Origin of the sequence: Enterobacter cloacae complex sp. P12RS (assembly GCF_014895875.1) — a bacterium.
GTDB lineage: Bacteria > Pseudomonadota > Gammaproteobacteria > Enterobacterales > Enterobacteriaceae > Enterobacter > Enterobacter bugandensis.
In genome coordinates this window covers 57,672-110,959 of record NZ_JADBQO010000024.1, presented here as the reverse complement: position 1 = coordinate 110,959, position 53,288 = coordinate 57,672, and the positions used below count along the sequence as shown (strand labels likewise).

50 protein-coding genes (1 of these 50 only partly in view) are annotated in these 53,288 nt (G+C 55.8%); 23 read left to right on the top strand and 27 right to left on the bottom strand.

The window, feature by feature from the left end; genetic code table 11:
* Positions 1 to 93: 93 nt before the first annotated feature.
* Entirely contained in the window at positions 94 to 597 is a 504-nt protein-coding gene (gene mobB, locus IM284_RS15175; RefSeq protein ID WP_047366769.1) for a molybdopterin-guanine dinucleotide biosynthesis protein MobB, read from the bottom strand.
* Entirely contained in the window at positions 594 to 1,178 is a 585-nt protein-coding gene (gene mobA / locus IM284_RS15170) for a molybdenum cofactor guanylyltransferase MobA (RefSeq protein WP_047366770.1), read from the bottom strand. Before mobA ends, mobB begins: the two co-directional genes overlap by 4 nt.
* A gap of 68 nt (positions 1,179 to 1,246) precedes the next feature.
* Between mobA and IM284_RS15165 the strand changes: the two genes are divergently transcribed.
* From IM284_RS15165 to dsbA, 3 genes are all read left to right on the top strand, one after another.
* Positions 1,247 to 1,516 (top strand): YihD family protein, encoded by a 270-nt coding sequence (locus tag IM284_RS15165; RefSeq protein ID WP_008501866.1) that lies wholly within the window; start codon positions 1,247 to 1,249, stop codon positions 1,514 to 1,516.
* Between the two features lie 75 nt (positions 1,517 to 1,591).
* A complete protein-coding gene (locus IM284_RS15160; RefSeq protein WP_047366771.1) occupies positions 1,592 to 2,578 on the top strand; it encodes a serine/threonine protein kinase in 987 nt (328 codons plus the stop codon).
* A gap of 27 nt (positions 2,579 to 2,605) precedes the next feature.
* Positions 2,606 to 3,229 (top strand): thiol:disulfide interchange protein DsbA, encoded by a 624-nt coding sequence (gene dsbA, locus IM284_RS15155; RefSeq protein ID WP_028014899.1) that lies wholly within the window; start codon positions 2,606 to 2,608, stop codon positions 3,227 to 3,229.
* Positions 3,230 to 3,252: 23 nt separating this feature from the next.
* Here dsbA and IM284_RS15150 read toward each other — a convergent pair whose 3' ends face one another.
* A complete protein-coding gene (locus IM284_RS15150; protein ID WP_047366772.1) occupies positions 3,253 to 4,161 on the bottom strand; it encodes an acyltransferase in 909 nt (302 codons plus the stop codon).
* A 440-nt stretch (positions 4,162 to 4,601) separates the two neighbouring features.
* Here IM284_RS15150 and polA point away from each other — a divergent pair, with 440 nt between their 5' ends.
* Positions 4,602 to 7,394 (top strand): DNA polymerase I, encoded by a 2,793-nt coding sequence (polA, locus tag IM284_RS15145; protein WP_047366773.1) that lies wholly within the window; start codon positions 4,602 to 4,604, stop codon positions 7,392 to 7,394.
* 312 nt (positions 7,395 to 7,706) lie between these two features.
* Here polA and yihA read toward each other — a convergent pair whose 3' ends face one another.
* The gene (gene yihA, locus IM284_RS15140; protein ID WP_014885764.1) at positions 7,707 to 8,336 is read right to left on the bottom strand and encodes a ribosome biogenesis GTP-binding protein YihA/YsxC; all 630 of its coding nucleotides are present in this window, start codon (positions 8,334 to 8,336) and stop codon (positions 7,707 to 7,709) included.
* Positions 8,337 to 8,913: 577 nt separating this feature from the next.
* Between yihA and yihI the strand changes: the two genes are divergently transcribed.
* Entirely contained in the window at positions 8,914 to 9,429 is a 516-nt protein-coding gene (yihI, locus tag IM284_RS15135; RefSeq protein WP_028014895.1) for a Der GTPase-activating protein YihI, read from the top strand.
* Positions 9,430 to 9,617: 188 nt separating this feature from the next.
* Positions 9,618 to 10,991, top strand: a complete 1,374-nt coding sequence (gene hemN, locus IM284_RS15130) for an oxygen-independent coproporphyrinogen III oxidase (protein WP_047366774.1) — start codon at positions 9,618 to 9,620, stop codon at positions 10,989 to 10,991.
* A 53-nt stretch (positions 10,992 to 11,044) separates the two neighbouring features.
* On the opposite strand, the gene IM284_RS15125 is transcribed toward hemN, so the two are convergent.
* The 4 genes from IM284_RS15125 to glnA form a co-directional block, all read right to left on the bottom strand.
* Complete coding sequence (locus IM284_RS15125) at positions 11,045 to 11,155, bottom strand: YshB family small membrane protein (RefSeq protein ID WP_017382667.1); 111 nt, start codon at positions 11,153 to 11,155, stop codon at positions 11,045 to 11,047.
* 110 nt (positions 11,156 to 11,265) lie between these two features.
* Entirely contained in the window at positions 11,266 to 12,678 is a 1,413-nt protein-coding gene (gene glnG / locus IM284_RS15120) for a nitrogen regulation protein NR(I) (RefSeq protein WP_028014893.1), read from the bottom strand.
* A gap of 11 nt (positions 12,679 to 12,689) precedes the next feature.
* A complete protein-coding gene (gene glnL / locus IM284_RS15115) occupies positions 12,690 to 13,739 on the bottom strand; it encodes a nitrogen regulation protein NR(II) (protein ID WP_014172250.1) in 1,050 nt (349 codons plus the stop codon).
* A gap of 169 nt (positions 13,740 to 13,908) precedes the next feature.
* Positions 13,909 to 15,318 (bottom strand): glutamate--ammonia ligase, encoded by a 1,410-nt coding sequence (glnA, locus tag IM284_RS15110; protein ID WP_008501856.1) that lies wholly within the window; start codon positions 15,316 to 15,318, stop codon positions 13,909 to 13,911.
* Between the two features lie 378 nt (positions 15,319 to 15,696).
* On the opposite strand from glnA, the gene typA reads away from it, so the two are divergent.
* On the top strand, positions 15,697 to 17,520 hold the full coding sequence (gene typA / locus IM284_RS15105) for a ribosome-dependent GTPase TypA (protein WP_028014891.1): 1,824 nt from the start codon (positions 15,697 to 15,699) through the stop codon (positions 17,518 to 17,520).
* A 51-nt stretch (positions 17,521 to 17,571) separates the two neighbouring features.
* Here the strand turns inward: typA and ompL are convergent, their stop codons facing one another.
* The 7 genes from ompL to yihU all read right to left on the bottom strand — a co-directional run bounded on the left by ompL (position 17,572) and on the right by yihU (position 26,309).
* Positions 17,572 to 18,258, bottom strand: coding sequence for a porin OmpL (gene ompL / locus IM284_RS15100; protein WP_045260222.1), 687 nt, complete (start codon positions 18,256 to 18,258; stop codon positions 17,572 to 17,574).
* Positions 18,259 to 18,332: 74 nt separating this feature from the next.
* A complete protein-coding gene (locus IM284_RS15095) occupies positions 18,333 to 19,757 on the bottom strand; it encodes an MFS transporter (protein ID WP_193055838.1) in 1,425 nt (474 codons plus the stop codon).
* Between the two features lie 43 nt (positions 19,758 to 19,800).
* The gene (locus IM284_RS15090) at positions 19,801 to 21,183 is read right to left on the bottom strand and encodes an MFS transporter (protein ID WP_022649848.1); all 1,383 of its coding nucleotides are present in this window, start codon (positions 21,181 to 21,183) and stop codon (positions 19,801 to 19,803) included.
* A 45-nt stretch (positions 21,184 to 21,228) separates the two neighbouring features.
* The gene (locus tag IM284_RS15085) at positions 21,229 to 23,253 is read right to left on the bottom strand and encodes an alpha-glucosidase (protein WP_047366776.1); all 2,025 of its coding nucleotides are present in this window, start codon (positions 23,251 to 23,253) and stop codon (positions 21,229 to 21,231) included.
* A 16-nt stretch (positions 23,254 to 23,269) separates the two neighbouring features.
* A complete protein-coding gene (gene yihS, locus IM284_RS15080; protein WP_047366777.1) occupies positions 23,270 to 24,511 on the bottom strand; it encodes a sulfoquinovose isomerase in 1,242 nt (413 codons plus the stop codon).
* Positions 24,512 to 24,525: 14 nt separating this feature from the next.
* Positions 24,526 to 25,401, bottom strand: a complete 876-nt coding sequence (gene yihT / locus IM284_RS15075) for a sulfofructosephosphate aldolase (protein WP_047366778.1) — start codon at positions 25,399 to 25,401, stop codon at positions 24,526 to 24,528.
* 17 nt (positions 25,402 to 25,418) lie between these two features.
* Positions 25,419 to 26,309 carry a sulfolactaldehyde 3-reductase gene (gene yihU / locus IM284_RS15070; RefSeq protein WP_041911769.1) on the bottom strand — a complete coding sequence of 297 codons (891 nt, stop codon included), beginning with the start codon at positions 26,307 to 26,309 and terminating at the stop codon, positions 25,419 to 25,421.
* 155 nt (positions 26,310 to 26,464) lie between these two features.
* Between yihU and IM284_RS15065 the strand changes: the two genes are divergently transcribed.
* Positions 26,465 to 27,361 (top strand): sugar kinase, encoded by an 897-nt coding sequence (locus tag IM284_RS15065; protein ID WP_088204722.1) that lies wholly within the window; start codon positions 26,465 to 26,467, stop codon positions 27,359 to 27,361.
* A gap of 34 nt (positions 27,362 to 27,395) precedes the next feature.
* Entirely contained in the window at positions 27,396 to 28,190 is a 795-nt protein-coding gene (locus IM284_RS15060) for a DeoR/GlpR family DNA-binding transcription regulator (protein ID WP_032644939.1), read from the top strand.
* A 35-nt stretch (positions 28,191 to 28,225) separates the two neighbouring features.
* Here IM284_RS15060 and IM284_RS15055 read toward each other — a convergent pair whose 3' ends face one another.
* Both IM284_RS15055 and IM284_RS15050 read right to left on the bottom strand, forming a co-directional pair.
* The gene (locus IM284_RS15055) at positions 28,226 to 31,156 is read right to left on the bottom strand and encodes an autotransporter outer membrane beta-barrel domain-containing protein (protein ID WP_047366779.1); all 2,931 of its coding nucleotides are present in this window, start codon (positions 31,154 to 31,156) and stop codon (positions 28,226 to 28,228) included.
* 71 nt (positions 31,157 to 31,227) lie between these two features.
* On the bottom strand, positions 31,228 to 31,845 hold the full coding sequence (locus IM284_RS15050; protein ID WP_047366780.1) for a transcriptional regulator: 618 nt from the start codon (positions 31,843 to 31,845) through the stop codon (positions 31,228 to 31,230).
* Between the two features lie 547 nt (positions 31,846 to 32,392).
* On the opposite strand from IM284_RS15050, the gene IM284_RS15045 reads away from it, so the two are divergent.
* The 8 genes from IM284_RS15045 (at position 32,393) to nadS (ending at position 37,336) form a co-directional block, all read left to right on the top strand.
* Positions 32,393 to 33,136: a winged helix-turn-helix domain-containing protein gene (locus tag IM284_RS15045; RefSeq protein WP_047366781.1), complete on the top strand. Its 744-nt coding sequence runs from the start codon at positions 32,393 to 32,395 to the stop codon at positions 33,134 to 33,136.
* Positions 33,133 to 33,603 (top strand): hypothetical protein, encoded by a 471-nt coding sequence (locus IM284_RS15040; protein WP_047366782.1) that lies wholly within the window; start codon positions 33,133 to 33,135, stop codon positions 33,601 to 33,603. Before IM284_RS15045 ends, IM284_RS15040 begins: the two co-directional genes overlap by 4 nt.
* A gap of 87 nt (positions 33,604 to 33,690) precedes the next feature.
* On the top strand, positions 33,691 to 34,290 hold the full coding sequence (gene yihX, locus IM284_RS15035; protein WP_045260234.1) for a glucose-1-phosphatase: 600 nt from the start codon (positions 33,691 to 33,693) through the stop codon (positions 34,288 to 34,290).
* Positions 34,284 to 35,165 (top strand): virulence factor BrkB family protein, encoded by an 882-nt coding sequence (locus IM284_RS15030; RefSeq protein WP_045260235.1) that lies wholly within the window; start codon positions 34,284 to 34,286, stop codon positions 35,163 to 35,165. The genes yihX and IM284_RS15030 overlap by 7 nt, the downstream gene beginning before the upstream one ends.
* Positions 35,162 to 35,599: a D-aminoacyl-tRNA deacylase gene (gene dtd, locus IM284_RS15025; RefSeq protein WP_008501836.1), complete on the top strand. Its 438-nt coding sequence runs from the start codon at positions 35,162 to 35,164 to the stop codon at positions 35,597 to 35,599. Before IM284_RS15030 ends, dtd begins: the two co-directional genes overlap by 4 nt.
* Before the next feature lie 44 nt (positions 35,600 to 35,643).
* Complete coding sequence (gene fabY, locus IM284_RS15020; RefSeq protein WP_047366783.1) at positions 35,644 to 36,585, top strand: fatty acid biosynthesis protein FabY; 942 nt, start codon at positions 35,644 to 35,646, stop codon at positions 36,583 to 36,585.
* 148 nt (positions 36,586 to 36,733) lie between these two features.
* Complete coding sequence (locus tag IM284_RS15015) at positions 36,734 to 37,045, top strand: hypothetical protein (protein ID WP_047366784.1); 312 nt, start codon at positions 36,734 to 36,736, stop codon at positions 37,043 to 37,045.
* Complete coding sequence (gene nadS / locus IM284_RS15010) at positions 37,046 to 37,336, top strand: NadS family protein (protein WP_047366785.1); 291 nt, start codon at positions 37,046 to 37,048, stop codon at positions 37,334 to 37,336.
* Positions 37,337 to 37,377: 41 nt separating this feature from the next.
* Here the strand turns inward: nadS and fdhE are convergent, their stop codons facing one another.
* Genes fdhE through fdnG form a run of 4 tightly spaced genes read right to left on the bottom strand, consistent with a single transcriptional unit; the run spans position 37,378 to position 42,901 of the window.
* Positions 37,378 to 38,307: a formate dehydrogenase accessory protein FdhE gene (gene fdhE / locus IM284_RS15005; protein ID WP_028014872.1), complete on the bottom strand. Its 930-nt coding sequence runs from the start codon at positions 38,305 to 38,307 to the stop codon at positions 37,378 to 37,380.
* On the bottom strand, positions 38,304 to 38,939 hold the full coding sequence (fdoI, locus tag IM284_RS15000; RefSeq protein WP_015569914.1) for a formate dehydrogenase cytochrome b556 subunit: 636 nt from the start codon (positions 38,937 to 38,939) through the stop codon (positions 38,304 to 38,306). Before fdoI ends, fdhE begins: the two co-directional genes overlap by 4 nt.
* On the bottom strand, positions 38,936 to 39,838 hold the full coding sequence (fdxH, locus tag IM284_RS14995; protein ID WP_003861960.1) for a formate dehydrogenase subunit beta: 903 nt from the start codon (positions 39,836 to 39,838) through the stop codon (positions 38,936 to 38,938). The genes fdoI and fdxH overlap by 4 nt, the downstream gene beginning before the upstream one ends.
* A 12-nt stretch (positions 39,839 to 39,850) precedes the next feature.
* A complete protein-coding gene (fdnG, locus tag IM284_RS14990; RefSeq protein ID WP_120247324.1) occupies positions 39,851 to 42,901 on the bottom strand; it encodes a formate dehydrogenase-N subunit alpha in 3,051 nt (1,016 codons plus the stop codon).
* Positions 42,902 to 43,272: 371 nt separating this feature from the next.
* Between fdnG and fdhD the strand changes: the two genes are divergently transcribed.
* Both fdhD and IM284_RS14980 read left to right on the top strand, forming a co-directional pair.
* Positions 43,273 to 44,109, top strand: a complete 837-nt coding sequence (fdhD, locus tag IM284_RS14985) for a formate dehydrogenase accessory sulfurtransferase FdhD (protein WP_047366787.1) — start codon at positions 43,273 to 43,275, stop codon at positions 44,107 to 44,109.
* Between the two features lie 114 nt (positions 44,110 to 44,223).
* On the top strand, positions 44,224 to 44,436 hold the full coding sequence (locus IM284_RS14980) for a DUF1471 domain-containing protein (protein ID WP_014885733.1): 213 nt from the start codon (positions 44,224 to 44,226) through the stop codon (positions 44,434 to 44,436).
* A gap of 40 nt (positions 44,437 to 44,476) precedes the next feature.
* Here the strand turns inward: IM284_RS14980 and IM284_RS14975 are convergent, their stop codons facing one another.
* Both IM284_RS14975 and IM284_RS14970 read right to left on the bottom strand, forming a co-directional pair.
* Complete coding sequence (locus IM284_RS14975) at positions 44,477 to 44,800, bottom strand: AzlD domain-containing protein (protein ID WP_028014868.1); 324 nt, start codon at positions 44,798 to 44,800, stop codon at positions 44,477 to 44,479.
* Positions 44,800 to 45,459, bottom strand: coding sequence for an AzlC family ABC transporter permease (locus IM284_RS14970; protein ID WP_028014867.1), 660 nt, complete (start codon positions 45,457 to 45,459; stop codon positions 44,800 to 44,802). Before IM284_RS14970 ends, IM284_RS14975 begins: the two co-directional genes overlap by 1 nt.
* A 103-nt stretch (positions 45,460 to 45,562) precedes the next feature.
* Between IM284_RS14970 and IM284_RS14965 the strand changes: the two genes are divergently transcribed.
* The 4 genes from IM284_RS14965 (at position 45,563) to IM284_RS14950 (ending at position 50,674) form a co-directional block, all read left to right on the top strand.
* Entirely contained in the window at positions 45,563 to 46,111 is a 549-nt protein-coding gene (locus IM284_RS14965; RefSeq protein ID WP_003861973.1) for a helix-turn-helix domain-containing protein, read from the top strand.
* Positions 46,112 to 46,128: 17 nt separating this feature from the next.
* Complete coding sequence (locus IM284_RS14960) at positions 46,129 to 47,124, top strand: LacI family DNA-binding transcriptional regulator (RefSeq protein WP_193055837.1); 996 nt, start codon at positions 46,129 to 46,131, stop codon at positions 47,122 to 47,124.
* A gap of 104 nt (positions 47,125 to 47,228) precedes the next feature.
* Complete coding sequence (locus tag IM284_RS14955) at positions 47,229 to 49,352, top strand: alpha-galactosidase (RefSeq protein ID WP_047366788.1); 2,124 nt, start codon at positions 47,229 to 47,231, stop codon at positions 49,350 to 49,352.
* A 44-nt stretch (positions 49,353 to 49,396) separates the two neighbouring features.
* Positions 49,397 to 50,674 (top strand): MFS transporter, encoded by a 1,278-nt coding sequence (locus IM284_RS14950; RefSeq protein ID WP_047366789.1) that lies wholly within the window; start codon positions 49,397 to 49,399, stop codon positions 50,672 to 50,674.
* Here IM284_RS14950 and rhaM read toward each other — a convergent pair.
* The 4 genes from rhaM to rhaA form a co-directional block, all read right to left on the bottom strand.
* On the bottom strand, positions 50,662 to 50,976 hold the full coding sequence (gene rhaM / locus IM284_RS14945) for an L-rhamnose mutarotase (protein WP_047366790.1): 315 nt from the start codon (positions 50,974 to 50,976) through the stop codon (positions 50,662 to 50,664). The genes IM284_RS14950 and rhaM overlap by 13 nt on opposite strands.
* Entirely contained in the window at positions 50,973 to 52,121 is a 1,149-nt protein-coding gene (gene fucO / locus IM284_RS14940; protein WP_047366791.1) for a lactaldehyde reductase, read from the bottom strand. Before fucO ends, rhaM begins: the two co-directional genes overlap by 4 nt.
* Positions 52,122 to 52,151: 30 nt before the next feature.
* Positions 52,152 to 52,982 (bottom strand): rhamnulose-1-phosphate aldolase, encoded by an 831-nt coding sequence (gene rhaD / locus IM284_RS14935; protein WP_047366792.1) that lies wholly within the window; start codon positions 52,980 to 52,982, stop codon positions 52,152 to 52,154.
* Between the two features lie 96 nt (positions 52,983 to 53,078).
* Positions 53,079 to 53,288 carry the 3' end of an L-rhamnose isomerase gene (rhaA, locus tag IM284_RS14930; RefSeq protein WP_047366793.1) on the bottom strand. 1,050 nt of this gene lie beyond the right edge of the window, so only the last 210 of its 1,260 coding nucleotides appear in the window; its start codon lies beyond the right edge, outside the window — the gene reads right to left on this strand; it ends in the stop codon at positions 53,079 to 53,081.

The window sequence follows — 53,288 nt, the reverse complement described above, 5'->3', positions numbered from 1 at the left end:
TTAAGTGAAGAGGCCATCCGCAAGGATGGCCTTTTTGCGTTTCTGCGCTGCACAAACCGTAGGCCGGGTAAGGCGAAGCCGCCACCCGGCAAGTCAGACCGCACTCCACTTCACAATAAACTCAGCAATCCCATCCTCATCATTTAAATCCAGCACCGGAACCTCAATATCGAGAGCAACATCGCTGGCCACCGCAATCACATGCTCATCCAGCGTTAACTCGCTGATATCGTGCCCGGCATCGCTTCTGAACAGCAGGATCTTAGGCACGGCCTCATGCTTAAATCCCTCAACCAGCACCAGATCCAGCATGGAGTGATCCATCCGGCTCACCAGATACGCGAGATCCAGCGGTGCCTCATCCGGCGTTTCTGTCATCAATGCCCAACGCTGGTTGCTTGCTACCATTGTCTGCGCGGCACCCGCTTTGCGCAGCTCATAGCTATCTTTGCCCGGCTTATCGACATCCATATTATGGTGAGTATGCTTAATCAAGCCTGGACGAATACCGCGGGCGCACAGAGCGAGTATCAGTTTTTTCAGCAACGTGGTTTTTCCTGTCCCACTCCAGGCTGAAATGGCTAAAACAGAGTTCATCTCTTCTCCTGCATGGCCTGTAAATCTTCTATTGTGTTCACATTCACGAACGATGTTTTCATGTCGCTAAAATCAACAGCATGTCCGCCGACCTTACGCATAAACACCATCACTCTTCGCTCTCCGGAAGCCAGATAGTCGCTCATAGCAGGAATCAAGGATCGGTTAATGAGCGCGATAGTTGGGTGGTCGCGCTCGCCGTCATGCACCCAAACCACGGGTGAATCACCTCGCTGTTGCACCATCCGTTCCACCAGGCAGGTGGGTATAAATGGCGTATCACACGAACAAAAGAGAAACCACTCTCCCTGCGACTGCTGCATCACCGAAAGCATACCTGCCAGCGGCCCCGGAAAATCTGCGAGATTATCCTGATAAACGGGAAACCCGCTGCGCTGGTAAATATCGATATGGCGATTTGCGCTCAGCGCCATTGCTGACACCTGATCGACAAGCGTATCAGCGACATGCTGCCATAAGGGCTTGCCTTTCAGGAGCTGTAGTCCTTTATCTTCCCCGCCCATCCGCGTAGCTCTGCCGCCTGCCAGAACGACCCCAGTGATTTCCAGGCTAAGATTCACGAATATCGCCTCTTTTATTGTGGGATTGACCCTGCTAACGTGTCACTCTAAATGAAAGGAGCACCACCATGAAATGTAAACGTCTGAATGAAGTCATTGAACTCCTCCAGCCAGCCTGGCAAAAAGAGCCAGAGCTGAATCTGATGCAATTCTTACAGAAACTGGCAAAAGAGTCAGGTTTTGACGGCGATCTGGCAGACCTTTCTGACGACATCCTGATCTACCACCTCAAAATGCGCGACTCAGCCAAAGATGCTGTTATTCCTGGTATTCAGAAGGATTATGAGGAAGATTTTAAAACTGCATTGCTGCGCGCCCGAGGCGTAATTAAAGAGTAAAAGCTTGTAAGCGGAGCCACCGAAATCGCTACAAGATGATATCCTGAATCATTCGTATAATTTCCGGATGATCGGATGAACGACCAGGCTTTTACTTTCCAGACACTACACCCGGATACCATTATGGATGCCCTGTTTGAACAGGGTATTCGTGTGGATTCCGGGCTAACTCCGTTAAACAGCTACGAAAACCGCGTCTATCAATTTCAGGACGAGGATCGTCAGCGCTTCGTCGTAAAGTTCTATCGCCCTGAACGTTGGTCTGCACAGCAAATTCAGGAGGAGCACCAGTTTGCTCACGATCTGCTGGTTGATGACGTTCCCGTTGCCGCGCCGATAAAGTTCAATAACCAAACGCTGCTCACGCATGAAGGGTTTTACTACGCCGTATTCCCCAGTCTGGGTGGCCGCCAGTTTGAAGCGGATAATATCGATCAGATGGAGTGGGTTGCTCGCTATCTGGGACGCATTCATCAGACGGGACGTAAAACAGCGTTCACTGCCCGACCAACGATCGGGATTCATGAATATCTCACCGAACCACGTCAGATATTCGAAACGTCTGCGCTGATCCCCGCTGCGTTAAAGGATGATTTCCTCAACGCCACCGATAAGCTTATTGCTGCGGTGAAAACCTGCTGGCGTGATGATATTTCCGTTCTGCGCCTGCATGGCGATTGTCACGCCGGAAATATTCTCTGGCGCGATGGACCGCTGTTTGTCGATCTCGACGATGCGCGCATGGGACCAGCGGTTCAGGATCTGTGGATGCTGCTCAATGGCGACAAAGCCGAGCAGCGCATGCAGCTTGAAACGATTATTGAAGCCTATGAAGAATTTAGCCCGTTTAATTCAGACGAAATTGCCCTGATTGAGCCTTTACGTGCGATGCGTTTTGTTTATTATCTCGCATGGTTAATCAGGCGTTGGGACGACCCCGCATTTCCTCGTAATTTCCCGTGGCTTACCGGAGAAGATTACTGGCGCAGCCAGATATCTACATTCACTCAGCAGGTTAAGGTTCTTCAGGAACCCCCTCTGCAATTAACGCCGATGTATTAATTGGACACACCCAGGAGAGAGTTAATCATGAAAAAAATTTGGCTGGCGCTGGCAGGTATGATTCTGGCATTTAGCGCTTCTGCTGCGCAGTTTACCGACGGTAAACAGTTTATCACGCTGGAAAAGCCGGTTGCTGGCGAGCCACAGGTTCTGGAGTTCTTCTCATTCTATTGCCCGCACTGCTATCAATTCGAAGAGGTGCTGCATGTTTCTGACAACGTGAAGAAGAAGCTGCCGGAAGGCACCAAAATGACCAAGTACCACGTTGAGTTCCTGGGCCCGTTGGGTAAAGACCTGACTCAGGCGTGGGCGGTTGCGATGGCGCTGGGCGTGGAAGATAAAATCACTGCTCCAATGTTCGAAGCCGTACAGAAAACCCAGACCGTTCAGACCACTGCGGATATCCGCAAAGTGTTCGTTGATGCCGGTGTGAAAGGTGAAGAGTACGACGCCGCGTGGAACAGCTTTGTAGTGAAATCTCTGGTTGCTCAGCAGGAAAAAGCGGCCGCTGATCTGCAGCTTCAGGGCGTTCCGGCAATGTTTGTTAACGGCAAATATCAGCTGAACATGCAGGGCATGGACACCAGCAGCATGGATATTTTCGTACAGCAGTATGCTGACACCGTGAAATACCTGGTTGAGAAGAAGTAATTTCGTTGATATGAAAACGCCGGTCACTGACCGGCGTTTTTGTATGAAGATTTAATGCTGTCTATCTGTTCGTCTTTCTCTTTCCAGAGCGTATTAAGCCACTGCTGGAAACCACGTTTAAAATTCTTATCGTTAACGTAGTCACCGTGCAGCCCGGCATCGATCGGCACTAAATTCACCCGAACAACAATGCGAGTCAGCTTGCCGCTGAGCATATCGAAGAATGGCGTCCTGTCATTTTCCGGATAGCAGAGCGTAACGTTCAGAAGTTTATCGAACTGTGCGCCCAGCACGTTAAGCGCCATCGCAATACCCGCCGCCTTTGGCGGAAGCAGGTTCTGATAAGGGGAGCGTGTTTGTTGACGTTTATCTTCCGTAAACCGTGAGCCTTCAACAAAGTTCACGATGGTCGTTGGATGTGCGCGAAACTTTTCACAGGAGCGGCGCGTGGTCTCCACATCCTTACCGCGACGCTCCGGATGACGAATCAGATAGCTGCGCGAATAGCGTTTCATAAACGGCATATCAAGCGCCCAGCAGGCCAGCCCGATAAAGGGCACCCAGGCGAGCTGCTGCTTCAGGAAGTACTTGTTCATCGGGATATGTTTGCGAAAAAGCACGCATAACACCACGATGTCCGCCCAGCTGTGATGATTGCAAATCAGCAGGTACCAGTTCTTTTTGTTGAGGCTCTCAAGCCCTTCGACATCCCATTTCAGATGCGGATTCAGGCACAGCAGGATCGCTAGCCCTTCACACCAGCAATACATCATGAAATTACAAAACGCAGAGACGGATCGCCACACCGCAGGCACAGGCAGCAGCAGTTTAACGATCCCGGCGATAATGATTGGCACAGAACACGCAATCGTCACCAGAATAGTTAAAATGATGCTTAGCGGTAATGTTATTGCAGTGAGCAATCTCGACATGATGAGCTTTTTCAGGTGGTTAGCTTTAATGGACCGGCCGATGATACGGCGCCGGGGGCTGATTTTATCAGAAAAGTGACAAAATTATGGCGCTTTCATATCGTCAATAGACGGCTTTTCCCCTGAAGCAGAAGATTTCTCTAATATTGTGCGCTAATCAGGACTTATATCCACATAGACTAAATTGCCATCAGCAGGCTATTTTCATGCAGTGTTAGTTGTTAACATTATGATATGTAATAATTTATTCTCAACGCGCGCCTGCTTTAAGTATCTGTTTTTCATTTGAAGTGAAAATATTCACAAACTTATCCACAGTTTGAATTTTGCGAGCGATCCTCACGATCGCAAAATCTTTTCCTGTATCGAACCTGAATAACTGATGTTTTCATCCTTCTGTGGCATCCTTTACGCATAAATTGATTAAAGGCACGGACATTATGGTTCAGATCCCAGAAAACCCACTTATTCTCGTCGACGGCTCTTCTTACCTGTATCGGGCGTACCATGCGTTTCCTCCTCTGACCAATAGCGCAGGGGAACCTACCGGCGCGATGTACGGCGTGCTGAACATGCTGCGCAGCCTGATTCTTCAGTATCAGCCCACCCATGCGGCTGTCGTTTTTGATGCGAAAGGCAAAACCTTCCGCGATGAGCTGTTCGAACATTACAAATCCCATCGTCCGCCAATGCCTGACGATCTGCGTGCGCAGATTGAGCCGCTGCACGCCATGGTGAAAGCAATGGGCCTGCCGCTGCTGGCCGTCTCTGGCGTGGAGGCTGACGACGTCATCGGTACGCTGGCGCGTGAAGCTGAAAAAATGGGCCGTCCGGTGCTGATCAGCACCGGTGATAAAGATATGGCGCAGCTGGTGACGCCAGGTATTACCCTGATCAACACCATGACCAACACCATTCTGGGGCCAGAAGAAGTAGTCGCTAAGTATGGCGTGCCGCCAGAGCTGATTATCGACTTCCTCGCGTTGATGGGCGACTCCTCGGATAACATTCCTGGCGTTCCTGGCGTCGGTGAAAAAACCGCGCAGGCGCTGCTTCAGGGGCTGGGTGGCCTGGACACGCTCTACGCGGAACCAGACAAAATCGCCGGACTTTCCTTCCGTGGCGCAAAAACCATGGCCGGGAAGCTGGAAGAGAACAAAGAGGTGGCTTATCTCTCCTATAAGCTGGCAACAATCAAAACCGATGTGGAACTGGAGCTGGGCTGTGAGCAGTTGGAAGTGCAACAGCCTTCCGCTGACGACCTGCTGAGCCTGTTTAAGAAATACGAATTCAAGCGCTGGACCACTGACGTAGAAGCCGGTAAATGGCTGCAGGCAAAAGGGGCCAAACCTGCTGCTAAGCCGAAAGAGACGATTGTCGTTGATGCCGAAGATCAGGCTGAAGAAGAAGCCGCAGCGCTCTCCTTCGACAACTACGAAACCATTCTGGAAGAGTCACAGCTGATCGCCTGGATCGAGAAACTGAAAAAAGCGCCGGTCTTTGCCTTTGACACCGAAACAGACAGCCTCGACAACATCTCAGCCAATATGGTGGGATTGTCCTTTGCGACAGAGCCGGGTATTGCCGCCTACGTTCCCGTGGCGCACGACTACCTGGATGCGCCGGAGCAGATCTCCCGCGAGCGCGCGCTTGAGCTACTGAAGCCGATTCTGGAAGACGAAAAGGCGCTGAAGGTTGGGCAAAACCTCAAGTACGACCGCGGCATTCTGCAGAACTACGGCATTGAGCTGCGCGGGATTGCCTTTGACACTATGCTCGAATCCTACATTCTGGACAGCGTGGCGGGCCGTCATGATATGGATTCCTTATCTGACCGCTGGCTCAAGCACAAAACCATTACCTTTGAAGAGATTGCCGGTAAAGGGAAAAATCAGCTCACCTTTAACCAGATTGCTCTTGAAGAAGCAGGGCGCTACGCGGCGGAAGATGCCGACGTCACGCTGCAACTGCATCTGAAGATGTGGCCAAAACTGCAGAAGCACGAAGGTCCGCTGAACGTATTCCAGCATATTGAAATGCCGCTGGTGCCCGTGCTGTCCCGTATCGAACGCAATGGCGTTAAGATCGATCCAACGGTGCTGCATAACCACTCTGGCGAGCTCGCGCAGCGTTTGACCGAGCTCGAGCAGAAAGCGCATGAGCTTGCAGGCGAGCCGTTTAACCTCTCTTCACCGAAGCAGCTGCAAACCATTCTGTTTGAAAAGCAGGGCATCAAGCCGCTGAAGAAAACCCCTGGCGGCGCGCCGTCAACCTCTGAAGAGGTGCTGGAAGAGCTGGCGCTGGACTACCCGCTGCCAAAAGTGATTCTGCAGTACCGCGGTCTCGCGAAGCTGAAGTCTACCTACACGGACAAACTTCCGCTGATGATCAACCCGAAAACAGGTCGTGTGCACACGTCGTATCATCAGGCGGTAGCGGCAACCGGGCGTCTCTCGTCAACCGATCCTAACCTGCAGAACATTCCGGTGCGTAATGAGGAAGGGCGCCGCATTCGTCAGGCCTTTATAGCCCCTGATGACTACCTGATTGTCTCGGCTGACTACTCGCAAATCGAACTGCGCATTATGGCGCACCTCTCCCGTGACAAAGGCCTTCTCAGCGCGTTTGCCGAAGGAAAGGATATTCACCGGGCGACAGCAGCCGAAGTCTTCGGTCTGCCGCTGGACAGCGTAACCAACGAACAGCGCCGCAGTGCAAAAGCGATCAACTTCGGTCTAATTTACGGCATGAGCGCGTTTGGCCTTTCACGCCAGCTAAACATTCCGCGCAAAGAGTCGCAGAAGTATATGGATCTTTACTTCGAGCGTTATCCGGGCGTTCTGGAATATATGGAACGCACCCGCGCGCAGGCGAAAGAGAAAGGTTACGTTGAAACCCTGGATGGCCGTCGTCTCTATCTTCCGGACATCAAATCCAGCAACGCGGCGCGCCGCGCTGGCGCAGAGCGTGCGGCGATCAACGCCCCGATGCAGGGTACCGCAGCGGACATCATCAAGCGCGCAATGATCGCCGTTGATGACTGGCTGGAGAAAGAGAAGCCGCGCGTGAAAATGATCATGCAGGTACACGATGAACTGGTATTTGAAGTGCACAAGGACGACCTCGACGCCGTGTCGAAGAAGATCCACGAACTGATGGAAAGCAGCATGACGCTGGACGTGCCGTTGCTGGTGGAAGTGGGAAGTGGTGAAAACTGGGATCAGGCTCACTAAAGGTTCTGTGAATAACGCGCTTTTTATGTAAGTTAGCAACATAACAACGCGCGTTTTGTGACGATCATTAGAATTCCCTATGTAAAGAATGAAAAAAAACTACAAAAAGTGCTTTTTCTACAGCAAAAAAAGGGGTAGAGTTATCGACGTAGGGTACAGAGGTAAGATGTTCTATCTTTCAGACCTTTTACTTCACGTAATCGGATTTGGCTGAATATTTTAGCCGCCCCAGTCAGTAATGACTGGGGCGTTTTTTATTGCGGCAAAGAAAAGTTCGGGCAAAAAAAAGCGCGGACATCGCCGCGCTCGGTATTACTCTTCTTCCGCTTCCGTCGCGGGTTCCAGCTCGTTAAACCAGCTGTCGAGCTTCTGACGCAGCTTGTCCACGCCCTGTTTTTTCAGCGAAGAGAAAGGCTCAACCTGTACATCGCCATTGAAGGCCAGTACCGCTTCGCGAACCATATTCACCTGCGCTTTACGCGCGCCGCTTGCCAGCTTGTCGGCTTTCGTCAGCAGCACCAGCACGGCAATATCGCTTGCTACGGCCCAGTCGATCATCTGCTGATCGAGATCCTTTAGCGGGTGACGAATATCCATCAGCACCACAAGACCTTTCAGGCACATGCGCTTTTCCAGGTATTCGCCCAGCGCACGCTGCCACTTGATCTTCATCTCTTCAGGCACCTGCGCATAACCGTATCCCGGCAAGTCTACGAGGCGTTTGCCTTCAGCCACTTCAAAGAGGTTAATCAGCTGGGTACGGCCAGGTGTTTTTGAGGTACGCGCCAGGTTTTTCTGATTGGTCAGCGTATTCAGGGCGCTGGATTTCCCCGCATTTGAGCGGCCAGCAAATGCCACTTCAATACCGGTATCAGAAGGCAGGTGGCGAATATCGGGCGCACTGGTGACAAAATGCGTCTGTTGGTAGTTCCAGGTAGTCACGTGGTCGTCTCCAAAAATCGTAATCTGGAGGGATTATACCCGAATGCGGGCAAAAGGCTTTTCTCATTGCACGAGGCTTGCAGGCGAATGCCCAAACGGCTGTAAGAGATCGGCTAATGTTGCTATGGGAGATTTCAGAGAATTCGCAGGCGTCAAAAAATGCAAACTGTTTTAAATCATAATCTTATTTCCAGGTAATTATCTGAAAATCCGTATTTGTACCGTTTCGTTGCTTGTTAGTTTAACGGAACAAGGTAAAGTATGCGGCAAGGCGAGGAAGCCAACAGGAAATCGACTTAAGGATTAGGGTCAGGAGCGCCAGGAGGCGAAGACGCAGGATAGTCAGGACGACCAGCGCCTGGAGGCGTTTTAACAGGAAATGGAACCATACACGGACGGTATCAGCCAAAGGATAAACAGGGTGTGTTGTTGGTAAACATGGAATGTCTGACCCGTTAAGGGTTGTGAGTCAGGAAAAAAGGCGACAGATTGCTCTGTCGCCTTTTTTCTTTGCTTGCTTTCTGCTAGATTTCGCCGCAATTCTATACTGAAGAAAACGACTTTAAGATAAAACATCATGAAAAAACCAACCTCCGCTGCGGGCGCGAAACGCCCTGCAAAAGCACGCCGCAAAACGCGCGAAGAACTAAACCAGGAAGCGCGCGATCGCAAACGCGATAAGAAGCATCGTGGCCATGCTGCGGGTAGCCGTGCCAACGGCGGTGGTGCAGCGGGCGCTTCTGCAAAAGGCAAACAGCAGAAAGACCCTCGTATCGGCAGTAAAACTCCCATTCCACTGGGCGTGACAGACACCCCGGTCACTAAGCAGCACAAACCAAAGAGCGAGAAACCTATGCTTTCACCGCAGGCTGAGCTGGATATGCTGGAGAACGATGAGCGCCTGGACGCGCTGCTGGAACGTCTTGAAGAGGGTGAAACCCTGACCGCCGAAGAGCAGTCATGGGTAGATGCCAAACTGGACCGCATTGATGAGCTGATGCAGAAGCTGGGTCTGTCTTACGATGACGAAGACGACGAAGAGGAAGAAGAAAAGCAGGAAGATATGATGCGTCTTCTGAAAGGTGGAAACTAACATTTGCACCCGGCAGGCACGATAGTCCTGCTTATAACCCTTCCGGTTATATGTTATCTGGTGTGGTTATTCGTTAAACTACGGCGGTTGTCGCGGCGACAGAAGTGGCTGCGCACCCGAATGATGGCCCGCGATGGGGCCAGAACGGGCCGCCGTATACGAACGCGACACCAACGGAAGGAGTGAGCATGTCAGCACCAACTATCGACTGGGATTTGGCCCTAATCCAGAAGTATAACTATTCCGGGCCGCGTTATACCTCATACCCCACCGCGCTGGAGTTCTCCGATGCCTTCGGCGAGGCGGATTTTCAGCAGGCCGTCGCGCGCTATCCAGAGCGTCCGCTGTCGCTCTACGTCCATATTCCGTTCTGTCATAAGCTCTGCTACTTCTGCGGCTGCAATAAAATCGTGACCCGTCAGCAGCATAAAGCCGACCAATACCTCGATGCGCTCGAACAGGAAATTGTGCACCGCGCACCGCTTTTTAAAGGGCGTCACGTCAGCCAGCTTCACTGGGGGGGCGGCACGCCAACGTATCTCAATAAGGCGCAAATAAGCCGCCTGATGACGCTGCTGCGCGGAAATTTCAATTTTAACGACGACGCTGAAATCTCGATCGAAGTCGATCCGCGTGAAATTGAGCTGGATGTACTGGATCACTTACGCGCCGAAGGCTTTAATCGTCTGAGCATGGGCGTGCAGGATTTCAATAAAGAGGTGCAGCGTCTGGTCAACCGTGAGCAGGACGAGGAATTTATCTTCGCCTTACTCAACCACGCGCGTGACATCGGCTTTACCTCGACCAACATCGACCTGATTTACGGCCTGCCAAAGCAGACGCCGGAGAGCTTCGCCTTCACGCTGAAGCGCGTGGCTGAACTTAGCCCGGACCGCCTGAGCGTCTTTAACTATGCGCACCTGCCGACGCTATTCGCCGCCCAGCGCAAAATCAAAGATGCCGATCTGCCTTCTGCCCAGCAGAAGCTGGATATCCTGCAGGAAACAATCACCTCTCTGACCGAGAGCGGCTATCAATTTATCGGCATGGATCACTTTGCCCGTCCGGATGACGAGCTGGCGATTGCCCAGCGTGACGGCGTTCTGCACCGCAACTTCCAGGGTTACACCACTCAGGGCGATACCGATCTGCTCGGCATGGGTGTCTCCGCCATCAGCATGATCGGTGATTGCTACGCGCAGAACCAGAAAGAGCTGAAGCTCTACTACCAGCAGGTTGATGCAACCGGCAACGCGCTATGGCGCGGCATCGCGCTGACCCGTGACGACTGCATTCGTCGTGATGTGATTAAGGCGCTTATCTGCAACTTCCGTCTCGACTTTAGCGACGTGGAAGCACAGTGGGATCTGACATTCAGCGAATATTTTGCGGAAGACCTGAAGCTGATTGCGCCGCTGGCGAAAGACGGGCTGGTGGATGTGTCGGAGAACGCGATTGAGGTCACGCCGAAAGGGCGTCTGTTGATCCGTAATATCTGCATGTGCTTTGACGCGTATCTGCGCCAGAAGGCGCGTATGCAGCAGTTTTCACGGGTGATTTAAGGTGCAAAGCCGGGTAAGGCGAAGCCATTACCCGGCTTTTACATTTCAACCTGCTAGCTAAACAGCCCAACCAGCGCCGCACATAATACCGCAGCAACAGCGGTTTGCGGCGTGTGGCTTTCAGCTGCTCCGCTCGACAGTAAAGTCACTAATGATTCCAGCATGATGGTTCCCCCAATTTCCGGGCACGATCATACAAAACTCATCGGAACAGTAAAGCGCAAAATAACGGCAATTTGCGCTCAATTAATAACCTTTACACAGCGGTGTACGATCACTCCATTCCCAGCTCTTTCAGCTTGCGCGTCAGGGTATTACGTCCCCATCCCAGCAGGCGCGCCGCTTCCTGCTTATGGCCCTGCGTATGACGAAGCGCGGTGGTCAACAGCGTACGCTCCATCTCTGGCTGAGCCTCAGACAGCAGGTTTTGATGACCGGAACGCAGCGCGCGGTCGGCCCACTGCGCCAGCAGCGTTGCCCAGCTGTCTGGAAGCGCGTGCCCGGTGCTGCTTTCGGGCGCGGTGGCCTCAAACAGTTCGGCAGGGAGATCCTGAATCAACACTTCCTGGCCGGCGGCCATCACGGTCAGCCAGCGGCAGGTGTTTTCCAGCTGGCGTACGTTGCCCGGCCACGCCAGACGGGTGAGGGCGGCATCGGTTTCCGGGTGAAGCTGCTTGGCTTCCACGCCCAGCTCGCGGGCCGCCACCTGCAGGAAATGACGCGCCAGGCGCGGGATATCTTCCCGACGCTCGCGCAGCGGCGGCAGGTGGACGCGGATCACATTCAGGCGATGGAATAAATCCTCACGGAATTTGCCCTCCTGCACGCGCAGCTCCAGGTTCTGGTGCGTCGCGGCGATAATACGCACGTCCACCTTCACCGGCGCATAGCCGCCCACGCGGTAAAACTGCCCGTCGGCCAGCACGCGCAGCAGGCGAGTTTGAACGTCCAGCGGCATATCGCCGATCTCGTCCAGGAACAGCGTGCCGCCGTCAGCCTGCTCAAAGCGCCCCTGGCGAATGGTATTCGCGCCGGTAAACGCCCCTTTTTCGTGGCCGAACAGCTCGGACTCAATCAAATCCTTCGGGATCGCCGCCATGTTCAGGGCGATAAACGGCGCTTTTGCCCGCGGGCTGTGGCGATGTAACGCATGCGCCACCAGCTCTTTACCTGTACCCGATTCCCCGTTAATCAACACGCTGATGGACGAGCGGGACAGACGGCCAATAATGCGAAACACGTCCTGCATCGCCGGCGCTTCGCCGATGATGTCAGTGGTTGGCCCAAAATCGGGTGCGTGGCGCGGCTGTTGTTGCTCCTGGTAGTGGCTAATCGCGCGCTCAACCAGCGCCACCGCTTCGTCGATATCAAACGGTTTGGGCAGGTAATCGAACGCCCCTTGCTGATAGGCGCTCACCGCGGCATCCAGGTCGGAATGAGCCGTCATTATGATGACCGGAAGCATAGGATGGCGCTGTTTGATCTGCTTTAACAGCGCCAGCCCGTCCATGCCCGGCATGCGAATATCCGACAGCAGAACGTCCGGCGTTTTGGTGGTGAGTGCGTCGAGCACCTCGCTGCCGCTCTCAAACGTCGTGCAGCTTAAACCTGCCCCTGTGAGCGCGCGTTCAAGCACCCAACGGATGGAGCTATCGTCATCGACTACCCAGACTATCCCTCGTTGCATAAACGTCACCTTTATTTTTTAATCGGCAGGAAAACCGAAAACTCGGTATGTCCCGGCCAACTGGTAAATTCAATTTTTCCGGAGTGCTGATCGATCAAGCTGCGGGCGATAGATAAGCCCAGTCCCGTACCGCCTTCGCGCCCGCTTACCATTGGGTAGAACAGGGTGTCCTGCAGATGAGAAGGAATGCCAGGCCCGTTATCCTCAACGTCGATGCGTGCCGCCAGACGATAGCGCACGCCGTGCAGCGTGAGCTGGAAGGCGGTGCGGGTGCGTAAAATAATCTCGCCGCCTTCCGGCCCCAGCGCCTGCAGGGCATTGCGCACAATATTCAGCAGAACCTGCTCAATCTGGTCCGGGTCATGCGCCAGTTCCGGCAGGCTTGGGTCGTAATCACGCACCAGCGTGACGTTCTCCGGCAGCTCCATGGAGACGAGCTTCACCACCCGTTCAGCGACTTTATGAATGCTTTCTGAAACGTGCATACCCGGCTGCTGCGGCCCGAGCAGGCGATCGACCAGGTTACGCAGGCGGTCCGCCTGCTCAATGATGACGTTGGTATATTCCGCCAGCGCAGGGTCGGGCAGGGCTTTGGTCAGAAGCTGCGCCGCGCCGCGTAACCCACCCAGCGGGTTTTTGATTTCATGCGCCAGACCGCGCACCAGGTCACGGGCGGCAATTTGCTGCGCATGCTGAAGCTGCTCCTGGCTCAGGCGACGCTGATTATCCATCGGCGCCATTTCCAGCAGGATCAGTCCTTCCGGCAAACGTTGCGCGGTAAGGGAAAGAATATGTGAACGTCCGTCGATCACCAGCGTGACTTCGTTATCGGTGAACCCCTGACCGGCCTGCAAACTCTCCTGCATCAGGCCAATATTCAGCGAGAAATAGCTCAACAACTCAGGAAGCGGGGTGCCAAACAGTTTGCGCGAGCTCTGGGCGAGCAGCTGTTGCGCCGCCGGGTTGGCGTAATGGACGGCCAGCTCGTCGTCGACCAGCAGGATGCTGTTAATCAAAGAATTGAGGATCTGCCCAGCATCGGGCAGCGTGCCAGTTGCCATTCAGCAGTCTCCTGGAGTCGTTGCACTGTTTTAGTGCAGTATAGCGGTTTCGGCGTAAAAAGCGCGTGAGATCAGGTTGTTGGTGGAGAAAAAAGCCCATCCGGAGATGGGCTAAAAGTTTCCACGGCAACTACCCCCGGCGCTTTTGACGCCGGGTAAAACAACTAAATTAAACGCTGTAGTACAGTTCGAACTCAACCGGATGCGGAGTCATGCGCACGCGGTCGTTCTCTTCAGTACGCAGGGCGATGTAAGCATCGATAGCGTCGTCAGTGAATACGCCACCCGCAGTCAGGAACTCGCGGTCTGCATCCAGAGCCTGCAGGGCTTCTTCCAGAGAGCCAGCAACCTGTGGGATCTCTTTCGCTTCTTCTGGCGGCAGGTCGTACAGGTTTTTGTCCATCGCTTCGCCTGGGTGGATCTTGTTCTTGATACCGTCCAGACCGGCCATCAGCAGCGCTGCGAAGCACAGGTATGGGTTAGCCGCTGGGTCCGGGAAGCGCACTTCGATACGACGCGCTTTTGGAGACGCCACCACCGGGATACGGATGGAAGCAGAACGGTTACGCGCAGAGTAGGCCAGCATGACTGGCGCTTCGTAGCCCGGGACCAGACGCTTGTAGGAGTTAGTGGTTGGGTTCGCCAGGGCGTTGATCGCTTTAGCGTGTTTGATAACACCACCGATGTAATACAGCGCCTGCTCGGACAGACCGGCATATTTGTCGCCAGAGAACAGGTTGGTACCGTTCTTGGACAGAGACATGTGGCAGTGCATACCGGAACCGTTGTCGCCAAACATTGGTTTTGGCATGAAGGTCGCGGTTTTACCGAAACGGTGCGCAACGTTGTGCACAACGTATTTGTAGATCTGAATTTCGTCCGCTTTTTTGGTCATGGTGTTGAAGCGGGTTGCCACTTCGTTCTGACCTGCAGTCGCCACTTCGTGGTGGTGCGCTTCAACAACCAGGCCCATCTCTTCCATCACCAGGCACATGGTGGAACGGATGTCCTGCGCAGAGTCGACCGGAGGAACCGGGAAGTAACCGCCTTTCACACCAGGACGGTGACCTTTGTTACCACCTTCGTATTTGGTGGAAGAGTTCCATGCGCCTTCGATGTCGTCGATAGCCACGTGGGAGCCAGAAATAGAGGCACCGAAGCGGATGTCGTCGAACAGGAAGAACTCTGGCTCTGGCCCGAACAGAACGGTGTCCGCGATGCCGGTAGAACGCAGGTACTCTTCAGCGCGTTTTGCGATAGAACGTGGGTCGCGGTCGTAGCCCTGCAGCGTGCCTGGCTCGAGGATGTCGCAGCGGATGATCAGGGTTGGTTCTTCGAAGAACGGATCAATGACCGCAGTGGTTGCGTCTGGCATCAGAACCATGTCGGATTCGTTAATGCCTTTCCAGCCACCAATGGAGGAGCCGTCAAACATTTTGCCTTCTTCAAAGAATTCGGCGTTCACCTGATGAGCAGGGATTGTGACGTGCTGTTCTTTACCTTTGGTATCGGTGAAGCGCAGATCAACAAACTTCACTTCATGTTCGTTCAGCATCGTCAAAACGTGTTCAGCGGACATACTTAACTCTCCAGATTGGTCATTGTCGTCGTGGTAACGAGGTCTTCAATTTCTGTTGGTACTGGCTGTTGCCATGTATTTTTTATAAAGCGAAATCTGTGCCAACTTTTAAAACACCCCAAAAAGGCGTTATCATGCGCACCATAGTGCAAAAGGGCTGCACCATGATGGATTTGTTGCACCAGCATAGTGCTTCAATGTGAACATTAAGCACCATATTGGTGCAATTTACGTTAAAGTGCCCTTTTACCGCTCCGTGAAAGCGATCACAAAGCATCTCTGCAATACTTGTTTGCGGGGGATGTTTGTGATCCTGTTTTGTAGTGCGATTAATCCGTGTACAATAACGCGCTATTTCTAAATGCCTGAGGCAAAGTTGTGATCGAAAATTTGCGTAACATCGCCATCATCGCGCACGTTGACCATGGTAAAACTACCCTGGTTGATAAGCTGCTGCAGCAATCCGGTACGTTTGATGCGCGTGCCGAAACCCAAGAACGCGTGATGGACTCCAACGATTTGGAGAAAGAGCGTGGGATTACCATCCTCGCGAAAAACACCGCGATTAAATGGAATGACTACCGTATCAACATCGTTGATACCCCAGGGCACGCCGACTTCGGTGGTGAAGTTGAACGTGTAATGTCCATGGTAGACTCCGTTCTGCTGGTCGTTGACGCAATGGATGGCCCAATGCCACAGACGCGCTTCGTGACCAAAAAAGCTTTTGCCCATGGTCTGAAGCCAATCGTTGTTATCAACAAAGTTGACCGCCCTGGCGCGCGTCCTGACTGGGTTGTTGACCAGGTCTTCGACCTGTTCGTTAACCTCGACGCGACCGACGAGCAGCTGGACTTCCCTATCGTTTACGCCTCTGCGTTGAACGGTATCGCAGGTCTGGACCACGAAGACATGGCTGAAGACATGACCCCGCTGTATCAGGCGATTGTTGACCGTGTGCCTGCGCCAAACGTTGACCTGGAAGGCACCCTGCAGATGCAGATCTCCCAGCTCGACTACAACAACTACGTTGGCGTAATCGGCATTGGCCGTATCAAGCGCGGCAAAGTGAAGCCTAACCAGCAGGTCACTATCATCGATAGCGAAGGCAAAACCCGTAACGGTAAAGTCGGTAAAGTCCTGACTCACCTGGGTCTTGAGCGTATCGAGAGCGACATCGCTGAAGCGGGCGACATCATCGCGATCACCGGTCTGGGTGAACTGAACATCTCCGACACCATCTGCGATCCGCAGAACGTCGAAGCGCTGCCAGCCCTGTCCGTTGATGAACCAACCGTATCCATGTTCTTCAACGTCAACACCTCTCCGTTCTGTGGTAAAGAAGGTAAGTTCGTTACCTCTCGTCAGATCCTTGACCGCCTGAACAAAGAGCTGGTGCACAACGTTGCGCTGCGCGTTGAAGAAACCGAAGACGCTGATGCATTCCGCGTTTCCGGTCGTGGTGAGCTGCACCTGTCTGTTCTGATCGAAAACATGCGTCGTGAAGGTTTCGAGATGGCGGTTTCCCGTCCGAAAGTAATCTTCCGTGAAATCGATGGCCGTAAACAAGAGCCGTTCGAAAACGTAACGCTGGACGTAGAAGAGCAGCACCAGGGTTCCGTGATGCAGGCGCTGGGCGAGCGTAAAGGCGACCTGAAAAACATGAATCCAGATGGCAAAGGCCGCGTACGTCTCGACTACGTGATCCCAAGCCGTGGCCTGATCGGCTTCCGTTCTGAGTTCATGACCATGACCTCCGGTACCGGCCTGCTGTACTCCACCTTCAGCCACTACGACGATGTTCGTCCGGGCGAAGTGGGCCAGCGTAACAACGGCGTACTGATCTCCAACGGTCAGGGTAAAGCGGTTGCATTTGCGCTGTTCGGTCTGCAGGATCGCGGTAAGCTGTTCCTGGGTCACGGTGCTGAAGTTTACGAAGGCCAGATCATCGGTATTCACAGCCGTTCTAACGACCTGACGGTAAACTGCCTGACCGGTAAGAAACTGACCAACATGCGTGCGTCCGGTACTGACGAAGCAACGGTTCTGGTTCCACCGATCAAGATGACCCTGGAGCAGGCTCTGGAGTTCATCGATGATGACGAACTGGTAGAAGTGACTCCACAGTCAATTCGTATCCGTAAACGTCACCTGACCGAGAACGATCGTAAACGTGCTATGCGCGGTGCGAAAGAAGACTAATACGGTCAATCCGAAGTAAAAAAAGCCGCTGAGAAATCAGCGGCTTTTTTATTAGAACGAATAACGTAACCCCAGGCGGATCCTGTACTGCTCGCGGTTGTAATCATTCCATCTGTCCAGCCACTGGAGTTCGAGGTACGGCAGCCAGTTTCTGTCGATCTTATAGCTGAACTTGTTGGTAATTTCCCAGTGATGGTCTTTGCCATTTTTGCTGTGGTAATCATTTATCCGCTGGAAAAAGTGCGGCTCAAAGGTATAGAAAAACGCATCCGTCACCTTGAAATTCCAGTAGTTGGCGAATTCGTGCGTGTCGTTCTTATCCATCTGCCCGTTATAGTCCGGCGTATCGTAATTGTTATGGTTATAGCGATAGCGGAACGTCAGATTAAACCCGTCCGTGAATTTATAGTTGGTATCTAAATAAACCGCGCCACCCGAACCGGCGCTGCTGTCGTTGATCAACCCGCCCGGCTGGAAGGTGAGTTTGTCCGTCGGTTTAAAGAGCGGATACCACCCCTCTATTTCGTTATAGCTGTGCTTGAGCTCATCCCACCTCCCCACGTTGTAGGCGTTGGTGAACATCAACCCCGCGCCCATATCGAAGTTATAGCCGGCACGCAGGATCACTTCATGCAGCTCAGAGGCCGTATTGTAGGCTTCACGGGTTTCAACATATGCCCCGGCGAATACCGGACAGGACACAGACGACACGATCAGTACAGTGATGATTCTTTTCATAATTTGTCCATGTATCAGGTACAGAAAGGCCTCCCTCCTGATGAACAGGAAGGAAATACGGGCCGAATTTATTGTTATAAAGTGACTGCTGACGCTTTATTGTTGGGTGTTATCTCAGGGGTATTCGCTGACTGTTTTTTCCGTTTTCCAATCTCCTCGATGATAAAGGCGAAGCGCGCTTCGTTGAGTTTATAAAACAGCCCCATGGTCACGGCGGCGACGATTGCCAGGGCGCACGGCCAGAGGAAAATAAGCTGACGCAAACCCAGCAGCGTGCCCGCGCTCTGCACGGCGTGAGGAACGTAGCCGATCTGGGTCAGCATGATGCCGGGCAGGAAGCCGGCGAGAGCGGCGGAGATTTTGCGCGAGAAGGTGTAGCCGGTGTAAACCGATCCCTCGGCGCGGATGCCGGTTTTCCACTCGCCGTAATCAACGGTATCCGGCACCAGCGCCCAGTTCAGGCTGTTCACAAACGCGGTGCCGAAAAAGGCCATGCAGGAAAAGAGCACGAACAGCAGGGAGCTGGTTCCCCAGAAGAAGTTCAGCACGTCGCCCACCGCCCACAGCGCCAGTCCGCCCAGATAGACCGGCTTCTTGCCAAAGCGCTTCACCGCGCCGGGTACCAGAAACACGCCAATCAGAATGCAGCCCATGCTGAAAAAGCCCATCCACGACAGCAGATGCAGGTCGTTTAGCACGTACTGGGTGTAATAGACCTGAATCGCCAGCTTGATGTTGAACGCAGCGAGAGTACACAGGTTGGCAATGCACAGCACCAGCAGCGGCGGATTGCGAAAAATCGCGCAGAACGATTTCAGAATGCCGGGCTTATGGTGATCGGGCGTTATCTCGACATAGCGCTCTTTCACCCCGCTGTAGCACCACCACATGCAGAACAGGCCGCCGGTGACGAACACCAGCGCAGCCACCAGATAGCCGAGGGAGGGCTGGTGGACGAACAGCGCCTGAATGGGCATAAAGCCGACGGTGCAGAGCAACAGCCCCACCGTTGCGCCGCCCTGACGCCACGCGGCAAGCTGCGCGCGCTCGTTCGGGTTTTTGGTGATGGCAGGGACCATCGCACCGTAGGCGCAGTTCATCAGGCTGTAGCAGAGCCCAAACATCATGAAGAGAACGGTGGCGATGGCCGTTTTGACCGTCAGGCTAAAGTCGTTAGCCATAAACTGCGCCGTCGCGACCAGCGCCACCGGGACGGAGGCGTAAAGTATGAATGGCCGGAACTTCCCCCTCGGGCCAATGTTACGCCGGGAATCCAGCAGCACCCCGGTCAGCATGTCGGTGAACGCGGTAAAAAACTTCGCCACCAGGAAAATAATGCCGCCGTAGAACGCGGGCATCCCCAGTTCATCAGTGTAAAACTTCAGCAGGTACAGCGTGCCAATACACAGCATCAGATTCGAGCCAAAATCGCCCATCCCGTAGGCGCACTTCTCTCGCAGGCTCAATTTCAGGGTTAACGGATCAGTATTGTATGTCATGGTCGATCCTCAGAGCGCCCCGCAGGGCGCTCTATCACGTCATTTAGGCCGTACGTTTGCGCAGTTCGATCTCTTCCACGATGCGCACATACATCTTCTCGTTGAGGTTGTAGAAGCAGCCCATCGCCACGATGGTGATGACCGCCAGCAGGCTCGGGTAGATAAATATCAGCTGCCGCAGCCCTTCAACCGTCCCGGCGGACTGCACCACGTTCGGTACGTAGCCGATCTGGGTGAGCATGATCCCCGGGAAGAAGCCGGCCAGCGCCTGGGATACCTTCCTGAAGAAGGTAAAGCCGGTGTAGACCGTTCCCTCGGAGCGCACGCCGGTGCGCCACTCGCCGTATTCCACGGTATCGGATACCAGCGCCCAGTTCAGACTGTTCACGAACGCGGAACCGAAGAATGCCAGGCAGGAAAACGCCACAAAGCTCACCGAGCCGCCGCCGAAGAAGTAGTTGAGCAGGTCGCCCGCCACCCAAATTGCCAGCCCGCTGATGTAGACCTTTTTCTTGCCGAAGCGCCGCACCGCGCCGGGCATCATAAAGACGCCGATAAAAATACAGCCCATGCTGAAGAAGCCCATGTACGACAGCAGGATCGGGTCGTTCAGCACGTACTGCGTGTAGTAGACCTGAATAGCGAGCTTAACGTTAAAGGCGCCCAGCGTGCACAGGTTCGCGATACACAGGATAAACAGCGGACGGTTCCCGGCAATGGCGCGAAACGACTGCAGCAGCCCCGGCTTTTGCGCCGGGTTAGCGGGCTGCGTCTCGACGTAACGCTCGGTAACGCCCTTATAGCACCACCACATAAAGAACAGCCCGAACAGCGAGAAGAGGGTGGCGGCAAAGATATAGCCAAGCTGGTCATTGCCTTCAATCAGGTTCATCACCGGAACAAAACCCACCGTACAGAGCAGCAGGCCGAGCGTGGCGCCGCCCTGACGCCAGGCCGCCAGCGAGGCGCGCTCGTCCGGGTTTTTGGTGATGGCGGGCACCATCGCGCCGTAAGAGCAGTTCATCATGCTGAAGAACAGGCCGTACAGCATGAACAGCACCGTCGCCATCACCGTTTTGCCGGTCATCTCAAACGGCGTGCCGACGAAGTTGGCAATCGCCAGCAGCGTCACCGGGAACGCCGCGTACAGCACGAACGGGCGGAATTTCCCTTTCGGGCCAATCTTGCGCCGGGAGTCGAGCATGATCCCGGTGCCCATATCGGTGAAGGCGGTAAAAAACTTCGCAATCAGGAAGATAATCCCGCCGTAGGTGCCGGGCAGCCCCAGCACGTCGGTGTAAAACTTCAGCAAATAGAGCGTGCCGATATCCAGCAGGATGTTAGAGCCGAGATCGCCCATCCCGTAGGCGAGTTTTTCTTTAAACGGCAGGCGTAGGGTTGCCGGATCGGAAGTATGTTGACTCATTATTGTTCTCCGTCTGCCCGCAGGTTTCCCTGCGGGCGAGCCTTATCAGATATCACGTAAGGTGCTAAACAGATCTGCCCATTCGCTGTGCTGGCGATAGAAGACCGGCGGCTTGCCGATCGGGGCATCAACGGTCACGTCACCGCCCTGGCAGATTTCCCCCGTCCACGCATTGACCCAGCTGTCCTGCGGCAGATAGAGCGACCAGTCCCGGCGGCCCTCTTCATGAACCGGTGCCACCAGCAGATCGCGGCCAAACAGGTACTGGTATTTCAGCGTGTAGGCGCGCGCGTCGTCCTCATAGTGCAGGAACAGCGGACGCATCACCGGCAGGCCGCTTTTCGCGTTCTGCGCAACCGCAGCTTTGATGTACGGCTTCAGGGTGGTGAACACGGTGGTCATGCGCGCGAAGTGCGCGATGGTTTCCGCATCGCCGTCGAACTGCCAGTTGTCGCCAGGGCGGTTGCCCTCGTGGGTACGCATCATCGGCGTAAAGGCGCTGAAGTCGCACCAGCGCAGCAGCAGCTCCTTGCTGCGCTTCATCTCGAACAGGGTGGTATAGCCGCCGATGTCGCTGTGGTGCAGGCCGTGCCCGGTCATCGCCAGCGACAGCGCCGCAGGGATGACGGACGCCAGACCGTCATCCAGGCTCCAGTCAACGTTCTGATCCCCCGCCCACATCATCACCGAGTGCTTCTGGCTGCCGGTGTAGCCCGCGCGCATGAAGAACAGGATCTCCCCGAGCTTGCCGGTTTCCTGAAGCGCTTCGTAGTTACATTTCGCCCACAGGGCAGGCCAGGCGTTATGCATGATCTCCGCGCTCACGCCGTTGTGCAGGAAGGTATCGGTCGGCAGATATTCCCCGAAATCGGCCATCCAGCCGCCGCAGCCCAGTTCGATCAGGTTCTTTTTAATGACCTCTTTGTACCAGCCGTAGGCTTCCGGGTTGGTCAGGTCGATAACGCCCGCGTAGAACTCGCCGAACTCAACGTGGTAGTCCTCTCCGTCGGCGTTTTTGGTCAGATAGCCGCGTTTCGCCGCCTCTTCACAGAGATCTTTATCGCTGGCCACGTACGGGTTGATATAGGAGAGGAACTGTACGCCCTCCTGCTTCCACTGCCCGATCCGCTCATCAAGCTGCGGATAGAGCGCGCTGTTCCACTTCCAGTTCCACATCACGCGTTTGCCGAAGGAGGTCATGCGGATGCCGGACCAGTCCTGCGCCCAGATGCCGTTCACCTTCACGCCGCCCTCGCGCATGGCGTCGAGCTTCTGCTGGCACACCTCGGTGCCGCCCTGGATGCCCAGCGTCACGCCGTCGTACACCCAGTCCGGCAGCTCCGGCTGACGTCCCAGCAGGCCGGTCAGTTTTTCCAGCAGATCGACGTACGTTTCCGCACATTCGAAGCGCAGCGTGGCGTTATCTTCCCAGAACGCCAGCTCGTGGAAATCCGGCGCGCTGAAGTCAAAGTTCATGTAGCAGCTGTTATCCACGTGGCAGTAGTACTTCTGGGTGCTCACGAAGGTAGGCTGCGGGAAGAAGGTCCAGTAGTAGTCACCACCCGCGTTCTCTTTGCAGTCGGCCTGCCAGGTGACGTAGGTCTGCTTGTTGCGCCCCACGCCCTGCTCGCTGGTCCACAGCGGGAACGGCTTGCCGCGCAGATCGAAATACGAGAACTGCTCGCCGCAGCCGTAGATATGATCTTCCGGCTGCGCCGCCAGCCGCAGCCAGATGCGGTTATGGCCGGGAGCATCATTTTTCAGCTTCAGCTCCAAACGGCCTTCCGCATCCACGCCCACCAGCAGCGTGGCGCTCACCGCATCGCCGCGGGTAAAGCGGATCGCCCAGCCCGCGCTTTGCTGCGAGACGGTCGCGTCCGTCAGGGCAATCTTTTCGTTGAGCTTGTCTTTAATGCTGAAGTTGCCGCGAAACATCTCGATATCGGCCTCGCCTGCGCCGATCCACAGGCAAGGCGCTTCTTCGGAGTGGGACAAAATCAGGCGATCCTGCCAGCGCAGGGTGAAGCCACGTTCGTTATTTTTCAGGTCAATATTGTGTAGGGTACGCATAAAAACTCCGTCTTTATTATTTGGCCTGGCTGTCCAGCAATCCGGCGGCGACGGCAGGCGCTAAGCCCGGCGCCAGCGGCAGGCGGGGGATCACCAGGCAGTGCAGCAGATGGTAAATATCCTGCTTGCCGTCCCAGACTTTGGTGGTCACTTCGTTATTGGTGTCCAGCTCCTGCCACCAGGAACCGTTTTCGTAATCCATCAGGTACTTGATGCAGTAATCCCACCACTTCTGATACCAGGCTTCGTACTGCGCCTCGCCGGTCACGGTATAGAGGGCATAGGCCGTGCCCATCGCCTCGACGATTGGCCAGCGCACGCGTTCCCGCACGATAGGCTTGCCGTCCCAGCCCACGGAGTAGACAAACCCGTCGGCGCCGTCGGGTGCCCAGGCGTCGCGGATGGTGGCGTGGAACAGGCCTTTTGCATCTTCCAGCAGCCACTCCGGCGGGGTTTCAAAGCGCGCTTCCAGCGCGGCGCGCAGATGCAGCATCAGGCGGCCCCACTCAATCCAGTGCCCCGGCGTGCCGCCGTAGGCGCGGAAGCGGTGAGCAGGGTTATCGATGTTGTAATCGCGGATTGGGTTCCAGTCGGTGTCGAAATGCTCGTTAACGCGATACTCACCTTTGCGCGCCACGTCGTGAATAATCACCGAGGCGATGCGCAGGGCGCGGTCGAGCCATTTGCGGTCGTGGGTCACGTCATAGACAATCAGGAAGGCTTCCACGGCGTGCATGTTGGCGTTACCGCCGCGGTAATCTTCCGTTTTGCTGAAGGCTTCATCCCAGGACTCGAGGCACATTTGCTCCTGTTCGCTCCAGAAGTAGCGCTCAATCACCTCGATGGCATCGTCCAGCAGCTTGCGTGCCTGCGGGTGTCCGGTGGTCACGGCGCTCGCCGCGCCCAGCAGGACGAAGAAGTGCTGATAGCCCTGCTTGGAGGCGTCAATGACGCCCTCATCGTTTACGCAGGCGTACCAGCCGCCGTGCTGTTTGTCGCGCAGCGGGCCGTTGAGGGCATGAATGCCGTGTTCAACCAGGGCATACGCGCCGGGACGGCCCATGTTCGCCGCCACCGCGTACACGTGAAGCATGCGGGCGGTGATCCACAGATGGGTGCCCATATCGCTGCGAACCTGCCCGTTATTGCCCAGCCAGCCAAAGCCGGTCGGTACGGCGGCGTTTTTGCCGAAATCGAGAATGCGGTCGGTCTCTTGTTCGAGCCAGCGGTTGTGGCTCAGGGTGTTAAACCATTTCATGTTCGGGTCCTTTCTTAACGGCGAGCCATCATTTCGTCGACGATCTCACCCAGACGCTGAAGTTTTGGTACGGAAATATCACGCAGCATCAGCTCGGTATCCGGCAGGCCAATCACCGAGGACCAGACGGCGCGACCGGCTAAAAAGCCCGATGCCCCCGCCTGCATCGCCACGCTCACGGCGCGCGGGAACAGCTTATCGTCCACGCCGGAGGAGAGGATCACCCACGGCATGGCGATGTTCTCGTTCAGCTTCTGCGAGGCCGTCAGCAGTTCCTGCTGCGTGCCCTTGCCGCACAGCGGCATCTCCACCTTGTAGAGGTCGGCACCGCTGTCGCCCAGCTCTTTGGCCGCATCGATAATCGCCTGTTCGCGGTTAAATTCGGCTCCGCGACGCGGCGGACGCACCACCGGCTCGATAATGCTCAGCAGCCCGTTGTCGTGGCACAGCGTATTGAACGCTTTCACCATCTCCAGGCGCTGCTGCGGATCTTCATCGCTACGCCACAGCACCAGCAGCTTCAGCGCCTTGCCGCCGTCGCGTTTGACCGCCTGGGCGTCGATGCTTTTGTCGATCACCACGCTGTCGACCGGAATACCGTTCCCCGGAATAAACTCGTCGGCCGCCACAATCATCGCGCAGCTGTTGGCTACGGCCTGCTGCTCCACAATCTGGCGATAGCAGAACTGCTGGTCGACGAGAATGGCAGAGGCGTACGGCGACAGAATCTTCGCCGCGTTGACCTTAAAATCCGTCAGGTGCTGGTCGGTTACCGGCACCGGCGCGCCTGCGGCGGCAAACATCAGGCGCATCGCTTCGCGCTGATCCACGGCCAGCATTGCAAAACCGCCGGAAGGTCGGGTGATATCTTTCAGGGTGTACATCGTCATTCCTCAGTCCTTTCGTATCAGTGTGATTTTTTCAGCCCGGCAGATGCGCGAACCTGTTCAAGAATGGCCGTCCAGTCTTCGCGCCCGCGCCCGGCGGCGCGAGCCTGGTTGTAAACTTCGCGGGACGCCGCGCCCAGCGGCATCGGAACATGGAGCTGGTTAGCCACGTCCAGGGCGATCCCCAGATCTTTATGCGCAAGGTCGATCATGAAGGCCGGGGAAAGATCGCCTTTCAGCACCTTGTTCGGCCATGAGGTGGTGAAGTGGCCTTTACCCGCAGGCGTACCGCTCATGACCTTGAGCGCCACATCAAAGGAGAGACCAAGCGCTTCACACAGCACGGCCGCCTCGGCGGAAAGCGCGTTCAGGGCGATGCTCATGTAGTTATTGATGAGCTTCACGCGGATGCCCATGCCCGGCCCGCCGGCGTTAATCAGCTCATTGCCCATCGCCATTAAGACGGGGGTGGCGCGTTCCACCTGCTGCGCGGTGCCGCCCGCCAGCAGGAGCAGCGTGCCGGCGATGGCATGGTCGGACGTGCGTCCCACGGGCACGTCCATCAGGCTGAAGCCGCGCTCAGCCATGTCGCGGATCAGCGCGTCGGTTTGCAGCGGGTGGATGGTGGACATATCAATCACCAGCGCGTCGCGGGATAACCCTTCGCACACGCCGTGCTCGCCGAACAGCACGCTGCGCACCAGGTCGCCGTTTGGCAGCATGGTGATGACGAATTCGGCATCCGTTGCGGCCTGAGCGGGCGTAGCCGCCGCCCGTGCGCCGCTCTCCACCAGCGCCTGAACCGCCTGCGGGTTCACGTCAAAGACGTTAAGCTGGTGGCCTTGCTTTAACAGATTCTTCGCCATTGGCGCGCCCATCTGCCCTAAACCGATAAATGCGATTGCTGACATGCCTCTCTCCTGTCACATCGTGTCAATTTCTGCGCGTTTGTGTTGTCTGTTTTTGATCGTATTTGTAATTTATAGTCAAAAAATTGACACGGGTCACTTTTTAAACATTTGGTGAAATTAAAATGAAGGCATCAGAAATCGCAGAAGGAATCACCATGACTCGCATCGTTTGTGTCGGCATTACCGTGCTGGATCGCATCTGGTATCTCGATGATTTACCTAAAGAAGGAGGGAAATATGTCGCGAAAGACTATACGGAAGTGGGCGGTGGCCCGGCGGCCACGGCGGCGGTGGCCGCGGCAAAACTGGGTGCGGAAGTGGATTTTATTGGCCGGGTGGGGGACGACGATACCGGCAGACGGCTGCTGGCGGAGCTGGAATCCCTGGGGGTGAACACCCGATATACACGCGTGTTTAAAGGTGCCCGCTCGTCACAATCCGCGGTGCTGGTGGACGCAGGCGGAGAACGAGTGATTGCCAACTACCCCAGCCCCGATCTGCCCGCCGAGGCAGACTGGCTGCATGAAATCGACTTTTCCCAGTGGGATATTGTCTTAGCAGACGTGCGCTGGCATGACGGGGCAAAACAGGCGTTTACCCTGGCCCGTCAGCAGGGCGTTCCTACTTTGCTTGATGCCGACGTTACCCCGCAGGACATCGCGGAGCTGATAGCCTTAAGCGACCACGCGGCCTTCTCCGCGCCGGGCCTGCGGCGACTAACTCAGTTGGATAAAGCAGAAGATGCCCTTAAAAAAGCACAAACGCTCACAAATGGACATGTGTATGTCACTCAGGGGCGAGACGGCTGCTACTGGCTGGAAAACGGCGCCTTGTGTCATCAATCCGGCTTTGAGGTGAACGTGGTGGATACCACCGGCGCGGGCGACGTTTTCCACGGCGCGCTGGCGTTCAGCCTGGGGCAGCAATCCACCGCCGCAGACGCCGTGCGTTTTGCCAGCGCCGTCGCAGCCCTGAAATGCACAAAGCCCGGCGGGCGCGCGGGTATACCCGACTGTGATCAAACCCGCTCTTTTTTGTCACTTTTTGTATAAAATGCGGAGCGTGATGGTTTTCAGAGGACAGCCCATGAGCCTTACCGAACTGACCGGCAACCCGCGTCACGATCAGCTGCTGACGCTGATTGCCGATCGCGGCTATATGAACATTGATGAACTGGCGCAGCTGCTGGACGTGTCGACGCAAACGGTGCGCCGGGATATCCGTAAGCTCAGCGAGCAGGGGCTGATCACGCGTCATCACGGCGGCGCGGGCAGGGCATCCAGCGTGGTGAACACGGCGTTCGAACAGCGCGAAGTGTCGCTTACCGAAGAGAAGCGGGCGATTGCAGAGGCGATTGCGGACTATATTCCCGACGGCTCAACTATTTTCATCACCATCGGCACGACCGTAGAGCACGTTGCCCGGGCGCTGCTTAACCATAATCATCTGCGCATCATCACCAACAGCCTGCGGGTGGCGCATATTCTGTATAAGAACCCGCGCTTTGAAGTGATGGTGCCGGGCGGCACGCTGCGCCCGCACAACGGCGGCATTATCGGGCCTGCGGCGACGGCGTTTGTGTCTGGTTTTCGGGCGGACTATCTCGTGACCAGCGTCGGGGCGATTGAGCACGACGGCGCGATGATGGAGTTTGACGTGAATGAAGCCAGCGTGGTGAAAACCATGATGGCCCACTCTCGCCACATTTTGCTGGCGGCCGATCATACGAAATTTAACGCATCCGCCGCGGTGGAAATTGGCAACGTGGCGCAGACAACGGCTCTTTTCACCGATGAGATGCCCGGCTCGGCGCTGCAAAATCATCTGAAATCCAGCAAGGTTGAAACGGTGCTGGCCTGTACCAGCGATGATATCGCCTGAAGCAAAAAGCCGCTGATTTCTCAGCGGCTTTTTTGTTATTTGAAGCTGTATTTTACCCCCAGCATTCCCTGCGTATCGCTGTAGCCTTTATCGCCAATCTGCTGTGCCACATTGCCCCAGACGCTAAGCTGCGGGGTAATCTGCCCCTCTACGCCCGTCTTTAACTCACCAATATTGCGCGTACCGCGCATCTCATTGCTGACGTCATCCATGCGGATGCGCGTGGTCTGGGTATTGTGGATCCAGTTCGCTTCAATAAACGGCTGGAAGGTGCGTGATTTAGCGTCATCCATCGCGTTATGTCCGCTGATATAGGCCTTCACGCCGAGACGCGTCATCAGGTTGCCCTGGGTTTCGTCTTTCACCCGCGTGCCGTTACGCTCGCGATGGTCGTCAGCCTGCACGTCCATCCAAACGGCCTGCGCCTTCGGCTGGATCCAGTAGCTGTTGCGGCCGCTTTCACCCACCTTAACGCTATAGCCCGCTTCGACAGAGGCGGTTATGCCGCTGGAGCGATAACGCTCGGTCGCCTGGTCCTGCCCCATCACCTTATTGTCAAACCAGTTATACAACACCCAGCTATCAACGTAGGTGCCGCTTTTATTGGCTTCGTTTGCGTACCAGGTACCGTACAGACCTATGCTATAGCCATTCACTTCGCCACGTGAGTGGTATCCGGTCAGGCTGGAAGCGCTCCGGCTCTGGCTGTTACCGTAGCCCGCCATCAGGCCAAGATGCCAGCGGTCCAGGCCATCTGTGCTCCATTGGGCGATATCGCCACCCAACTGCAGTACGTAACGGTTGGCTGTCGTTTTTAGCTGGCCGCTGCCGTCGTTGAAACGCGCATGCCCGCCGACGTTACGCATCCAAAGGCTCGTCACTTTTTGCTCGCCGGTGAGCATGTCGGTGTACTGCGTTTCACCCAGACGATCGTGCAGGCGGGTCATAAACAGCGTATTTGCCGCATAGCTGTTTGCCTGATAGCTGCCAAATTCTGGGCGATACTGATGCTCGCTTTTCGGCGGCGCAGGTGGCGGTACCGGTTCTTGCGGCGGAATCACCGGGTCGACGGGCGGATCTACCGGGACGACAGGCGGGTCGACAGGGTCAACAGGTGGATCCACCGGGTCAACAGGCGGGTCTACCGGGTCGACCGGTGGGTCTACCGGGTCAACAGGAGGATCTACCGGGTCGATTGGTGGGTCAACGGGTTCAGCCAGGCTGGTCAGAAACCAGTTCTTACCTTTCTGTACAACGTTATAGTCATAACCCCCCGCTACGATACGGCTGGCCTTCTCAAACGTTCCCTCCGAGTTGCCGCCAACGCTGACTATTTCAATCCCTTCAACGGTTTGTGCGCCTGCACCACCAATGTTGTTTACGTCAACCGCGGTACGACCGGATGTGTTTCCTTCAACAATCAGCCTGTCAGTTTCAGAGGTATCGTCAGACAGCACGGTATTGAAAACCAGCTTGCCGCCGTTGCCTGTGTAATCATCGTTGATGGTCAGGGTTTGCCAGGCCGCGTCCTCAGCATGCTGGAAATTTATCGTGCCGCCCGCGTTCAGGGTCAGTCTGGTCAGCGTTGAGCTGTCACGCATATTCCAGACGGCATCATTCATCGTAAGCGCGAGAGTACCGGTCCCGGCAGCGTTGCTTTCTATGTACGATGCTCCGTTCCACAACGAGCTGTTACCCATTGTCAGCGTAATGGTACTGTTTTGTGCCGGAAGGGTACTGTTGGCCGCGACGCCACCTGCGGCGAGGATATCGCCGTTAAGGAGGAATTTTCCGCCTGCAGAGGCATCAATAATTCCGCCATTGCTGGCGTTCAGGGCATAGCTACCCTGGTCGCGCTGGCCTGCGGTGGTAATGGTTGCCCCACCGTCGAGCGTTATCACGCCGCGTGACCAGGCATACATCCCGTGCGGTGCCTGGGCGGAGCTGCTGGTTTTCTCGCTGCTGTTGACCGCAATGGTGACGTTATCTCCCACATTTACCGCTGCTGTGTAAGCGTAGATGCCATGCGCGCTGGCACCGTTGGTGGTGATGGTCGCGCCTTCATCAAGGGTGATGGTTGACGAGCCGGTAGAGTACACGCCGGAGGCACTGGCTGCGTCGGTGGTAATGGTCGCTTTTTTTCCCAGCTCGATTCTGGAGGCAGAACCCGCATACAGGCCGTAGGCCGAAGTGCCAAACGTTTCGATGGTGGCCTCATCCCCCAGACGGACGGATGAGCCGCTCTGGTTGGTACGAATCCCCTCGGCGTAGGTACCCCGCGTCACAATATGCGCACGATCGCCGACGACAATGTTATTTTTGGCCTTCGAGGCATCATTCAGTGCATAGGCGCTAATACCGCGACCGGTACTGCCAGTGGTTTCGATATAGAGATCGTCACCCACATAAATATTGGCGGAGCCGAGAGAACCCTGGCTGAAGGAGCTGTACCCGGCATTGATGCCATCGCCGCTTTGGCCATTAACGTAAATGTGGGTGCGGTCGCCGGTAATGATAAACACCGGGTTATTCGGAGTGTTCATACCGTGGGTACGAATACCGTCGACATCTTTACCGTTATTGGCAGCCACTTTTGACTGGGTACGAATAGTCAGATCGTCACCAAATATCACCCCCGGGCTGCCGGACGTGGAGTTCTGAATAACGGTCACGGAGTGCTCAAAGGCTTCCGCCCCCGGCCCTTCGAGAGTGATCCCATCCCCGTAGACTGGAATATTGCCCGGGCTGTACTGGTAGACATAGTTAGGATCGCTGGTATTTTTACTAAAGTTCGCGTTTGCCGTTGCAGGAATCAGCGCCTGTATTTCCGCAGGCAAATCCGTTACTGCTCCGGTGGCTGGTAAATTAGCAAAATCGATAACTGCAGCATTCGCGGTAAATAGCGCTGACGATAGTGCCAGCGAAATCGCAACGGCGACAGGTGAATGTTTCAATAAATATGGCATAACTGCCCCCTTTCTTTCAGGCGTAAAACATCCTCCACACCATTAAATGTGGGCATGTTAAGAAGTTGAAATTACAAAATAGAAACGAGTATTTTATGAATGCTGGTACCTAACTTCCTCTCTAATCGTATTTTATGAACGTAAATTTTTTTCACATCAACGCTGGTTGTTTTTATTATCTCCCGGAGGCACACCCCTGAAATAAGTCTGTTAAGTAAAGTGAATTCAACAGTGCTCAGGGTATTACCACGCCTGCTGCTCACTCGCCTGCCGGAAAAAAGATGGTTAATTTTTTCCTGCAATATAGCGTCATCGTCATCTGAATAAATAATTCCCTTTATTTCACTGTGGTGAGCGAAAAAATAGTGAGCCAACGCCTCCAGTTTACGGTCCGCGATAAGCACGATGTGCATGTTGGTCATCGCCAGATGTTCAATCCATTGCGGATCGACAAGCAGGCGCAGGTTGTACATCGAAAAATCTACAAAAATAAATCCGCGTAATAAATGATTCTTGTTCCCAGACAATATTTTATTTTCTACTGCAAGTTGCAGGAAATGATTTCCCACCGGCCAAACTGCGAAGGAGGCGCTGCCACAGTATTGTGAGCGCACCGTGTTATCCGGAAATAACTGACAGGACAATTCGCAGCTTATACAGCGGACAACCTTTTGCGACGATGTTATCATCCAGTCCACTCCTGTCTTATTTTCATTATCAATATTTCACTGCCTTTCAAATGTGTCAATCTTGAAACATATCCAGCGTTTCTGTCGTGTTTATGAGAAATAATGCCAGAGAAAATAAATTCCTGGCTGTCTCAATTCTTGCAGGCCGCAGACATAGCGACAGAACATTGATTGTCAGACCTTACCCAGGAATATTCATCAACCCATTAAGATTATTCGGCAAAAACAACCCCGGAAGGAAATTGACGAAATAGCACTAATAGCTAAAGATTCGTCACCTCGATCTTCCTGAACGTCAGTCTTTTCTCAACGTGTGGCTCAATATAATTATTTGACCTGGTGAAGTGTAATGAAATCTCATTATGTCCTTTTAGCTGAGGCTCACCTAAGAAAACCGACTTGTAATCAATTGAAAAATAATGCGATGTTTCTAATCTTAGGTACGGGTGTGTCGCGCTCTAATCCTTCTGACCTATACTGTTGTTAAATATACGTATGTTTTTTGGGTTTGTGGGGTTAAATATTGTTATTGCAGAGGAAAGTGAAATTGTATCTTATTAACAAGCTGGTCGAGTATGACCCGGAAAACAAAACCCTGGCGAATCATATTACCGGGCGCACGATACATTTGCAGCTTCCTGCCAATCTCTGCTTTCTTTATCTCGTTACCCATCCTGGCGAAATAATTTCGCAAAATCAGTTAATGGTGGTGGGATGGGGTGAGCGTAACGATGTCACCACACCGAATACCTTTTACCAGGCCATTTTGACATTGCGCAATGCGCTGGCTGAAGTGGGGTTACCGCGCGATACGGTAAAAACGATTTCGCGTCGCGGGCTGACGCTTTCCGAAGCCACCCAGGTTGAAATATTTACCCCAACCGCCGAGCCGGTAATTGCCAGTGAAGACGCGGCAATAGCCGAGGGCACCGCGATGAAGAAGCCGGCGTGGTTAATGATAGCCACCGCTACGCTTTTTCTGATCGCGCTTATTAACGGGGTCATATTATATAAACATCACCAGAACATGCCGTTTAGTCACTACATTCCACTTTCAATGGGCAGCACGACCAACGCCTGCCAACTCTTTTATGCACCTAATGAACATATGCAGGACCATTACCTTCGCTTGTTAAAAAATTATCCCAGCCTGTGTGCCGGAAACCGATACGTTTTTCTCATCGGCTATAGTAAAACGGAGCGAATCGCGGCGTTTGTCTGTAATAACGATGCGCGACATGACGCGGCAGCGTTATGTACCACGCATTATTTTTGGGCGCATGGGCAATGATGACACTCGGGAATCGTATTATTTTGCTGGCGGCGTTGCTGGGGGCTGCTATTACCAGCGGCTGGCTAGCGTATTCGCATTTTTCGAGTGCGCCGATACGCTGTACAGGTGATGTGGAGTGGACGATTGGTAAAAACCGATTTGTAGGAACGGTTTCATGGCGAATGCAGCATCGGGAAGGGACCGCTGTCATTAACGGTAAACTGTTTGGTCACGCGGTTTCTGAAGTTAACCGCACCATCTATTTCCACTACAGCGATCACCAGAACGCGCGCGTATTAAATAACGATCGTATTGTTAAAACCTTCGCCGATAGTGCGGATGAGGCTGATATCAATGCAACGCTACCGGGTTTTTATCGCACGCCGGGAAGAGATCTGAGCCTGATGATTGATGAGTACCGTGGAGCGTGGCTTTTTGCCGCGTCGAACGTCCCTTCGCTGTACTGCCGTAAAAACGCGCCGTAAAAATCAATAGCACATCTTAGACGGCACGCATAGTCAAATCTCGTGATTCCCGCTACAGTTATCTCTCCACGGCGAAAGGAGATAAACATGCTTTATATCTTTGACTTAGGAAACGTAATCGTCGATATCGATTTTAACCGGGTGCTGGGTGCCTGGAGCGACTTTAGCCGTGTGCCGCTGGCGACGTTAAAGCAGGATTTCGCGATGGGTGAGACCTTCCATCAGCATGAACGCGGCGAGATTAGCGATGAAGAGTTTGCTGAACGCTTCTGCCAGGAGATGGGGCTTTCGTTAAGCTATGAACAATTTTCTCACGGCTGGCAGGCGGTATTCGTCGCGATCCGTCCGGAAGTGATCGACATTATGCACAAACTGCGCGAGCAGGGGCACCGGGTGGTCGTGCTGTCTAACACCAACCGTCTGCACACGACCTTCTGGCCAGAGGAATACCCCGAAGTTAAGGCGGCGGCAGATAAGATCTATCTTTCGCAAGAGATGGGTATGCGTAAGCCTGAAGCGCGAATTTATCAGGCTGTTTTGCAGGCAGAGGGATTCACCGCGGCCGATGCGGTCTTTTTCGATGACAACGCCGATAATATAGAGGGAGCTAACCAGTTGGGTATCACGTCAATTCTGGTGACCGGAAAAGAGACGATACCGAACTACTTTGCGAAGCAGTTATGCTAAAAACCGTTCATCAAAAAGCCACGCATCATACTCGCCCGCTGAGGGCCTGGCTGAAGTTGCTCTGGCACCGCATTGATGAGGACAACATGACCACGCTGGCGGGTAACCTCGCCTACGTGTCGTTGCTCTCATTAGTGCCGCTGGTGGCGGTGATCTTTGCGCTCTTTTCCGCTTTCCCGATGTTCGCGGACGTTAGCCTGCAGCTTCGCCATTTCGTCTTCGCGAACTTCATCCCAGCCACCGGGGATGTTATCCAGAACTACATCGAGCAGTTTGTTGCCAACTCCAGCAAAATGACGGCGGTGGGGGCGTGCGGCCTTATCGTTACCGCGCTGCTGCTGATGTACTCTATCGACAGCGCGCTTAACACCATCTGGCGAAGCAAAAAAATCCGTCCTAAGGTCTATTCCTTTGCCGTCTACTGGATGATTTTAACGCTGGGGCCGTTGCTGGCTGGGGCGAGTCTGGCAATCAGTTCGTATCTTCTCTCCTTGCGCTGGGCGAGTGATTTAAACAGCGTGATTGATAACGTGCTGCGTATTTTTCCGCTGATCCTGTCCTGGCTCTCGTTCTGGCTGCTCTATAGCGTTGTACCGACCACGCGCGTGCCTAACCGCGATGCGGTAGTTGGGGCGCTGGTGGCGGCAGTGCTTTTTGAACTGGGTAAAAAAGGGTTTGCCCTTTACATCACCATGTTCCCGTCTTATCAGCTGATTTACGGCGTGCTGGCGGTGATCCCCATTTTATTTGTCTGGGTTTACTGGACCTGGTGTATCGTCTTGCTTGGTGCCGAAATAACTGTCACTCTCGGCGTATACCGCGAACTTAAAAAAGCAGCAGAAGCTGAAAAACAATTAGAAGCAGACCAACCATGATTGCATTGATACAGCGCGTAACCCGTGCCAGCGTCACCGTGGAGGGAGAGGTGACGGGTGAAATTGGCCCAGGACTTTTGGTGTTGTTAGGTGTCGAAAAGGATGATGACGAACAAAAAGCGAACCGCTTATGCGAGCGCGTGCTGGGCTACCGCATATTCAGCGATGCGGAAGGCAAGATGAATCTGAACGTCCAGCAGGCGGGCGGCAGCGTGCTGGTGGTTTCCCAGTTTACGCTGGCAGCGGATACCGAGCGCGGCATGCGCCCGAGTTTCTCTAAAGGCGCCGCGCCGGATCGTGCAGAAGCACTTTACGAATACTTTGTTGAGCGTTGTCGCCAACAGGAAATGAATACGCAAACCGGACGATTCGCTGCAGATATGCAGGTCTCGCTGGTGAACGATGGCCCCGTCACATTCTGGCTCCAGGTATGAGCCAACTGGCGGCGTGGCCGCGGGTAACAAGAGAGAGTACAGCTATGTATCACCTTCGAGTACCGCAAACGGAAGAAGAGTTAGAAGCGTATTACCAGTTCCGCTGGGAAATGCTGCGCAAGCCACTGCATCAGCCAAAAGGATCTGAACGCGACGCCTGGGATGCGATGGCCCATCATCAGATGGTGATGGACGAAGAGGGCAACCTCGTCGCCGTCGGGCGACTGTATATCAACGCTGATAACGAAGCGTCGATTCGTTTTATGGCGGTTCACCCTTCCGTGCAGGATAAAGGGCTGGGGACGCTAATGGCGATGACGCTGGAGTCCGTCGCCCGTCAGGAAGGCGTTAAGCGCGTCACCTGTAGCGCCCGGGAAGATGCCGTGGAGTTTTTTGCCAAACTCGGTTTTGTTAACCAGGGTGAAATCACCGCTCCGCAAACCACGCCGATTCGCCACTTTTTGATGATCAAACCCATCGCCACGCTGGACGATATTCTTCATCGCGCGGACTGGTGCGGGCAGCTGCAGCAGGCCTGGTATGAACACATCCCTCTGAGTGAAAAGATGGGCGTGCGCATTCAGCAGTACACCGGGCAAAAATTCATTACCACCATGCCGGAAACCGGCAATCAGAACCCTCACCACACCCTGTTTGCCGGCAGCCTGTTTTCCCTGGCGACGCTCACCGGCTGGGGGCTGATCTGGCTAATGCTGCGCGAGCGTCATCTCGGCGGCACTATTATTCTGGCCGATGCCCATATTCGTTACAGCGCGCCGATCAGCGGCAAGCCGAGCGCGGTGGCCGACCTGGGCGCTTTGGGCGGCGATCTCGACCGCCTGGCGCGCGGACGTAAAGCACGTGTGCAGATGCAGGTTGAGCTGTTTGGCGATGATACGCCAGGCGCTGTGTTTGAAGGCACCTATATCGTTCTTCCTGCGAAGCCGTATGGCGCGTATGAAGAGGGGGGGAACGAGGAAGAATAACGGTCTTCTGGAAAGCGGCTCGCAAATACACATCGTAGCAGGACGTATCCTTCGCTTTATTCGGCGTATCCCATTAACGTAATCAGCAAGGGGTACGTCATTGACGTACATTAGACATTTGTTACTATAAGCCCATGGCGTATGTTTAATGCTATTCATTGAAACGGACATTTTCACAGAAGACGTCAAAACGTTACTGGATGACGACGAATATCATCGGTTCCAGATATTCCTGGCGACACAACCGGAGTACGGCGATGTTATCCAGAATACGGGAGGCTTGCGAAAGATTCGCTGGCTTGCTGGCGGAAAGGGAAAGCGTGGTGGAGTCAGAGTTATCTATTTTTACCGTACGTGTGAGTTTGAAATCAGACTGCTGCTCATCTATCGCAAAGGGATTAAAGATGACCTGTCTGCGGGGGAGAAAGCTATTCTGAAAAAGATGATAGAGAGGTGGTAAATGGATAAGGCGCTGTTTGAGCGATTAACCCAAAGCGTTGGGCAAATGAACGAGATTGCCGAGGGCCAACGCGAGCCGTCGCGTATCTTTCAAATCGATGCGATGAAAATAAAAGAAATTCGTCAGGCATCCGGGTTGTCGCAGAGTAAATTCGCGACCTTAATCTCTGTCAGCGTTGATACATTGCGTAACTGGGAACAAGGCAGACGCTCGCCTACAGGCCCGGCTAAAGCGCTTTTGCGCGCTATTGCTAACGATCCTCAACATGTCATCCCTGCGCTATCGCAGTAATTAGCCCGGTTGCACTGAGGCTCACCGGGCTTTTATGGAGATTACTCCCCTTCACCCGGGAACAGGAACGGGTTGATCGAGCTACGGGCAAAGCCCTCTTGCTCCATCTTCGCATCCAGAATCAGCGAGGCGAGATCGTCGGCCACCGCTTCGACTTTCGGGTCTTTTTCCTGATACAGGATCTTCAGGTAGGTTCCGCAGTCGCCGCAGCTTTCGGCTTTCACCGCCGCGTCTTCATTTTCCAGCGACCAGTAGTTGAGATCGCGAGTCTGCTCGCAGTTGCTGCACTTCACGCGCACCACGTGCCACTCGGTTTCACACAGGTTGCAGTGCAGGTAGCGCAGCCCCTGCGTGGTCCCAATCTGCACCATGCTGGAGACCGGCATTGAGCCGCAGACCGGGCAGAACTGGCGCGCTTCGCCGTATTCGGCGCGGGCTTTGCCCGGGATCAGGCTCGCCATTTGCGCCCAGTAGAGCGACAGCGCGGCCCAGATAAACGGCGCTTTATCGCTGCTGACCAGCGAGAAGTCGGAGGCAAACAGCGCGCTCGCCATCTCTTCCAGCTCCAGGTCAGAGGCTTTTTCCAGGTTCTCAATGACCGCCAGCGCCGTGCCGCTCATCTCCGGCTTCAGCTCGGCAATCAGCGAATGAAGCAGCTTATGCCAGTGCTTGTCGCGCGGCAGGACGTGAATATCCAGCGGCGGCTTGCCCTGCTCGTTAGCTTCTTTGATGCGCGCGGTCAGGTCCATTTGCAGCGGGTGATCGTACAGCACCACCTCCTGCGCATGGGCGACCAGCGCGGCAAAACGCAGAAAATCGCCCAGCGGGTTGTTCTCTGCCAGCTCGCGCAGACGCTCTGCGCGGCGGTTGTAGAGGTTCTTGAGTCTGGGGAATAACAACGGCGGAATATACTCCGCCGTACGTTTCTCGCTCGACCCCAGCTCATCTTGCGGGATTATGCGAATACTCATTCAGATGACTTTTCCTGTTTCTGGCGGACTTCACGGTACCAGCGCGGGTGATGTTTCTTCGCCCACGTTTTGGTTACCCATCCTTCCACCATCGCGGTAATGGTGCCTTTCACCCAGAGGGCGGCGTAAATATGCACCATGATAACCACAATTAACGCCACTGCGGCAAATGAATGCAGCATTAGCGCAAATCGGATCACCGGGATTGAGAAAGCAGGCGCAAAGTACGGACGCCAGATGATCACGCCGCTCACCAGCAACAGGACCAGGAAGATAATCGCCGCCCAGAATACGCATTTCTGGCCGAAGTTATAACGCCCGGTATCACCCACTTCCTCGTTGACGACGATCTTACGAATATTCTTCGCCCAAAAGATATCATCCCGATTGATTAGGTTATGGTGCCAGTAGCGGAAAAACATGATGATAAACGAGGCAAACATCACCACACCCACGAACGGGTGAAGGATGCGCGCCAGCTGCGGCGTGCCCAGGATCTGCATCAGCCAGTTGAAGGAGGGGAAGAAGAACCCCAGCCCGCTTATCGCCGCCAGCATGAAGCAGAAGGCGGTGACCCAGTGGTTGATGCGTTCCGGCGCGGTGTAGCGCACGATGGTGTCACGTTTTCTCATTTGCGCACCTCGTCTTTCTCTTCATGCAGGTTGTCGTCTTCCTCTTCCGCACGGTTCGGACCGACGCCGACGTAGTGGAAGATGCTCGCTGCGAAGGTGGCAGCAAAGCCCACCGCGGCCAGCGGTTTCCAGATGCCTTTCCAGAACTTCACGGTGGCGCTGATTTCCGGGTTCTCCGGCAGGCCGTGATACAGGTTCGGCTTGTCGGCGTGGTGCAGCACGTACATCACGTGCGTACCGCCAACCCCGGCCGGATCGTACAGGCCCGCGTTGTCGTAACCACGGGTTTTCAACTCGCCCACGCGCTCTGCCGCCAGCGTTTTCATATCCTCTTTGGAGCCAAAGTGGATAGCGCCGGTTGGGCAGGTCTTCACGCATGCAGGCTCCTGGCCCACGTTAACGCGGTCCACGCACAGGGTGCATTTGTAGACGCGGTTGTCTTCCGGGTTCATGCGCGGCACGTCGAACGGACAGCCCGCGATGCAGTAGCCGCAGCCAATGCACTGCTCGGACTGGAAGTCGACGATGCCGTTGGCATACTGAATGATAGCCCCTTCTGACGGACACGCCTTCAGGCAGCCCGGATCCGCGCAGTGCATACAGCCGTCTTTGCGGATAAGCCATTCCAGTTTGTCGTTCTGCTCCACTTCCGAGAAACGCATTACCGTCCAGGACTTGGCGGTCAGGTCTGCCGGGTTGTCGTACACCCCGACGTTGTGACCCACTTCGTCACGGATGTCGTTCCACTCAGAGCAGGCCACCTGACAGGCTTTACAGCCGATACAGGTGGTCACGTCGATCAGCTTCGCCACTTCCTGCTGGTGGTCCCGCGCCTGAGGCGCGGGCGTGAAACCGTTAGTCGCGGAACGACGGATAATGTCTTGAGATTGATAAGCCATAAGTCGTCTCCGTTACACCTTTTCCACGTTCACGAGGAAGGCCTTAAACTCCGGCGTCTGCGTGTTCGCATCACCGACGAACGGCGTCAGGGTGTTCGCAATGAACCCTTTCTTCGCCACGCCCTCATAACCCCAGTGAATTGGGATGCCAATGGTATCCACCTGCTGACCGTGAACGTTCAGCGTGCGAATACGCTTGGTCACCACCGCCTTGGCCTTGATGTAGCCGCGGTTAGAGGAGACCTTCACGGTATCGCCATGGGCAATGCCGAGCTTGTTCGCCAGCTTCTCGCCGATCTCCACAAACTGTTCCGGCTGCGCGATGGCGTTAAGCAGCGCGTGCTTGGTCCAGTAGTGGAAGTGTTCGGTCAGACGGTAAGTGGTGCCCACGTACGGGAACTTGTCCTTTTTACCCAGAGCTTCAAAGTCGCCCTTGAAGATACGCGCTGCCGGGTTAGAGACCACGTTCGGGTGCAGCGGGTTGGTGCCCAGCGGCGTCTCAAACGGCTCGTAATGTTCCGGGAACGGCCCTTCCGCCATCTTGTCGATAGCAAACAGGCGCCCCATCCCTTCAGGCTGCATGATAAACGGCCCAACGTCGCTGCCTGGCGCGGCAGTGCTGTAGTCCGGAATATCCACGCCGCCCCATTTCGCGCCGTCCCACTTCAGAAGCTGACGCTTCGGATCCCACGGGTTGCCCTGCGGATCAGCGGAGGCACGGTTATAGAGGATGCGGCGGTTCAGCGGCCATGCCCATGCCCAGCCCAGCGTATTGCCGAGGCCCGACGGGTCGGCGTTGTCGCGGTTGGCCATCTGGTTGCCTTTCGGCGTCCAGCTACCGGCAAAGATCCAGCAGCCGCTTGACGTGGTACCGTCATCGCGCAGGTGCGCGAAGGTGCTGAGCTGGTCGCCTTTCTTCGCCAGAACCGCGCCGGTGACCGGGTCGATAACGTCCGCCAGCGCCTTACCGTTGCTCTCCATGGCCACTTCTTCCGGCGCAGGATTTTCCGGCGTCGAGTAGTTCCAGGTCATGTTCAGCACCGGCTCAGGGTTCGCGCCGCCTTCTGCCGCATACATCTTACGCAGGCGTAAGAAGATACCGGCCAGGATCTCGCCGTCGTTCATGGCGATGCCCGGGGCGTCCGCGCCTTTCCAGTGCCACTGCAGCCAGCGGCCGGAGTTGACGATAGAACCGTTCTCTTCCGCGAAGCAGGTAGACGGCAGGCGGAACACTTCGGTCTGAATCTTCGACGGATCGACGTCGTTCGACTCGCCGTGGTTCTGCCAGAAGGTCGAGGTCTCGGTGTTGAGCGGGTCAATCGTCACCAGGAACTTCAGCTTCGAGAGAGACTCGACAACCTTGTTCTTGTTCGGGAACGACGCCACCGGGTTAAAGCCCTGGCAGATATAGCCGTTGACCTGGCCCTGATGCATCATTTCGAAGTACTGGAGAACGTCGTAACCTTTGTCCCACTTCGGCAGCCAGTCAAAGCCCCAGCTGTTTTCCGCCGTCGCTTTGTCGCCGTAGAAGGCTTTCATCAGCGAGACGAAGAACTTCGGATAGTTGCCCCAGTAGTTCACCTGGCCTTCGAGCAGCGGTTTTGGCGTGCTGGCCGTCAGGTAGGTCTGCAGATCAGTCTGTTTCTCGCTTGGCAGGTTCATGTAACCCGTCAGGCTCTGAGACAGCAGGCCGAGGTCGGTCAAACCCTGGATGTTGGAGTGACCGCGCAGGGCGTTCACGCCGCCGCCTGCCATCCCCATGTTGCCGAGCAGCAGCTGCACCATTGCCATGGTACGGATGTTCTGGGCGCCGATGGAGTGTTGCGTCCAGCCGAGTGCATACAGGAACGACGCGGTTTTATCTTTCGCGCTTGTTTCCGCAATCAGCTCGCACACCTTCAGGAAGTCCGCCTTCGGCGTGCCGCAGATGTTCTCAACAACGTCCGGCGTGTAGCGGGAAACGTGCTCTTTCAGCAGGTTCCATACGCAGCGCGGGTGTTGAAGAGTGGTGTCGCGCTTCGCAAAGCCTTTCTCATCCAGCTCGTAGTTCCAGCTGGTTTTGTCGTACTTGCGTTTTTTCGCGTCATAACCGCTGAACAGGCCATCTTCGAAGTGGTAATCCTCACGCACGATCAGGCTGGCGTTGGTATAGGCTTCGGTGTACTCGCGGTTATATTTTTCGTTGGTCATCAGGTACAGCAGTACGCCTGACAGGAAAGTGATGTCAGTACCTGAACGAATAGGGGTGTAGAAATCCGCCACTGACGCAGTACGCGTAAAGCGGGGATCGATCACAATCAGTTTCGCACCGTTGTGGATTTTGGCTTCCATCGCCCAGCGGAACCCGACAGGGTGCGCTTCAGCGGCGTTACCGCCCATCACCACAATGAGGTTGGCGTTCTTGATGTCGACCCAGTGGTTGGTCATCGCACCGCGACCAAATGTTGGAGCAAGACTTGCTACCGTTGGTCCGTGTCAGACACGCGCCTGGTTGTCGACCGCGAGCATACCGAGTGCGCGCGTGAATTTCTGGGTTAAATAGCCGGTTTCGTTGCTGGAGGCAGAAGCACACAGCATCCCGGTGGAGAGCCAGCGGTTGACCGTGACGCCGTCGGCGTTCTTCTCAATAAAGTTGGCATCGCGGTCTTCTTTAATATGTTTTGCGATGCGGTCAAACGCCTCTTCCCAGCTGATTTGCTGCCATTTATCGGAGCCAGGCGCGCGATATTCCGGGAATTTCAGACGGCTTTCGGAGTGGATAAAGTCCACCAGACCGGCCCCTTTCGGGCACAGCGCGCCACGGTTGACCGGATGGTCCGGGTCGCCTTCGATATGGAAAATAGACGCTTTGGCGTTTTTCGCACCGTCGCCGAGGCTATACATCAACAGCCCACAGCCGACGGAGCAGTACGTACAGGTGTTACGGGTTTCGCGGGTGCGCAGCAGTTTGTACTGCCGCGTTTCCGCCAGCGCTACGCCGGGCGCAAAGCCCAGTGCCGCCGCCGTGGTGCCTGCCATACCGCCAGCGCAGATCTTAAAGAACTGCCTTCTGCTGACCTGCATGGGTCACTCCTTGTTCGACATTGCTTATATATGTAGTTTTAACTTCGCGGTTGAGAATTGACCGCAAAGGAGAAAAATTTGCGTTAATCCCTCATTTCTCCGAGGGATATCATCAGAATACCACAATGTCGGTATACCTGTTCCAACGGCGTTAATACAAAGTGAACGTATTATCACTGTGTTGATTATAAAGTGTGACACTGATCACACTATAAGCTCTGCATGTTAAAGGGGTGTAGCGGGGGTCGGGTTGCACCTCTTCTTAATGAGTAGGACAATGAGTGTCGAAAAGTTGATCCATACTATGCGTAAGGCCTGCGGTTTATGCTGCAATAGCAGGCTTACTTCCGTGGTTGTTCAGGAATACCGCTGTGTCTAAACAAAACCGTGCTACCCGCTCATCGCCACTGCCTGCGGGCATTGTGGAAATGTCGGTACGCAGACCGCCCCACATTACCCATGCCACCCCCGATTTTCTGGCTGAAGAAGTGCCCGTTGCCCTCGTTTACAACGGTATTTCGCACGTGGTGATGATGGCCTCACCCAAAGATCTCGAACTGTTCGCCATCGGTTTTTCCCTTTCGGAAGGCATCATTGCGCACCCGCAGGAGATCTACGGCATGGACGTGGTTCAGGCGTGTAACGGTCTTGAAGTGCAAATCGAACTCTCCAGCCGCCGCTTTATGGGGCTGAAAGAGCGCCGCCGCGCGCTGGCCGGGCGTACCGGGTGCGGTGTCTGTGGTGTTGAGCAGCTTAATGATATTGGCAAGCCCGTTGCGCCACTGCCGTTTACCCAGACCTTTAATCTGGCGCATCTCGACCGTGCGCTGGAAAATCTCAACGATGTTCAGCCCATCGGCCAACTGAGCGGCTGCACGCACGCGGCGGCGTGGGTATTGCCGTCAGGAGATATTGCTGGAGGGCATGAGGACGTGGGCCGCCACGTCGCGCTCGACAAGCTATTAGGCCGTCGTGCGGGGGAAAGCGATCTCTGGCAGCAGGGCGCGGCGCTTGTTTCCAGTCGCGCCAGCTATGAGATGGTGCAGAAGTCCGCGATGTGTGGCGTGGAGATTCTGTTTGCGGTGTCGGCGGCAACCACGCTGGCGGTGGAGGTGGCGGAGCGCTGCAACCTGACGCTGGTGGGGTTCTGCAAGCCGGGCAGGGCGACGATTTATACCCATCCGCAGCGGTTAATGGTTGATCAGTAATTTTGAATGATAATAGCAAATCCTTCCGCTTTTAGTTGTTCAGGATGAGGGCTAGTATTTATCTCATCAAGGCACGGTGCCTTACCTAAACAACTTAATGAAAGGGTTTATATCATGAAAAGCATCAAAACTTTTGTCGCTGTAATCGCTCTGGCTGCTTCTTTCGGTTCTTTCGCTGCACAGACAGTGACCGCAACCGCCTCTACCATTGATGGTGCAGAAGCGAAAATCGCGGCTCAGGCTCAGGAAGCGGGCGCGTCATCCTACAAAATTACCCAGGCATTCACCGGTAACCGCGTACACATGACCGCTGAACTGAACAAATAATTTCTCTATACCGTCGAAAGAGCGCCCCTGGGGCGCTTTTTTAGTTTATACCCGCCAGACGCAGCAGCGCCGTCACCACCGCCGCCGCGACGATCACCACAATTAACGGCATTTTTCGCCATGCCAGAAACACCGCGAACCCCACACCCAGCACGCGCGCCATGCCCGCAAAATGTTCCCCTTCATAAAACGTGGTCGCCAGCGCGACGGAGAACAGCAAAACGGTAGCCGCATCGGAAAGCAGCGCCTGCGATCGTTCAGAAAGCGCCAGCCGGTTGCCCAGCTTTGCCCCGCCGAGACGCATCAGGTAGGTTCCGGCAGAAAGAATGGCGATGCCGAGAATAAAAAACGTCATGTTTCCCATTATTTTTTCCTCGCAGCGAGACCGAGTAACGAGAGCAGAACCGGTAAACCCACCGGGGCAAACGGCACGGCAGCCAGTGATAGCGCGGCACCGCTGCAGGCGCGGATAAGCGTGGTACGGTTTTTAAACGCGGGTACCACTAACGCCAGCAGGATCGCCGGAAACACCGCGTCCAGCCCGATGGTCTCCGGGTCCGGCAGCAGTTTACCGACCATGGCACCCAACAGCGCCCCCACCGGCCAGATAATCGCCACACCTAAACCGCACAGCCAGTAGGCCGCTTTACGCTGCTCGGGCGTTTTTTGCGACAGGCCAAAGACCACGCTTTCATCGTTCATGATGTGACAGCCGAGATAGCTCAAACCTCGTTTGCCCACCAGTTCACGCACCGTCACGCCAAACGGCACATGGCGCGCGTTGACCAGCAAACCGGCGGCCGCTGCCGCCAGCGGGTTACCTCCGCTTGCCACAATGCCGATAAACATAAACTCGGATGCGCCCGCCAGCACCGTGAGGGACAGCACAAACGGCACCCACAGCGGAAAACCGTAGGCCATCGCCAGGGAGCCGTAAGACATGCCGACCACGCCTACCGCGAGGCAGACCAAAATTATCGCTTTTATCGTGTCGCCTTTCAGGCAAGAGAGGGGATTCTTCATATCATTTTAGCCATATCGAACGTATTTCCATTATAATGAACGCATCAAAATCGTTTTACAAGATGAACGAATCGTTCGTTATAGAGAGAAAGAGGCCGTTTTTATGACGCAGCCAATCAGCGTGATCGCCAAAAGCCTGGTGCGGGAACGCCTGCGAACCGGGCTGTCACTGGCGGAAATTGCCCGCCGTGCCGGGATCGCCAAATCTACGCTTTCTCAGCTGGAGTCTGGCAACGGCAATCCTAGCCTGGAAACGCTCTGGTCGCTTTGCGTGGCGCTGGATATTCCATTTGCCCGGTTACTGGAGCCGCAGCAGCCCGTCACGCAGGTGATCCGCCGCGGTGAGGGCACCAAGGTGGTTGCCGGGCAGGCAAACTACGAGGCGATTTTGCTGGCGGCGTGTCCGCCGGGCGCGCGTCGTGATATCTATCTGCTGCTGACGCAGCCGGGCGCAGACCGTATTTCCCAGCCGCATCCGCCGGGGTCGGTTGAGCATATTATCGTGACCCAGGGGCGGGCGATGGTCGGCCTGATCGACGCGGCGGAAGAACTCGGCCCGGGCGATTACATTTGCTACCCTGCCGATCAGCCGCATATCTTTAAGGCGCTGGAGCCAGACACCCACGCCCTTCTGGTGGCGGAACAAAATTAACGAAGATACGGAAAATCATGTCGCTCAAAGCCATTGCTAAAGAACTGGGGCTGTCCGTCACTACCGTCAGCCGCGCCCTCAACGGGTATGACGATGTTTCTGCTGAGACGCGCGCCCGCGTGGAGGCGGAGGCCCAGCGCCGTGGTTACCGACCTAATACGTTTGCGCGCCGCCTGAAGATGGGCAAAATTGATGCCGTCGGCCTCGTTTTTCCCGTGCATCCTGTTCCGCTCAATAACAGCGTTTTTATGGACATGGTCGGCGAAATTAGCCACGAACTGGCGCGACATGAGATCGACCTGCTGCTCATCGCCGACGATGATCTGGCGGATAAGCACAGCTATATGCGCATGGTGCAAAGCCGCCGCGTGGATGCGCTGATTGTGGCCCACACGCTGGATCACGATCCGCGACTTGAACAGCTGCAGGCCGTCGGATTCCCTTTTCTGGCGCTTGGCCGCAGTCAGCTATCGCAGCCGTACGCGTGGTTCGACTTCGACAACTATGCTGGCACGTACCAGGCCACCCGCTGGCTGATTGAGAAAGGCCATCAGCGCATCGCCCTGCTGGGCGAAAGCAATAATCAGGCATTCATCACCCAGCGGCGACAGGGCTACCTGGACGCGCTGCGGGAAGCCGGGCTCTCCAGCGAATGGCTGCGCGCTATGCCCCCTTCGCGCCGCGTGGGGTATGCCACCACGAAAGAACTTCTCTCCCTGCCGCAGCCCCCCACGGCCATCATTACCGACTGCAACACCCACGGCGACGGCGCGGCGATGGCGCTGGCGGAACTGGGCCGCCTGACAGGCGAGAACGCCGTTGCGCTGGTGGTTTATGACGGACTTCCACAGGACAGCATCGTTGATGCTGACGTGGCGGCAGTGATCCAGTCCACTCGTCAGGGCGTCGGGAAACAGATTGCCGATATGGTGCGCCAGCTGATTAACGGCGACGACGTCGAACGGCTCCAGGTGCTCTGGCAGCCCGAATTCTTCCCGGGCCAGACGGCCTAAACCGCGTAAATTTCCAAACCCGATCACAGATCCGAAACGTTTTGGTTTGTATCCGAAACGTTTCGGATCAACACTCAAGACATCCCGACGACAGGAGATGTCTGATGCAAGATGCCATTTTACGACTCGAAAGCACCACGGTTGACATGGTGATAAAAACCCAACCGTTCGCCGAAATTCTCTACTGGGGGCCGCACCTTCAGCACTTTTCGCCGCAGAATGTCGCTACGCTGGCGCGGCCAGTGGCAAACGGCAGGCTGGATGTGGACTCCCCGGTAACGCTGATGGCCGAGCTGGGGCACGGGCTGTTTGGCTCGCCCGGTATTGAGGGGCATCGCCAGGGGCTGGACGGTTCCCCGGTGTTTAAAACCACGCAGGTGCAGCAGGACGTAAACACCCTGACGATAACCGCCGAAGATGAATGCGCGGGACTGCGTCTGACCAGCGAGCTGACGCTGGAGGCCAGCGGCGTGCTGGTGGTGCGCCATGGGTTAACCAACCTGAAAGCGCTGGCGTGGCAGGTGGACCGATTCGCCGTCACGCTGCCGGTGGCCGAGCGCGCGCAGGAGGTAATGGCCTTTCACGGACGCTGGATCAGAGAATTTCAGCCGCACCGCGTCACGCTTGAACACGACAGCTTTATCATTGAAAACCGTCGGGGTAAAACGTCCCACGAACATTTCCCGGCGCTGATCGCCGGTACGCCATCGTTCAGCGAAATGCAGGGCGACGTCTGGGGCGTGCATCTGGGCTGGAGCGGCAACCACCGCCTGCGCGCCGAAGCGAAAACCGATGGTCGCCGTTATATACAGGCAGAAGCGCTTTACCTGCCGGGTGAAATGGCGATTGAAGAGGGCGAAACGCTCTGGACGCCGCGCCTGTATGCCAGCTACTCCCCGCACGGGCTGAACGGCATGAGCCAGCAGTTCCACCGCTACCTGCGCGACAGCATCATCCGCTTCCCGGAAAACAAACCGCGCCCGGTACACCTCAATACCTGGGAGGGGATCTACTTCAGCCACGATCCGGAGTACATCATGCGCATGGCCGACGAGGCCGCCGCGCTGGGCGTGGAGCGCTTTATCATTGACGACGGCTGGTTCAAAGGCCGCAACGACGACCATGCCGCGCTGGGCGACTGGTACCTGGATGAGAAAAAATACCCGAACGGCCTGACGCCGGTAATCAGTCACGTTAAACGGCTCGGCATGGAGTTTGGCATCTGGATCGAGCCGGAGATGATTAACCCGGATTCCGATCTGTATCGCGCGCATCCTGACTGGGTGCTGGCGCTGCCGGGCTATCCCCAGACGACCGGACGACACCAGCTGGTGCTCAATCTCAACATCCCGCAGGCCTTTAATTATCTCGTGGAGCGCATGAGCTGGCTGCTGGGCGAGCATGCGGTTGACTACGTGAAATGGGACATGAACCGCGAGCTGGTGCAGCCCGGGCACAACGGTAAAGCTGCCGCCGACGCGCAGACCCGCCAGTTTTACCGCCTGCTGGACGTGCTGGGCGAGCGTTTTCCGCACATTGAATTTGAATCCTGCTCCTCCGGAGGCGGGCGAATCGATTATGAAGTGCTGACCCGCAGCCATCGTTTCTGGGCTTCCGACAACAACGACGCGCTGGAGCGCAACACGATCCAGCGCGGCATGAGCTATTTCTTCCCGCCGGAGGTGATGGGGGCGCATATCGGTCATCACAAATGTCACGCTACCTTCCGCCAGCACAGCATCGCTTTCCGTGGGCTGACGGCGCTGTTTGGGCACATGGGGCTGGAGTTGGATCCGCTCACCGTCGATGCGCAGGAGCGTGAGGGCTATCGCCATTATGCCGCGCTGTATAAGCGGTGGCGTGAGGTGATTCATCACGGTACCCAGTGGCGCGTGGACATGCCGGATGCCACCACGCTGGCGCAGGGTATAGTGAGCGAAGACAAAACGCAGGGGCTGTTTATGGTCAGCCAGCTCGCGATGCCGGATTACACCCTGATGATGCCGCTGCGCATGCCGGGGCTAGACGCCAGCGCGCAGTACCGCATCACGCTGCTGGATCACCCGAACATTCAGATCACGGGCGAGGGCGGGCACACCATGCGCAAGCTGCCGGCGTGGATGGAAGCCCCGCAAACGGCAAGCGGCGAATGGCTGATGCGGGCGGGTATTGCGCTGCCGATTCTGGATCCGGAAACCGCCATTCTGATTGGCGTAGAACGCGTGTAAAGGTGACGGGCCGGGCAACCGGCCCTCCGTTGAGGATAAAAATAATGAACACAACAACCTGTACCCACAAAGACAACCCCAATTTCTGGATCTTCGGGCTGTTCTTCTTTCTCTACTTCTTCATCATGGCCACTTGCTTTCCGTTCCTGCCGATTTGGCTGTCGGACATCATCGGTCTGAACAAAACCCATACCGGGATTGTCTTCTCCTGCATCTCGCTGTCTGCCATCGCGTTCCAGCCGGTGCTGGGCGTCATTTCGGACAAGCTGGGGCTGAAAAAACACCTGCTGTGGATAATCTCGGTGCTGCTGTTTCTGTTCGCACCGTTCTTCCTGTACGTCTTCGCGCCGTTGCTGAAAGCCAATATCTGGCTGGGCGCGCTGAGCGGCGGGCTGTATATCGGCTTTGTTTTTTCAGCCGGATCCGGGGCCATTGAGGCCTACATTGAACGCGTGAGCCGCAACAGCTTCTTTGAGTACGGCAAGGCGCGCATGTTTGGCTGCCTCGGCTGGGGGCTGTGCGCCTCAACGGGCGGCATCCTGTTCGGCATCGACCCGTCGTATGTTTTCTGGATGGGATCGGCGGCGGCGCTTTTGCTGATGCTGTTGCTGGTGGTCGCGAAACCGAAGCCCAACCAGACGGCGCAGGTGATGAACGCCCTGGGCGCGAACCAGCCGCAAATCACCGCTAAAACCGTGTTCAACCTGTTCCGCCAGCGCAGAATGTGGATGTTCATCCTGTACGTGATTGGCGTGGCCTGCGTGTATGACGTTTTCGACCAGCAGTTTGCCACCTTCTTTAAAACCTTCTTCGCCACGCCGCAGGAAGGGACCCGCGCCTTTGGTTTTGCCACCACGGCGGGGGAGATTTGTAACGCCATCATCATGTTCTGCTCGCCGTGGATCATTAACCGCATCGGCGCGAAGAACACGTTGCTGATTGCCGGGGTGATTATGGCGACGCGCATTATCGGCTCGTCGTTTGCCACCACCGCCGTGGAGGTCATCGCCCTCAAGATGCTGCACGCGCTGGAGGTCCCGTTCCTGCTGGTGGGGGCATTCAAATACATTACCGGAGTGTTTGATACGCGCCTGTCGGCCACAATCTATCTGATTGGTTTTCAGTTTGCCAAACAGTCGGCAGCGATTTTCCTCTCCGCCTTTGCCGGAAATATGTATGACCGGATCGGCTTCCAGGAGACGTACCTGATGCTGGGCTGTTTCGTGCTGGCGATTACGGCGGTGTCGGCGTTTACGCTGAGCAGCAGGCGGGAGATTGCTGCCACCACAGGGGCGGCAGCGTTAACGCATCACTCCAGGTAAAACACCTCTTTCAGCCCGGCGCTCACCGGGCTGTTATCCGGGTTCGACGGCATGACGTCAGCCATATATTTCCACCAGCGCTGGCACACGTCGGTATTCGCCACCGCGTTCCAGCGCTCCTCCGACTCAATCTCCACCGTCGCAAACAGCAGGTTGCGTGCTTTATCGAGGTAAATGGCGTAGTGGTGTGCGCCGTGGGCTTTCAGCACCGCTGCAAGCTCGGGCCAGATCGGATTGTGGCGACGCGCGTACTCCTCGTGCGCGTCCGGGTTTATCTGCATCACAAACGCTTTGCGGATCATAATGCCTCCAGGTACAGCTCGCGGACCTCGTCGCGGCTGGCGGTGCGTGGGTTACACGGCGCACACGGATCGGCGAGGGCTTTATCCAGCCAGCCTTCGATATCGGCTTTGGTGACGCCGAGCTGGCTGAAGCCGGACGGAATGCCGACGCGGGCGCTCAGGTCGCGAATCGCCTGAATGGCGGACATGCTTGCGGCTTCATCGCTCATCCCGCGGGTATCGACGCCCATTGCCTGCGCCACGCGGGCAAAACGCGCGACCGCGTTCGGGCGGTTAAAGTTTTCGATGATCGGCAGCAGGATGGCGTTGCACACGCCATGCGGCAGGTTGTGCGTTGCGCCCGGTTGGTGCGCCAGAGCATGTACCAGCCCCAGCCCGGCGCTGTTAAACGCCATACCTGCCAGGTACTGACCAAACGCCATCTGCTCGCGCGCTTCCAGGTTATGACCGTCGTCGACCGCTTTCGGCAGCCAGAGGTTAATCAGGCGAATCGCCTCCAGCGCGTTGGCATCGGTCAGCGGGTGTGCGCCAACGGACACGTAGGCTTCAATGGCGTGGGTTAACGCATCCATACCGGTTGCGGCGGTCACGGAGGCCGGAATATCAAGCATCACGCTGGCATCGTCCACGGCAATATCCGGGATGATGTTCGGGTCGATAATCACCTCTTTCACCTGACGCGCGGAATCGATGATCACCGCGTTGCTGGTCATCTCTGCTGCGGTGCCCGCGGTAGTGTTGATGGCCACCAGCGGCACGCCCGCGTTTTTCACCTTGCCGACGCCGGAGTAATCGGTAGACGGGCCTGGATTAGCGGTGAGGATTTTAATCGCCTTGGCGGTATCAATCGGGCTGCCGCCGCCAAAGGCGATGATGTAATCACACTCCGCGTCCCGGTAAGCCGCAAATCCTTTTTGCACCAGCGCTTCCGTCGGGTTCGGAAACACCTCATCGAACAGGTGATATGACATTTGATGGGCGTCCAGCGCGGTAAACAGGCTGTCGAGCAGGCCCTGTTTCACCAGCTGGCCGTCGGTGACAATAAGCGCTTTTCCCCACAGCCTGGTCGCCACCAGGTTGACCATATCGCCGATTGCACCCGCGCCATGCAGGCTAATTTTGGGAAGTGCCAACATAAAGCTCATGATAATTCTCCTTAACTATCGCCTGTGGCGTTACGCGTATAAATCCAGGGCCGACTGCATCGGGGTAACGCCAAAACGTTTGCCCAGGGCGATCAGCTCTTCCCGGGTGATGGTCTGCTTCATGCCGCCCATGGAGTAGACCTTCACCAGCACTTCTGCGGATTTCTCGGCGGTGTCGATCAGGCCAAAGGTTTCATCCAGAGTCGGACCGCTGCCGAAGACGCCGTGGAACGGCCACAGCACCAGGGCGTGCTTTTGCATATCCGTCGCGGTCGCCTGACCGATTTCATCGGTACCCGGCACCATCCACGGCAGAATACCGACACCGTCCGGGAAGACCACCAGGCATTCGGTACTGCCTTCCCACAGCTTGCGGGTAAAGAAATCAGAATTATTTTCCAGCACGTAGGTCAGGGCGATCAGGTTAGTGGCGTGGCAGTGCATGATCACGTGGTCTTTGCCGTTGGTCGCCTTGATGCGCTCGCAGTGGGAGAGGAAGTGCGCCGGCAGCTCAGAGGTCGGCACCGCGTCGTCCGTTAGCCCCCACAGAATGTGGTATCCCGCGCCGTCGCTGTCTACCCTCACGACGCCGAGATTGGCTTCCGGGTCCAGCTGAACGTTACGGAAGAACTTGCCGGAACCGGTAACGATAAACGGCGTGTTGGCGAGCAGCGGCATCGGCTGGCTCAGGGCAATATAGCGCGGCTTCTGGTGAAAATCGGCGGCGTAGGGCTCGATGTCCCCATCGTCCAGGCGCAGCGTGAGGTTGCCGCCGTTGCGCTCGTCCCAGCCCTTCAGCCAGGCGTCGGAGGTGGCTTTGATCATGCCCTGGACGAACCAGGAGGTGGTGATGGTCTGCATACAGTGTTTCCTTTGAAAATGCCGGGTGGCGTTACGCTTACCCGGCCTGCTTTTACCTGTAGGCCCGGCATGCAATGCGCTGCCGGGCGATATTTTTTACTGACGAGCGGCGAGCACGTCTTTCTCATACGCCCGCACGTTGTCCAGCCACTGGCTGCCCGCCGGGGCGTCGTGACGCTGGCAGTACATCTCCCACACCGCCTGCCACGGCAGGGATTTTTGCTCCTCCAGCAGCGCCAGACGCGCGGTGTAGTCGCCGTTTTCTTCAAGCTGTTTCAGCGCAGCAGTCGGCTCCAGCAGAGCGCG

Bases quoted from the DNA above. Each gene is read 5' to 3' on its own strand.
- ompL (WP_045260222.1), bottom strand. From the start codon at position 18,258: ATGAAAAGAATCATCACTGTACTGATCGTGTCGTCTGTGTCCTGTCCG.
- yihT (WP_047366778.1), bottom strand. From the start codon at position 25,401: ATGACGATGTACACCCTGAAAGATATCACCCGACCTTCCGGCGGTTTT.
- glnG (WP_028014893.1), bottom strand. From the start codon at position 12,678: ATGCAACGAGGGATAGTCTGGGTAGTCGATGACGATAGCTCCATCCGT.
- mobB (WP_047366769.1), bottom strand. From the start codon at position 597: ATGAACTCTGTTTTAGCCATTTCAGCCTGGAGTGGGACAGGAAAAACC.
- IM284_RS14960 (WP_193055837.1), top strand. From the start codon at position 46,129: ATGTCGCTCAAAGCCATTGCTAAAGAACTGGGGCTGTCCGTCACTACC.
- IM284_RS15060 (WP_032644939.1), top strand. From the start codon at position 27,396: ATGAGCCTTACCGAACTGACCGGCAACCCGCGTCACGATCAGCTGCTG.
- IM284_RS15085 (WP_047366776.1), bottom strand. From the start codon at position 23,253: ATGCGTACCCTACACAATATTGACCTGAAAAATAACGAACGTGGCTTC.
- rhaD (WP_047366792.1), bottom strand. From the start codon at position 52,982: ATGCAGACCATCACCACCTCCTGGTTCGTCCAGGGCATGATCAAAGCC.
- IM284_RS15150 (WP_047366772.1), bottom strand. From the start codon at position 4,161: ATGTCGAGATTGCTCACTGCAATAACATTACCGCTAAGCATCATTTTA.
- IM284_RS15090 (WP_022649848.1), bottom strand. From the start codon at position 21,183: ATGAGTCAACATACTTCCGATCCGGCAACCCTACGCCTGCCGTTTAAA.
- IM284_RS14975 (WP_028014868.1), bottom strand. From the start codon at position 44,800: ATGGGAAACATGACGTTTTTTATTCTCGGCATCGCCATTCTTTCTGCC.
- rhaM (WP_047366790.1), bottom strand. From the start codon at position 50,976: ATGATCCGCAAAGCGTTTGTGATGCAGATAAACCCGGACGCGCACGAG.
- yihS (WP_047366777.1), bottom strand. From the start codon at position 24,511: ATGAAATGGTTTAACACCCTGAGCCACAACCGCTGGCTCGAACAAGAG.
- yihU (WP_041911769.1), bottom strand. From the start codon at position 26,309: ATGTCAGCAATCGCATTTATCGGTTTAGGGCAGATGGGCGCGCCAATG.
- glnL (WP_014172250.1), bottom strand. From the start codon at position 13,739: ATGGCAACTGGCACGCTGCCCGATGCTGGGCAGATCCTCAATTCTTTG.
- IM284_RS15065 (WP_088204722.1), top strand. From the start codon at position 26,465: ATGACTCGCATCGTTTGTGTCGGCATTACCGTGCTGGATCGCATCTGG.
- fabY (WP_047366783.1), top strand. From the start codon at position 35,644: ATGTATCACCTTCGAGTACCGCAAACGGAAGAAGAGTTAGAAGCGTAT.
- IM284_RS15165 (WP_008501866.1), top strand. From the start codon at position 1,247: ATGAAATGTAAACGTCTGAATGAAGTCATTGAACTCCTCCAGCCAGCC.
- IM284_RS15050 (WP_047366780.1), bottom strand. From the start codon at position 31,845: ATGATAACATCGTCGCAAAAGGTTGTCCGCTGTATAAGCTGCGAATTG.
- IM284_RS14965 (WP_003861973.1), top strand. From the start codon at position 45,563: ATGACGCAGCCAATCAGCGTGATCGCCAAAAGCCTGGTGCGGGAACGC.
- IM284_RS14950 (WP_047366789.1), top strand. From the start codon at position 49,397: ATGAACACAACAACCTGTACCCACAAAGACAACCCCAATTTCTGGATC.
- IM284_RS15160 (WP_047366771.1), top strand. From the start codon at position 1,592: ATGAACGACCAGGCTTTTACTTTCCAGACACTACACCCGGATACCATT.
- yihX (WP_045260234.1), top strand. From the start codon at position 33,691: ATGCTTTATATCTTTGACTTAGGAAACGTAATCGTCGATATCGATTTT.
- IM284_RS14980 (WP_014885733.1), top strand. From the start codon at position 44,224: ATGAAAAGCATCAAAACTTTTGTCGCTGTAATCGCTCTGGCTGCTTCT.
- fdhE (WP_028014872.1), bottom strand. From the start codon at position 38,307: ATGAGTATTCGCATAATCCCGCAAGATGAGCTGGGGTCGAGCGAGAAA.
- IM284_RS15040 (WP_047366782.1), top strand. From the start codon at position 33,133: ATGATGACACTCGGGAATCGTATTATTTTGCTGGCGGCGTTGCTGGGG.
- glnA (WP_008501856.1), bottom strand. From the start codon at position 15,318: ATGTCCGCTGAACACGTTTTGACGATGCTGAACGAACATGAAGTGAAG.
- IM284_RS14970 (WP_028014867.1), bottom strand. From the start codon at position 45,459: ATGAAGAATCCCCTCTCTTGCCTGAAAGGCGACACGATAAAAGCGATA.
- IM284_RS15030 (WP_045260235.1), top strand. From the start codon at position 34,284: ATGCTAAAAACCGTTCATCAAAAAGCCACGCATCATACTCGCCCGCTG.
- polA (WP_047366773.1), top strand. From the start codon at position 4,602: ATGGTTCAGATCCCAGAAAACCCACTTATTCTCGTCGACGGCTCTTCT.
- IM284_RS14955 (WP_047366788.1), top strand. From the start codon at position 47,229: ATGCAAGATGCCATTTTACGACTCGAAAGCACCACGGTTGACATGGTG.
- dsbA (WP_028014899.1), top strand. From the start codon at position 2,606: ATGAAAAAAATTTGGCTGGCGCTGGCAGGTATGATTCTGGCATTTAGC.
- hemN (WP_047366774.1), top strand. From the start codon at position 9,618: ATGTCAGCACCAACTATCGACTGGGATTTGGCCCTAATCCAGAAGTAT.
- fdxH (WP_003861960.1), bottom strand. From the start codon at position 39,838: ATGGCTTATCAATCTCAAGACATTATCCGTCGTTCCGCGACTAACGGT.
- IM284_RS15055 (WP_047366779.1), bottom strand. From the start codon at position 31,156: ATGCCATATTTATTGAAACATTCACCTGTCGCCGTTGCGATTTCGCTG.
- fdoI (WP_015569914.1), bottom strand. From the start codon at position 38,939: ATGAGAAAACGTGACACCATCGTGCGCTACACCGCGCCGGAACGCATC.
- nadS (WP_047366785.1), top strand. From the start codon at position 37,046: ATGGATAAGGCGCTGTTTGAGCGATTAACCCAAAGCGTTGGGCAAATG.
- fucO (WP_047366791.1), bottom strand. From the start codon at position 52,121: ATGAGCTTTATGTTGGCACTTCCCAAAATTAGCCTGCATGGCGCGGGT.
- IM284_RS15125 (WP_017382667.1), bottom strand. From the start codon at position 11,155: ATGCTGGAATCATTAGTGACTTTACTGTCGAGCGGAGCAGCTGAAAGC.
- IM284_RS15095 (WP_193055838.1), bottom strand. From the start codon at position 19,757: ATGACATACAATACTGATCCGTTAACCCTGAAATTGAGCCTGCGAGAG.
- IM284_RS15015 (WP_047366784.1), top strand. From the start codon at position 36,734: ATGCTATTCATTGAAACGGACATTTTCACAGAAGACGTCAAAACGTTA.
- dtd (WP_008501836.1), top strand. From the start codon at position 35,162: ATGATTGCATTGATACAGCGCGTAACCCGTGCCAGCGTCACCGTGGAG.
- yihI (WP_028014895.1), top strand. From the start codon at position 8,914: ATGAAAAAACCAACCTCCGCTGCGGGCGCGAAACGCCCTGCAAAAGCA.